Genomic DNA, 54,177 nt, shown 5'->3' with positions numbered 1-54,177 from the left:
ATCAGAGGGTCGCCGAAGACGAAGGCAGCAACTTCGAACGAAACGCCGTGCTTGCGCCGGTTCGTCGCGGCCTTGATCGGGTCCCACGTCCAGCCCATCTGTAGCTACAGATATGCAGTTACGAAACTGGATGCAAGCGGATGATTTATCCGCACGTGCCCGCTAGCGGCACCTCGTCCAGGCTCGTCTCGCCGTCACAGTCGTGACAGTGCGCGTAATCGAAAACCGCACCGAGCACCCATTCCTGACGCGCGCTGTCCCAATCGGCCCAGGCATCTCGGCTGACGTGCTGCGAACCGCAGGTACGGCAGACGATCGCGACGGGCTTGTCCGTTTGCGCCATGCCTCTAGTCTGTCGGGCCACAGAAGCGGGGGCAAGCGGTGGCGGGGAGAAGTTGGTCCGAAGCGGTGGCAAATGCCGTGCGGCGGCATGTTGCCAAGACCGGCTCTCCGGTTTTCACGCGCCAATCGCTGATCGAATCCGAATTGGACGCAATGGTGGCCGAGACCGGCTCGGCGGGTGCCACACCCTACCAGACCCTGAGCCGGGAGTTGCAGCAGCTTCGGGATGCTGGCGCGATCGAGTTCATTGACCAAGGCACCTATCGCTGGCTCGGCTTACCCTTCGAGACGCTGCGCCAAGGAACGAGCAAGGGCGTTTTCGTCATCGGATCGCACTCCATCTATGAGGACGAACCGGAGCGCTTCTATCGGTTTCCAACGCGCTGGATGGCTAACGCCGCGAAGGTGGTCGGCAACTGGATCATCTACCAGGAACCGCGCCGGGCGGGCCGACGCGGCTATTATGCCGTCGCCAAGGTGGAGCGGATCGTTCCCGATCCCGCGACCGAAGGCATGTATCTGGCCCTGATCGAGCCCGGATCATATCTGGAGTTCGGGCGCGACGTGCCTTTCCAACTGGACGGCCAGGCGGTCGAAAGTGGGCTGCTCAGCCCGGACGGTCGCCTCAACAATGGCCGGGCGATCCAGTCGATCCGGCCGATCTCCGACGCGGATTTCAATCGGATCGTCGGCCTCGGCCTGATCGAAGAGGACGAGTTGCTGCCCCGCGTGGACGAGGACAACCCCGTTCCCGCGCTGGTCCAGGAAGAGCCGGCACCGTGGCTGGGGCCGGTTGATCGGGCGACGATGCTGGTCAATCGCACCGTTCGGAACCGGCAATTCCGCAAGCGCGTGTTGGACGTCTATGACTGCCGCTGCGCGCTGACCGGCATGAAACTGATCAACGGCGGCGGCAGAGCCGAGACGCAGGCGGCGCACATCATGAGTGTGGAAGCCGGTGGGCCGGATGTCGTCACCAACGGCATCGCGCTATCCGGAACCGTGCATTGGATGTTCGATCGCGGGCTGATTTCGTTGAGTGACGACGGCGAAATCCTGTTGTCGCGCAAGATCAATGACATCGAGGGTGCGGAAAAAATCATCTACGCGGATCGAAGGGCGCGGCTGCCTAGCTCATCAGCGCACCGGCCACATTCCCGCTATCTGGCCTGGCATCGAACCGAGTGCTTCCATACTTGAGAAAGCCGGACTTACTTGACTTTAGGCCAGCGGGCCGGGTCGTGGAGGCCTAGTAAGTGAGAGCAGGAAGCGCTCCATCCCGTTTGCGGCAGTTTCAGCGATGTGCTCAATCTCGACCTTATAGCGCGTGATCCGACCGTCCTTGTCAGTACTCACCCAGTTTCCCAAAACGTCATGACCCAAGCGCGGAGTTCCTGGATCCAATATCACCAGCTTAGCCTTTCGCCGACTTGAAACCCAGGCTCGGATGATCGCGTTGAGGTGCCGGTCCTGAAATGAGTATCCGATAATGCCGAAGACGTTGGTCGAATTGAGCAGCTTTTGAAACTCATGCCTGAGCTGGAGGTAAGGGCCATGAGAGACCAGTTTATCCCCTTGCCCACCAAATATCAGCCCCCGTCTCTGATGCACTTTCGGACTCTCAACAACCGAAATGTCGTCTCCATCTTCGACCCAGTTAATCGAACCGTGAAGCTTTATTAGGGGCAACCCCTTCTTCCCAAAACGAACGTACTTTCTGTCGTTCCAGCCGCTCAGTCCGTAGTCGAAGGCCGTGCTGTCCTGGCCGCACGTCCGTTCAAGCAACGTGTCGTAGTTGAGTGTCGCTATTGCGCTTACCCGTTCTCGCGAGAATCTAATCAAACTCGTCAGGTATCCGAAGCTGTCTTCTTTCGGCTGCAAACACGCAACCAGCACTTGAAGGTAGGGTCGCAGGGACGATTCCAGATCATATTGATGATGACTCGGGCGAACTGCGTCAGAGATTTGCTGCGCTGCGTCACGCAGCGCTCTATTGTTCGCTGTCACGCTAATGCGATCCAAAGACCGACGTACGTCAAAGGCACTGCCCATCGAGGCAGCAAAGCGATGAACATCAAACGTTTGTGCAGAAGGAAAGGAAACAGGGTCCCAGCTATAAACAAACTCCGCCAGAATGTCGCTATCTCGGCTTAGAAAGCGTTTGAGCGCATCATAAACTTCTTCAACGTTTACCTCTCTGAACGGCGAGACTCCTAGCTTGGCCTGCCGTGTGATCAGCTTGCCTATAACATAGGCAAATAGCTTGGCCTCTTCTCGTTGAGCGATAGCCAATTCATTATAAATTCGTCGTGTTAAATCGAAAGCGTTCGGGAGGCCGGCGTCGATGGAGACACCGGCCCCGAGGAGCAAAACCGGATTAGCCAATCAGGCCCCGCTCTATTCAGCCGCCACGCCCGCCCGTGCGAACATGTCCTCGCCGCCTTCGTCCTCGTTCGCGACGACGCCGAGTTTCGCCGCTTTCCGCCGGTCGAAATTGTCCCAGACTTCGTTCCAGTTTCCGCGGGTGGCGGCTTTCGAATATTCCGTCGCGCGCGTCTCGAAGAAATTGGCGTGCTCCACGCCGTTCAGCAGCGGGGCGAGCCAGGGGAGCGGGTGTTCGTCGATCATGTAGATCGGCGCGAAGCCGAGCTGGCCCAGGCGCCAATCGGCGATGTAGCGGATATACTTCTTGATCTCCTTGGGCGTCATGCCGGGCACCGGGCCCATTTCGAACGCCAGGTCGATGAACGCATCCTCCAGCCGCACCGTCTTCTGGCAGCAATCGAGAATGTCCTCGCGAACCGACTTGGTCAGGCAGTCGCGCTCCTTCACGAAAGCGTGGAACAGGCGGGTGATGCCTTCGCAGTGCAGGCTCTCGTCGCGCACGGACCAGCTGATGATCTGGCCCATGCCCTTCATCTTGTTGAAGCGCGGGAAGTTCATCAGCATCGCGAAGCTGGCGAACAGCTGCAGCCCCTCGGTGAAGCCGCCGAACATGGCGAGCGTGCGGGCAATGTCCTCGTCCGTGTCGACCGAGAATTGCTGCATGTAATCATGCTTGTCCTTCATCTCCTTGAACTGGAGGAAGGCGCTGTATTCGCTTTCGGGCATGCCGATCGTGTCGAGCAGGTGCGAATAGGCGGCGATGTGGACCGTTTCCATGTTGCTGAACGCGGTCAGCATCATCTTGATCTCGGTCGGCTTGAACACGCGGCCATATTTGTCGTGGTAGCAATCCTGCACCTCGACGTCCGCCTGGGTGAAGAAGCGGAAGATCTGGGTCAAAAGGTTGCGCTCATGATTGGTGAGCTTTTGCGCCCAGTCGCGGCAATCCTCGCCCAGCGGCACTTCCTCCGGCATCCAGTGGATCTGCTGCTGGCGCTTCCAGAACTCGAACGCCCAGGGATATTCGAACGGCTTGTACTGCTTGCGGGCTTCGAGAAGAGGCATGGGCGTTACTCCGACTTGAACCGAATATGGGGATTGGAGGGGCGGCGCGCCATCAGTCGCGCGTCCGGACGATGCGGGTGCGGTATACCGTGCGGGTGCTCCGCGCGCCGACGCCCAGGAACACGATGCCGACGAAATAGCCGAAATCGTACCAGCCGCCATTGTTCGGCACCGCGTAGATCGCGACGTCCGGCATGAACAGGCTGAGCACCCAGGCGACCGGGAAGATGAAGCCGTGCCACACGCCGAGCAGGAAGCCGGGCGTGTCGGGTCCGTGCTCGACCGCGCTGCCGGCCTGGCGGGCGCAGGCGGCGAGGGCGAGCAGCAGCGGCAGCGCCGCGGCGGAGCGGTTCAGGCGCATGCGACCATCTCCCTTTCCGTGCGTTGGGATCGCGAAACGAAGGAGGAGTGTAAATGACCGACCTCAGCCAGATCCGCGAGCATATGAACGTGATCGGCGCCGACGGCGTCCATGTCGGCACCGTCGACCATGTCGAGGGCGACCGCATCAAGCTGACCAAGAAAGACAGCGGCACCGGCAGCCATGAAGGGCACCACCATTATATCTCCGTCGGGCTGGTCGCCGGCGTCGAGGGCGACAAGGTCCGCCTCAGCGCGACCGGCGCCAACGCGGCGGAGCTGTTCGAGGAAGAGGAAGCCGGCTGAACGGGCACCGCGCGGCCTACCGGCTGCGGCGCGAATCGGGTCCATGGTCTGCATCATTCGAGGCCCCTCCCCGGCGCGGCGGCGCGATGGCGGAATCCCCGTCCGCGTCGCACCGGGACGATAGGCCTTCCGCCCGAATCCGCCAAGCAAAACCACGGCTAATCCACAACATATCGTGGAGGCGGGGCCAGCGCCTCCCCCATATGCGGCAATCCGGCCTTAGCGGCGGGAGAGCGCCGCGCGCGCCTTTTCGGCCAGGCGGACGAGCGGCGGCGCGACCAGGCCGGTCGCCAGCTCCCACTGCGCGGCATGCGCGACCTCGCGCCCGCCCATCCTGGCCTTGAAATGATAAACGTCGGGGTTGGCGCGCGGATCGATTCCACCTAGGTCGTAGAAGGTTATACCGCGCGACTTGGCGTATTCGATCACCTGCCATTGAAGGAAATAGGAGGCGCGCACGTCGCGGCCAGCCGGTGTGTTCGCGCCGAGCACATAGACCGCGGTGTCGCCGGTATAGGTACCGACATGACCGGCGACGAGTTCGTCGCCCTGCCAGGCCAGGTGAAGGACAATGTCGTCCGCACCGCCATGCTGCGCCGCCGCGCCGAAGAAGCAGGCATCCTGCACGGTACGAAACCGCTTTCTCTCAGCAAGGTTGGCAAGCAGCGGCTGAAACCTGTCGAATTCCGCCAGACCGGTCGAACGCGTGACGGTCAGATCGGCCCGAAGCGATTTGTTGAGGTGCGAGCGCCACTTGGCATGAAGCTGGCCACGAAGCTCCTCCAGTGACGGAGCGAGGTCCATCACGATCGTCCTGCCGCCTGCCGGCGTGCGCACGAAACCGAGGCCGCGATAATAGGGAGTCAGAGCGTCCTCTTCGTCGCACCAGAGCGGCGACGAAATCCGCAACAGATGCCCCGCGGGGCGATAGTGACGGACCAGCGCCTCGACGCATCGGCCCCACCGGTCGGCGTCGAATTGCCCTTCGGCGAAAATGGTCGTGGGACCGCGATGAACATAGGCGAGGCCGAACCCAAACACCGGCAGCGTCTTCAGTCGCGCGGCGGCGAAGCCGATCGCCTCGCCATTGTCTTCGATCGCCAGAAATTCCACACGCGCGCCCACGGCCCGGGCGGCCTCGATCGCGTAGCCGGGATGCTGCACGTAACGAAGATCGCGAAAGCGCGCGGCAAGCTCAAAAGCCTCGTCCAGCGCGACCGCTCGCGCAGAGGCGATGGGCGATTCGAGCATCGGTATCCCTGTTTTTTTAACCCAAGGGTCTGTAGGGCAGTCCCCTCTGCTCGGGAAGTGTCATTGGGAGGCGACGCGCCGCAATGGGTTCGATCGGGAGTCTGGCCGCGCGGCTGCGCGCGATCGGCGGCGCCAACTGGCGCGAGTCGATCGGCGCCCAGCTGCGCGCGCGGGTCTGGTCGAAGGTCGAACGGCGGCTGGTGCTCTATCGCTGGCAGCCGCGCGCCTTCCCGCCCGAGACGGCCGCGTTCGACATTCGCCGGATCGACCGGCTGGCGGAGGTTCCCGCGACCGTGTTCAGGGAAACCGATCCGCTGGGCATGCCGCGCGCCTGGTATGCGGCCCGGTTCGCCGAAGGCGCGGCGCTGTGGATCGCGCTGGACGGCGGCCGCCCGGCGAGCTGCGTCTGGCTGGTCCGCGGCGCGGCGCTGCCGGGCTGGTACCGGCCGCTCCGCGACGACGACAAGGTGATCTACGCGGTCGTGACGCCGCACGCCTATCGCGGCAAGGGCATCGCGCCGGCCGTAGTGCGCACGCTGCTGGCGCACGAGCATCGCGCCGACGCCGAGATCTATGTCGACTGCAAGATCTGGAACAAGGCCGCACGCCGCGCCTTCGAAAAGGTCGGGTTCGAGCCGATCGCGACGGTGTCGCCCAAGGTCTGGCGGGCATTCCCGCGCGGGGCCGCCGCATGAGCGAGCCCGCGCCCGAAGTCTCGGTCCTGCTGGTCAACTGGAACACGCGCGAGATGACGCTCGACTGCCTGCGCTCCGTCTATGCGCAGACGACCCGCACGCGTTTCGAAGTGATCGTCGTCGACAATGGCTCAAGCGACGGGTCGGCGGAAGCGATCGCGCGGGAATTTCCGCAGGTTCGGCTGATGGCGGAGGCGGAGAATCACGGCTTCGCGCGGGCGACCAACCTGCAGGCAGAGGTGGCGCGCGGCGAGAAATTGCTGCTGCTGAACACCGACACGGTGGTGCTCGACCGTGCGATCGACAATCTGGTCGCGTTCAGCCGGGAGCACCCGGAGGCGCGCATCTGGGGCGGGCGCACGCTCTATGCCGACGGTTCGCTGAACCCGACCTCGTGCTGGGGCAGGATGACGCCCTGGACCAGCTTTGCCTTCGCGACCGGCCTGTCGGCGGCCTTTCCGAAATCGAAACTGTTCAACCCGCGCGCCTATCCCGGCTGGCTGCGCGACAGCGCGCGGCACGTCGACATCGTCACCGGCTGCCTGTTCCTGATCGACCGCGATTTCTGGCGCGAGCTGGGCGGGTTCGACCGCCGCTTCTTCATGTTCGGCGAGGAAGCGGATTTGTGCATGCGCGCGGCGAAGCGGGGCGCGCGGCCGATGATCACGCCCGACGCGACCGTGATCCACTATGACGGCGGCAGCACCCGCAACCGCGCCGGCAAGCTGATCCACACCTTCAGCTCGACGATCGGCATGATCGACGATCATTTCCCGCCGCGCAGCCGCGCCTCCTCGCGGCGGATGGTCGTCGCCGCCGCCGGCATCCGCGCGCTCGGCTACGGTCTGGCAGCGAAGCTGAACAAGGAACGGTTCGGCGGGAGCGCGGCGACCTGGGGAGAAGTCTGGCGGCGCCGAAGCGAATGGCGCCGCGGGCCGATCGAGGGGGAATTGAATCCCGCGTCACCCCGGCGTTGAGCCGGGGTCCCGCTGCCTTGCAGCAAGACGAAGAGAAGAAGAAGCGGGATCCCGGCTCAAGGCCGGGATGACGAACGGGACGGCAGGGCCCGGCCTAGCGCATACTCTTGTAGAGCATCTTCAGCCCGCCGCGCAGGCGGCGGGGGGCGCGGCTTTCCGTCTCCGCCAGCCGCGCGACCGAGCCGCGCCGCCAATCGGTCGTGTAGGATGTGCGCGACTGGACGCGCGCGCCCTGCCGCGCCAGGCCGCCATCGCTGGTATAGACCGTGGCGAATGGCGCGGCGTGGCGCAACACGCGCCGGTCGTAGGAGCCGAACGGGATCGCGGCCGATGTAACCGGGGCGCCGATCGCCTGCTCGATCCGGTCCTTCGCTTCGCCGATTTCCCGCGCCATCGCCGCGTCGTCGGCGCGGCGCCAGTCGGTATGCGCCCAGCCATGGCTGCCGATGCCCATGCCGCCGGCGTGCAGGTCGCGCAGCGCCGCCGCGTCGAGATAGCCGGGCGTCCCGATCCGCCCGGCGCACGGGAAGAAGATGCCGGTGAGCCCGCGCCTCGCCAGCACCGGCGCGCCGATCGTCGCGTCGCTGAGATTGCCGTCGTCGAAGGTGATCGTGAGCGGAATCCCGTGCGCGGCCGCGGTGGCCTGCGCCTCGTCGACCAGATCGGCGTACAGCGCCGCGTCCGCGCACCAGACCCGCGCCTCGCCGGCATCGACCGTGGCCGGCATGGCCCCGAGGCCGTGGAAAGTGATGTTCAACTGCCGCACGTCGTCCCCGCGCCCGTTTCGACTGCCTTAACCGAGACGGGCGCGGAAGAAAATCAGGTCAAGCGGCGACGTCGGCCAGCATCCAGAAATAGGCGAGCGCCGCAATTCCCCAGCCGACGAAGTGCAGCACCAGCATCGTCGCGGTCCGCGAACGCGACGGCGTTTTGCGGGGATTGCCGGGGCCGGCGACGATCTCGCTGTCGCCACCTCGGAACAGCAGCATCATCGCCCGGGCATGGACCAGCAGCCAGGCGAACGTGCCGAAAACGATCGCCAGTCCGGCGACCAGCGCGATGATGCCGGCCTGGTAGGGCACCGATCAGCTCGCCCGGAAAGGCGGAAACCGGTCGGTGCACCAGCGCGTCACTGGCAGGCCAGGCATTCGTCGTAATCCTTCGCCTCGACCTCGATCTGGCGCAGGTCGGGCGTGTTGTCGGCTTCCACGCCGCCCGCGAAGCCGGCGCGCTGCACCGACTTGGAGCGGAGATAGTAGAGCGATTTGATGCCGAGCTCCCAGGCGCGGAAGTGGAGCATCAGCAGGTCCCATTTCTCGACATCGGCCGGGATGAACAGGTTCAGCGAGGCGGACTGGTCGATGAAAGGCGTGCGATCGGCGGCGAGCTCGATCAGCCAGCGCTGGTCGATCTCGAAGCTGGTCTTGTACACGTCCTTTTCTTCCTGGGTCAGGAAGTCGAGATGCTGGACCGAGCCGCCCTTTTCCAGGATCGAGCTCCACACCGCGTCCGAGTTCTTCGACTTGTCGACCAGCAATTTCTCCAGGTACGGATTGCGGATCGAGAAGCTGCCCGACAGCGTCTTGTGGGTGTAGATGTTGGCCGGGATCGGCTCGATGCAGGCGGAGGTGCCGCCGCAGATGATCGAGATCGACGCGGTCGGCGCGATCGCCATCTTGCAGCTGAACCGCTCCATCACGCCGCGCTCCGCCGCGTCCGGGCACGGCCCGCGCTCGGTCGCCAGCAGCATCGAGGCTTCGTCGGCCTTGGCGCGGATGTGCTTGAACATCTTCAGGTTCCACGACTTCGCCATCGCCGATTCGAACGGGATGCCGCGCGCCTGCAGGAACGAGTGATAGCCCATCACGCCAAGACCGACCGAGCGCTCGCGCCCGGCGCTGTACTTGGCCCGCGCCATCTCGTCGGGCGCGCGGTCGATGTAATCGGTCAGGACGTTGTCGAGGAAGCGCATCACGTCCTCGATGAACTGCTTGTCGCCGTTCCACTCGTCCCAGGTCTCGAGGTTCAGGGACGACAGGCAGCAGACGGCGGTGCGGTCGTTGCCCAGATGGTCGCGCCCGGTCGGCAGCGTGATTTCGGAGCAGAGGTTCGAGGTCGAGACCTTGAGGCCAAGCTCCTGGTGGTGGCGCGGCATCGCCTTGTTCACATGGTCGGCAAAGACGATATACGGCTCGCCGGTCGCAAGCCGGGTCTCGACCAATTTCTGGAACAGCGAGCGCGCATCGACGCTGCCGCGCTCCGACCCGTCCTTCGGCGAGCGCAGCACCCACTCCGTCCCGTCGCGCACCGCTTCCATGAACGCATCGGTGATCAGCACGCCATGGTGCAGGTTCAGCGCCTTGCGGTTGAAGTCGCCCGAGGGCTTGCGGATTTCGAGGAACTCCTCGATCTCCGGGTGCGAGATATCGAGATAGCAGGCAGCCGACCCGCGGCGCAGGCTGCCCTGGCTGATCGCCAGCGTCAGCGAATCCATCACGCGCACGAACGGGATGATGCCGCTGGTCTTGCCGTTCAGGCCGACCGGCTCGCCGATGCCGCGCACGCTGCCCCAATAGGTGCCGATGCCGCCGCCGCGCGAGGCGAGCCACACATTCTCGTTCCAGGTGTTGACGATGCCTTCCAGGCTGTCGTCGACCGAGTTCAGATAGCAGGAAATCGGCAGGCCGCGTCCCGTGCCGCCGTTCGACAGCACCGGCGTCGCCGGCATGAACCACAGGCGCGAGATATAGTCGTAGAGCCGCTGCGCGTGCGCCGCATCGTCGGCATAGGCAGAGGCGACGCGCACGAACAGGTCCTGGTAGGATTCGCCGGGCAGCAGGTAGCGGTCCTTCAGCGTTTCCTTGCCAAATTCGGTCAGCAGCGAATCGCGGCTGTGATCGACCTCGACCGGGAAGGGGCGCGCGCGGACCTCGCTGCTGCCGCTGCCGGTGGCGGTGGTCGCGGCCTCGACGGTGGTGGCGCTCACGTCGGCCTCCTGCGTGTCCCTGAAATCCATATGCGCCCTCCAATGTTCCCGATCCGTTCGATTCGGGCAAGCTATCCCTTTGGTATCACCTCGAGGGCTCTTCCGGGCCGGCGAAAAGCGCCTGTTCCCCGTGTTCCACAGGGCGTGAATCTCCCACGCACGCGATATGTGTCGCGCGCGGTGAATACCACGTCTTGTGTGAGCCCCCGATGTGAACGCTAGGGATAGTGTGCCAAGCGGGGTCGGGAAGCAAGACGGTAAATGCTTTGGCTGCCCTGCATTTCGTCGCTGGAAAGATTCGTTTCATCGCCGAACCGAGGTCGGGGAGAGAGAGGATTACGAGCCGTTTCCCGACCGTTCCGGTGGCGTGTGCGTCCGTTTCAAATTCCTGTGGATTATCCGGCCCGCACAGAGGAAGGCTCGCCGGCGGCCCGAAGGAAACCAGATGCCGAAATCCGTCTGTTTCGTGCCGACAAAGAAAATGGCGGGGAATGCCGCGCGCGGGCTCGAACTGCGCGCTGAGTACGGCCGCGGCGGGACCCATGTTGGCGTCGCCCGCGCCAAGCAGCTGATCGCCCGCGAGCCGCTGGAGCCGAAGGACATCAAGTCCATGTACAGCTATTTCGCCCGCCACGCGGTCGACAAGCAGGGCCGCTTCTGGGCCGACCCGGGGCGGCCTTCCGCCGGCTATATCGCCTGGCTGCTCTGGGGCGGCGACGAGGGCAAGGCGTGGGTGGATGCGAAACGGAAGATGCTGGAGTGAGGGATGGCGGTTTTCGACCCAATAGCGAAACGCCTCCCATACCGCTAAGCGTCACGAGATGGCCAAGACGAACAATCCTGACTGGTATGCCAAATGGCGGCACGATGCTGTCCATATCCTTCAGGAACAAAACGCGAGGCTGAAGGAGCAATTTCGATTAAATAGCTGGCCGCGATATGACTACGATCTGGCGGCGCGCCAATTGACGTTTTCGGAAAATGGTCGTGCGAAAGTTGTCGCCGATATTCAGGTTGTCGGAACCACTAGTCAGAATGCCGGAAATTGGCTTTGGGCCTGGGCCAACTCGCATTGGCCAGCAGATTGTATCGAGGAAGCTCAACGGGCGCGCTCTTTCGGCGAAGATCACGGCATAGAAGAATTAACGAGCGGCTACGTTGAGGACGATGACCTAAACGGGCTCGGTTGGGAACTGACGGCTGTTACCGCTCGGATATGTGGTGCAGTAGGCGCTTATCGTCCCCCACGCGATGAGGGTGGCGGTCTATTCCTGCTTTACCGAGACGTGCGCTGGGTCCTCTAAGAAGGGAACCTACCTCCTGCGGACGTTCCGGTTTTCTCAGCACATCCCCTAGAAGGGGCGCGCAAGCTGTGCGAGGGGGCGCGCATGACGACCACCATCCGCGAAGCCGATCTGATCGAGAGCGTGGCCGACGCGCTCCAGTATATCTCCTACTACCATCCGATGGATTATATCCGGGCCCTGGGCGCGGCCTATGAGGCCGAGGTGTCGCCGGCCGCGAAGGATGCGATCGCGCAGATCCTGACCAACAGCCGCATGTGCGCGGAGGGGCATCGGCCGATCTGCCAGGATACGGGCATCGTCACCGTGTTCGTCAAATGGGGGCAGGACTGCCGGCTGCAGTCGGACAGGTCGCTGCAGGAGGTGATCGACGAGGGCGTGCGGCGGGCCTATCTGCACCCGGACAACCGGCTGCGCGCGTCGATCCTGCGCGATCCGGCCTTTTCGCGCGTCAATACGAAGGACAACACGCCGTCCGTGCTGCATGTCGAGATGGTGCCGGGGCATCATGTCGAGGTGATCGTCGCGGCCAAGGGCGGCGGGTCCGAGAACAAGTCCAAGTTCAAGATGCTGAACCCCAGCGATTCGATCGTCGACTGGGTGCTGGAGACGGTGCCGCAAATGGGCGCCGGCTGGTGCCCGCCGGGGATGCTGGGCATCGGCATCGGCGGCACGGCCGAAAAGGCGATGTTGCTCGCCAAGGAATCGCTGATGGGCGATATCGACATGGCGCAGCTGAAGGCGCGCGGACCCGCCAACAAGATCGAGGAGCTGCGGATCGAGATTTTCGACAAGGTCAACGCGCTCGGCATCGGCGCGCAGGGGCTGGGGGGCCTGTCCACGATCCTGGACGTGAAGATCATGGACTGGCCGACGCATGCGGCGTCGAAGCCGATCGCCATGATCCCCAATTGCGCGGCGACCCGGCACGCGCATTTCCACCTCGACGGATCGGGGCCGGCCTATCTGGAGCCGCCGAGCCTCGACGAATGGCCGAAGGTGCAGTGGACGCCGAGCAAGGAAGCGATCCGCGTCGACCTCGACACGCTGACGCCGGAGATCGTCGCGAGCTGGAAGCCGGGCGCCCGCTTGCTGCTGAACGGCAAGATGCTGACCGGCCGCGACGCCGCCCACAAGCGCATCCAGGACATGCTGAGCCGGGGCGAGGAGCTGCCGGTCGAGTTCAAGGGCCGCGTGATCTATTATGTCGGACCGGTCGATCCGGTGCAGGGCGAAGTCGTCGGCCCCGCGGGCCCGACCACGGCGACGCGGATGGACAAGTTCACGCGTATGATGCTGGAGCAGGGCCTGCTGGCGATGGTCGGCAAGGCGGAGCGTGGGCCCATCGCGATCGAGGCGATCAGGGACCACAAGGCGGCGTATCTGATGGCGGTCGGCGGCGCGGCCTATCTGGTGGCGCGGGCGATCAAGGCGTCGAAGGTGGTCGGCTTCGAAGACTTGGGCATGGAAGCCATCTACGAGTTCGACGTGAAGGACATGCCCGTGACGGTCGCCGTCGACGCGACCGGCGAGAGCGTCCACCACACCGCGCCGCTGGTGTGGCGCGAGAAGATCGCGCGGGAGCGGCTGCTGGAAAATGTTGTGTGACAGCGCAGCTACAACGTTCCCGATTCAATCGGCTTCGAACTGCTCCTAGTGGGTCGTTCCCCTCGCATGGAGAACCCTCTTGTCGCAGATCGATAAACTCATCCGCCGCTGCCTTGATGGACAGAAGCTGACCTTCGCGGAATTCCGCTCCGTGCTCGAAGCCTAGGGCTGGCGTCTGGAACGCGTGCGCGGCAGTCACCACATTTATCAACACAAGGGTGCGTCGCGGCCGCTGCCGATCGAACCGGACGGTAAGGACGCCCGCGGCTATCAGCTCAGGCAGGCTCGTGCTATGATCGTGCGGCACGGATTGGATCGTGAAGCGTGAACTCGACTTATCATATCAATCTTTTCTGGTCCGACGAGGAGCAGGCCTGGGTCGCGGACATTCCCGATCTTGAGCCGTGCACCACGTTCGGCTCAACCCGCGCCGAAGCGTTGAGCAAGGCCGAGGAATTGATCGACCTGTGGCTCGAAAGCGCACGCGCGAACGGTGATCCGATCCCCGAGCCGCGCTATCGGCCGGCCATTTACGCGTTCCGCGCCGCCTAAGCGAATTGCTCGATCCGGGGCAGCCGCATCCGGGCGATTTCGATTTTCGGGCAGCGGTCCATCACGACCTTCAGGCCGGCGGATTCGGCGCGGGCGGCGGCTTCCTCGTTGATGACGCCCAATTGCATCCAGACCGCCTTCGCGCCGGCGGCGATGGCTTCGTCGACCGCTTCGCCGGCCGCCTGGGGGCGGCGGAAGATGTCGACCATGTCAATGGGCTCGCCGATCTGCGCCAGCTCCCGCCAGACATATTCGCCATGGACATGCTCGCCGGTGATCTGCGGATTGACCGGGATCACGCGGTAGCCGTGGCGCTGCAGGAACGCCATCACTTCATAGCTGGGGCGATCGGGCCGGTCGGACGCGCCGACCAGCGCGATGGTGCGGGTGCTCCGGAGGAGCTCGGCAATGTCTTCATCACGCGTGAGGGGCATTGTTCGTCCTCCGGTTCAGACGTGTAACGGATCAGGCAGCGCCCCGATCCAGCCACGCCGCGACCTTGGCCGCGATCGCCCTGAACGGTTCGCCGGCAAAGCCGTCGTCGGCGGCCGGGGGTTCGCCGGCGTCGCTGGCCTGGCGGATCGCGATCTCCAGCGGCACGCGGCCCAGAAAGTCCAGGCTCATCGCGGCCGCGGCGGCCTGGGCGCCGCCGGCGCCGAACGGGTCGCTGACCTGGCCGCAATGGGGGCAGGCATAGCCGGCCATGTTCTCGACCAGGCCGACAATCGGCACGTTTGCCTGCGCGAACAGGTCGACCGCGCGGGCCGCATCGATCAGCGCCAGGTCCTGCGGGGTGGAGACGATCACCGCGCCGGCCGGCTTGTATTTCTGGATCATCGACAGCTGCACGTCGCCGGTGCCGGGCGGCAGGTCGACGATCAGCGTGTCGGCATCGCCCCATTGCGCGTCGATCAGCTGGCCGAGCGCATTGCCCGCCATCGGCCCGCGCCACGCGATCGCCTGGCCCGGCTTCACCAGCTGGCCCATCGACAGGATCGGCACGCCGAAGCGCGTCTCGACCGGCAGCAATTTCTGATCCTCGGCCATCGGGCGCGTCCCCTCCGCGCCCATCAGCCGCGGCACCGACGGGCCGTAGATATCGGCGTCGACCAGCCCGACCTTGCGGCCCAGGCGATGCAGCGCGATCGCGAGGTTCGCGGCCAGCGTCGACTTGCCGACCCCGCCCTTGCCGGAGCCGACCGCGATCAGCCGCCGCTCGCGCTTCTCGCTGGTCATCGCGATGCGGACCTCGGTCACTTCGGGCAGCGCGAGCAGCGCCTGGCGGGCCGCCTCCGCCATCGCATCGCGCGTCTTCGCGTCGAGCCCGGTCACGTCGAGGATCAGCGAGGCGCGGCCGTCGGTCAGGCGCGGCGCGGCGGCGCGGCTGCCGACGATCCTGGCGATCGCGGCATGGAGTCGGTCGGGATTGGACATGCCTGCCCCGATAGGCGAGTGGTTCCGCGCACGGAACACTGTTTTTCTGATTGGCCCTCCCTATAAAGGCGGACATGAACAAGCTGACGGCGTGGCTCAGGCCCCATGGCGCGATGTTGAACGAAGGCGGCGGCGGGCCCTGGGGCGGCCGCGGCGGTGGCGGAAGCGGTGGCGGGGACGGCGATGGCGGCGGTCCGCGCAACCCCTGGAACCCGCCATCGGGCGGGCGCCCGCGCGGCAACCGGCCCGGTCCCGCGGCGCTGGACGAGTTGCTGCGCCGCAGCCGCGAGCGCTTCGGCGGCGGCGGCCTGCCGGACTTCGGCGGCAAGCCGATCTGGCTGTATGCGATCCTGCTGTTCCTGGCGCTGTGGATCCTGCTGACCAGCATCCATTCGATCGACCCGCGCGAACGCGGCGTGATCCTGCGCCTGGGCCGCTATGCCGGCACCATGTCGCCGGGCGTCAATTTCAGCTTCCCCGCCCCGATCGACCGCGTGATCAAGCAGAATATCGAGGAAATCCGCACCATCGACATCGGCTCGACCGCGGGCGACAGCCAGAACCTGGTGCTGACCAGCGACCAGAACCTGGTCGACCTCGCCTATTCGGTGCGCTGGAATATCAGCGACCCCGCGCTTTTCCTGTTCCAGCTGAAGGAGCCGGAAGACACGATCCGCGAAGTCGCCGAATCGGCGATGCGCGCGGTGATGGCGAACGTCAGCCTGAACGACGCGATCGGCGCCGGCCGCACCGGGGTCGAGGCGCAGGTGGCGCAGCGGATGCAGGAGCTGCTGAACACCTACCGTTCCGGCGTGCGCATCCAGGGCGTCGCGATCAAGCAGGCCGACCCGCCCGCCGAGGTGACCGAAAGCTTTAAGAAGGTGCAGGCGGCGCAGCAGAACGCGATCGCCTATCTGAACGGGGCGCGCGCCTATGCGCAGCAGATCACTGCCCGCGCCCAGGGCGAGGCGGCAGCGTTCGACAAGGTCTATGAACAGTATAAGCTGGCCCCCGAAGTGACCCGGCGGCGCATGTATTACGAAGCGATGGAGGACGTGCTGTCGAAGGTCGACAAGACGATAATCGAGGCGCCGAACGTGAGTTCCTACCTGCCGCTGGACCGGCTGCCCCGGGCGCGCGCCGCCGAGGAGCCGCAGCAATGAATCCGGTGCTGAGCTGGCGCAACCCGATCGTGCTGCTGGTCGCGGCGATCGCGCTGCTGGTGCTGCTCGCCAGCACGATCGCGGTCGTGCCGGAGACGCGGCAGGGCGTGATCGTGCGCTTCGGCGACCCGGTCTGGGTGTTCAACCGCTATCATCCGGGCGAGCAATTCGGCCGCACCGGCGCCGGCATCATCCTGCGCATTCCCTTCGCCGACCAGATCGTCTGGCTGGACAAGCGGGTCCAGGACGTGTCGATGGAAAAGCAGCAGGTGCTGTCGACCGACCAGCTGCGGATGAACGTCGACGCCTATGCCCGCTTCCGCATCGTCGATCCGCTGCGCACCTATGTGACCGCGGGCACCGAGCAGCAGGTCGCCGACCAGCTGCGCCCGATCCTCGGCTCGGCGCTGCGCAACGAGCTCGGCAAGGTGCCGGCGGCGGCGCTCCTCAGCCCCGAGCGCACGCGCGTGATGCACGAGATCGTGCAGGGCCTGGATCATGTCGCGCGCCAGTACGGCGCGGAGATCATCGACGTGCGGATCAAGCGCACCGATCTGCCGGAAGGGTCGCCGCTGCAATCGGCGTTCGAGCGGATGCGGTCGGCGCGCGAGCAGGAAGCGCTGACCATCGATGCCCAGGGCCGCAAGCAGGCGCAGATCATCCGCGCGGAAGCCGATGCGGAAGCCGCCCGCACCTATGCGGCGAGCTTCGGGAAAGACCCGGACTTCTATGAGTTCTACAGGGCGATGCAGTCGTACCGGCTGACGTTCAATTCGCAGAGCGCCGACACGAATGTCATCCTGTCGCCGGACAACGCGTATCTGAAGGAGTTCACCGGACGCGGTCGATGACAGATGTCATTCAATCGACGTTCAGCAAGCATTCCGCACCGATGGGGCGCGCCGTGCGCGACCCTGGCGGCGCCAGACTCTGAGAGGATAAACGACACGTGCGTTACGCCTATGCCTTGACCACTGCCATTCTGCTGGGGGGCGTCGCCAGCTCCGTCGTCATGCAGCAGCCGCTCGGCGCCCAGACGCCGCAGAACGCGCCCCAGGCGATCGCCGCCGCGACTCCGCCGCGCGGCGCGCCGATGAGCTTTGCCGACCTTGCCGCGCGCCTGCAGCCGGCCGTCGTCAACATCTCGACCACCCAGCGCGTGCAGGTCAGCCAGGGCGGCGTCAATCCGTTCGCCGGCACCCCGTTCGCCGACCTGTTCGGCGGCGGCGACAACAGCAACGGCCGGCCGGTCACGCGCCAGGCGCAGTCGCTCGGCTCCGGCTTCATCATCTCGCCGGACGGCTATATCGTCACCAACAACCATGTCGTCGCTCCGGGCCGGCAGGGCGCCGTGGTCGAATCGATCACCGTCACGCTGCCCGACAAGCGCGAGTTCAAGGCGCGGCTGGTCGGCCGCGACCTGGTGTCCGACCTCGCCGTGCTGAAGATCGACGCCGGCGCCAACCTGCCGTTCGTGCGCTTCGGCGATTCCGCGCATGCCCGCGTCGGCGACTGGGTGCTGGCGATCGGCAACCCGTTCGGCCTGGGCGGCACGGTCACGTCCGGCATCATCTCGGCGATCCACCGCAACACCGGCCAGGGCGGCGCCTATGACCGCTACATCCAGACCGACGCGTCGATCAACATGGGCAATTCCGGCGGCCCGATGTTTGACCTGAACGGCAATGTGATCGGCATCAACACCGCGATCTTCTCGCCGTCCGGCGGCAATGTCGGCATCGGCTTCGCGATTCCCGCCGAGCAGGCCAAGCCGGTGGTCGACGCGCTGATGAAGGGTGGCCGCGTCAAGCGCGGCTATCTCGGCGTCCAGATCCAGCAGATTTCCGACGACATCGCCGAATCGCTGGGCATCCCGAAGAATCGCGGCGAGCTGATCGCGCATGTCGAGCCGGGCCAGGCGGCCGAGCGCGCCGGCATCCGCCAGGGCGACGTGGTGATGGCCGTGAACGGCCAGGAAGTCACGCCGGACACGACGCTCTCCTACCTGGTCGCAAATGCCGAGATCGGCTCGCGCGTGCCGATCGAGCTGATCCGCAACGGCAAGCGGATGACCGTCACCGCCACGCTCGGCGAGCGGCCGCCCGAGGAACAGCTGGCGGCGCAGCTGAACAACGACAGCGACTTCAGCAGCGACAGCGACGACGATACCCAGCAGCAGGCCGCCGCGCAGGCGTCGCTGGGCCTGGCCGTGCAGCCGCTGACCCCGGCGATCGCGCGCCAGGTCGGCGTGCCGGCGACGACCAAGGGGCTGGTGATCGGCGGCGTCGATCCGTCCAGCGACGCGGCCGCCAAGGGGCTGCGGCGCGGCGACGTGATCCTTGCCGTCAATGGCCGCCCGGCCGCGACCGCGGCCGACATCCGCGCCGCCGTGACGGAAGCGACCGGCGCCAAGCGCAGCAGCGTGCTGATGCTGGTCCAGCGCGGCAGTGCGCAGCCCCGCTATGTCGGCGTGAAGATCAAGAACGACTGAGCGATCGGCCCCTCTCCGACTGCGGAGGGGGGCTTTTCGCACCCGTGCCGCCGCTCTACACCCGGCGCATGGCGGACGAGGGCATCTTCATCGGGCAGGGCGGCGGCCAACCGCAGGTCCTGAACTTCAGGCGCGCGAACCGGCACGGGCTGATCGCGGGCGCGACCGGCACCGGCAAGACGGTGACGCTGCAGGGCATCGTCGAGGGCTTCTCCAGGGCCGGCGTGCCGACCTTCGTCGCCGATGTGAAGGGCGACCTGTCCGGGCTCGGCATGGCCGGGTCGCCGACCGCCAAGACGCACGAAGCGTTCGCCGCCCGCGCTGCCGAGATCGGCATGACCGGCTGGGCCTATGCCGACACCCCGGTCCAGCTCTGGGACCTGTTCGGCGAGCAGGGTCACCCGGTCCGCACCACCGTGTCCGAGATGGGGCCGCTGCTGCTCGCGCGGCTGATGGGCCTGAACGAGGTTCAGGAAGGCGTGCTGACGATCGCTTTCCACGTCGCCGACAAGGACGGGCTGCTGCTGCTCGACCTCGACGATCTGCAGGCGATGCTGAGCCACTGCGCCGAGCGCGCGGACGAGCTGACCGTCACCTACGGCAACGTCTCGAAGCAGAGCATCGGCGCCATCCAGCGCTCGCTGCTGCAGCTGAGGTCCCAGGGCGGCGAGCATTTCTTCGGCGAGCCGGCGCTCGAGATCGCGGACCTGATCGCGACCGACGATCAGGGGCGCGGCGTGGTCAACATCCTGGCCGCCGACAAATTGATGGCATCGCCGAAGCTCTACGCCACCTTCCTGCTGTGGCTTCTGTCCGAGCTGTTCGAGCAGCTTCCCGAGATCGGCGATCCTGACAAGCCGAAGCTGTGCTTCTTCTTCGACGAGGCGCATCTTCTGTTCGACGAGGCGCCGCCGGCGTTGCTCGAAAAGGTCGAGCAGGTGGTGCGGCTGATCCGGTCCAAGGGCGTCGGCGTCTATTTCATCACCCAGAATCCGATCGACGTGCCGGACACGGTCGCGGCGCAGCTCGGCAACCGCGTCCAGCACGCGCTCCGCGCTTTCACGCCCAAGGACGAGAAGGCGATCCGCGCCGCCGCCGAGACGTTCCGCGCCAATCCGGGCGTCGATGTCGCCCGGGCGATCACCGAGCTGAAGGTCGGCGAGGCGCTGGTGTCATTGCTGCAGGCAGACGGCGCGCCGAGCCCGGTCGAGCGCACGCTGATCAAGCCGCCCTCCTCGCGCGTCGGCCCGCTGACGCCGGTGGAGCGCGGCGTGCTGCGCGAGACCGACGCGATCGGCAAGAAATACGACGCCGTGGTGGACCGCGAGTCGGCGGAAGAATTGCTCGCCGCAAAGTCGCAGCAAGCCGCCGCGGCAGCGGCCGCCGCGAAGGCTGAGACCGAGGCCGAGAAGGCCGCGGCGCTGCAGGCGAAGGAAGCGGCACGCCAGGCGAAGGAAGCCGAACGCGCCCGCATCGCCGCCGAGCGCGAGGCGGCCAAGCCGACGATGATGGATTCGATCATCGTCTCGGCGACGCGCTCAGCCTCCTCCTCGATCGGCCGGCAGGTCGCGAACGAGCTCGGCCGCGCCGTGTTCGGCGGGACGAGCCGGCGGCGCTCGGGCGGCGGACTGGTCGGCAACCTGATGCGCGGCGTGCTGGGGAACCTGCTGCGGTGAGAGCTTCGCGCCGGCTAATGCCCCACGCTCCGTTCGGCCTGAGCCTGTCGAAGGCCTTCCTTTTCTTCCCCACCTTTCGGAAGGAAGAAGGGAGGGCTTCGACAACCCCGGATCGGGTCCGGGGCCGAACGGTATGGGGAATGGGACTGAGTCTGTTCCTCTGCGTTCCCGCCCCCGCCGCGGTCGCGCCCGGCGTCTATGACGGCTCCCAAACCGAAATGGCGGCCCGGCTCGTTCTCCGCCCCGACGGCAAATTCGCCTACGCGCTCAGCTATGGCGCACTCGACGAGCAGGCGCAGGGACGCTGGATCGAGGCGGACGGCAAATTGCTGCTGACCACCGAGCCCCGGCCGAAACCGCCGCGCTTCGCCGTGGTCAGCGACAAGCCGGCGGCGGACGGCGGCATCCATGTCGCGCTTTCCGATCCTGACATGCTCCAAGGCTCATCGCTGACCATGGTCGTAACCTATGCCGGGGCGAGCGCGCCCGCATTCGTCGAGGTCGACGAGGACGGGCGGCTGCCGGTGCCGCCGGGCAAGACCGTCGCCGCGCTGGTGCCCGACCTGCCGGTGTTCGAGCAGCCGCTCCCCGCCTACGCGCTGACCCCCGGCGGCCACATGATCGTGTTCCGCTTCGAGCCCAACGACCTCGGCATTGCCGCGTTCGACCGGGAGCCGCTCGCGATCGACGGCGACACGCTGGTGCTGCGCCGCTACGACCGCACGATTCGCTTCGAAAAGGACGCCAATTGACTCGTGAGCTGACCGTTCGCGCGGTGTTGCTGGGCGGGGTGATCACTCTGCTGTTCACCGCCGCCAATGTGTATCTGGGCCTGCGCGTCGGCCTGACCTTCGCGACATCGATCCCCGCCGCCGTCATCTCGATGGCGCTGCTGCGCGCGATGGCGAACGGCACGATCCTGGAGAACAATATCGTCCAGACCGTCGCCTCGGCAGCGGGCACGCTGGCGGCGATCTGCTTCGTGCTGCCGGGGCTGGTGATGATCGGTGCCTGGACCGACTTCCCGTTCTGGACGACGGCGCTGATCACCTTCCTGGGCGGATTCCTGGGGGTGATGTTCTCGATTCCCCTGCGCCGCGCGCTGGTGGTCGATTCGGACCTTCCCTTTCCCGAAGGCGTCGCCGCCGCCGAGGTGCTGAAGGTCGGCGAGAGCGGCAACCGCGCCGGGCTCAGGATCATCACCACCGGCGCGCTCGCATCGGCCGGCTATGCGCTGCTGGCGGCGATGAAGGTGGCGCTGGCGGAAGCGGCGACCTTCTTCCGCGTCGGCAGCGGCGCGACCGGCATCTCCGCCGGCCTGTCCTTCGCGCTGCTCGGCGCCGGCCATCTGGTGGGACTGTCGGTCGGCATCGCGATCGGCGTCGGCATCCTAATCGGCTGGGCAGTCGCGACGCCGATCCTGACCGCGGGAATCCCCGGCCCGGCGGAAGCGGTCGCGCTGCAGGTCTGGGGCGACCAGGTCCGCTTCTTCGGCGCCGGCGTGATCGGCGTCGCCGCGATCTGGACCCTGCTCAGCATCCTCGGCCCGATTATCGGCGGCATCCGCTCGGCGATTGCCGCTTCCGCCCACCGCAAGGGCAGCGGCGCCGAGCTGCCGCTCCTCGAACGCGACATGCCGATCGGCATCGTCGCGGCGGCGGCTCTCGGCGCGCTGGTGCTGGTCGGCGTGCTGCTCGGCACGCAGATCGGCGCGATCGGCAACGAAGCGGTGCTGATCGGCGGCAGCCTGGTGTTCGTGGTGCTCGCGGGCGCCTTCATCGCCGCGGTGTGCGGCTATATGGCCGGCCTGATCGGCGCGTCGAACAGCCCGATCTCGGGCGTCGGCATCCTGTCGATCATCGCCGCCGCGCTGCTGATCGGCGCGGTCGCCGGCGGCCAGGGCGAAAGCGGGCCGCTGGTCGTCTATGCGCTGACGGTGACGGCGGTCGTGTTCGGCGTCGCGACCATCTCCAACGACAACCTCCAGGACCTGAAGACCGGGCAATTGGTCGGCGCGACGCCGTGGCGGCAGCAGGTCGCGCTGATCTTCGGCGTGTTCTTCGGCTCGCTGGTGATCCCGCCGGTGCTGTCGCTGCTGAACCAGGCCTATGGCTTTGCCGGAGCCCCCGGCGCCGGGCCAAACGCGCTGCCCGCTCCGCAGGCCGCGCTGATCTCGGCGCTGGCCAAGGGCGTGCTGGGCGGCACGCTCGACTGGCGGATGATCGGCTATGGCGCGGTCGCCGGCGCGGTGATCGTCGCGATCGACTTCGCGCTCGCCGGGCGCCCGCGCCTCGGCTGGCGCCTGCCGCCGCTCGCGGTCGGCCTCGGCATTTACCTCCCGATGCAGACCAGCCTGCTGGTCGTGGTCGGCGCGGTCGCGGGCTGGTTCTACGACCGCTGGGCGCGCCGCCGCCGCGACCCGGAGGGCGCGGAGCGGATGGGCGTGCTGCTCGCAACCGGGCTGATCGTCGGCGAAAGCCTGTTCGGCGTCGCGCTTGCGGGCCTCGTCGTCGCGACCGGCAGCGCCGCACCCTTACGCGTCACGCCGGAAAGCTTCGAGCCGACCGCGCTGATCCTCGCCCCGGTGCTGTTCGCGGCGATCGCCGTCTGGCTCTACCGCCGCACCGCGCGCGCCGCTTCAGCCTAGGAAGCGGGCGATCACGTCCTTGGCGAGCCGGACCGGCCGGCGCGTGCCCGCATCGAGGCAGCACCAGCTCGACTTCACTTCGGCCAGCACTTCTTCGCCGCGCGTGATCAAGGTCGCGTAGAAGGCGCGCGCGCCGTCGACCTTCTCCAGCACAACGCGGGCAATCACCTGGTCGTCCAGGAAAGCCGGCTTGCGGTAGGTGATCTCGTGCTTCAGCGCGACCCACAATTTGGCCGCGACTTCCTCGGCCGGAGCAAAGCGGCGCCAATGGCCGATCACCGCGTCCTGCACCCAGTTCAGATAGCGCGCATTGTTCACATGCCCCATGAAATCGATGTCAGCGGGCAGGATGCGAATCCGGTGGTCGTAAGCGGCGCTACTCATGGGGCGCGAGCTTACACCCATGTCAGCGACAAGTCACCCACGGCCGCGATAGCCGGGCACGTCCTGCGGCGGCAGCCACAGGCCCGCCGGCGGCTCGCCCGACTGCCAGAACACGTCGATCGGGATGCCGCCGCGTGGGTACCAATAGCCGCCGATGCGCAGCCAGAGCGGCTTCATTTCCGCGACCAGCCGCTCGGCGATGCCGACCGTGCAGTCCTCGTGGAACGCCGCATGGTTGCGGAACGCGCCCAGGAACAGCTTCAGCGACTTGGATTCGACGATCGTCGCGGCGGGCGCATAGTCGATCACCAGGTGCGCGAAATCGGGCTGGCCCGTGACCGGGCACAGCGAGGTGAATTCGGGCGCGGTGAAGCGCACCAGATAGGGCCGGCCAGGCCGGGGATTCGGGACGTAATCGAGGACCGCGTCTTCCGGGCGCGCCGGCAGCTTCGACGGCTGGCCGAGATGAGTGATGTTCATGGCCGCCATCTAGTCGTTCGTCGACGAACTCCCAAGCGGGTTCGGCAAATGCTTGTCGAAGCGGGCGCTTCTTCCTACCACCGCCCCCAAACCGGGAGGGATCATGACCAAGGCATTTCTGCTCGCAGCCGCCGCGCTGCTCGCCGCCCCTGCGCTCGCGCAGGACAAGCCGAAGGACGACGCGAAGGCGGAGAAGTCCGTCGGCGAAATCCCGCCGCCGCAGGTGGTCGTGTCGCACCACAGCGGCGTGTTCGGCGGGCAGAAGATCAACTACACGGCGACCGCCGGCGAGATCTACCTGAAGGCCGATGACGGCACCCCGCGCGCCGCGATCAATTACTACAGCTACGTCAAGGAACCGCGCGATCCGTCGCGGCCGGTGACCTTCCTGTTCAACGGCGGCCCCGGCTCCGGCTCGGTCTGGCTGCACATGGGCGCGTTCGGGCCGAAGCGGGTCGCGATCCCGTCCGACGCGCGCGACGACGGCGCCCCGCCCTTCCCGCTGGTCGACAATCCCGACTGCCTGCTCGATGTGACCGACATCGTCTTCATCGATCCGGTCGGCACCGGCTTCAGCCATGCGCTCGGCAAGACCGATCCGAAGGAGTTCTGGGGCGTCACCAAGGACGCCAAGTCGATCAACCAGGTGATCCGGCTGTGGCTGAACGACAATGGCCGCTGGAACAGCCCGAAGTTCCTGGGCGGCGAAAGCTATGGCACGACGCGCTCCGCCGCCGTCGCGCACGAGCTGGAGGGCAGCTACAACGACGTCTCGCTGAACGGCATTATCCTGATTTCGACGATCCTCGACTTCGGCGCCCAGGCCGAGGTCGAGGGCAACGACATGCCCTATATCATCGCGCTGCCGTCGATGGCGGCGGTCGCCTGGTATCACGACAAGGTGCCGAACAAGCCGGCGACGGTCGCCGAGTTCGTCGCCGAGGCGAAGGCGTTCGCGACCGGCGAATATGCGACCGCGCTGATGAAGGGCCAGGCGCTGGCCGGCCCCGAGCGCGACGCGATCCGCGCCAAGCTGGCCCGCTACACCGGGCTTTCGGAGCAATATGTCGAGCGCACCGACCTGCGCGTGCTGCCCGGCCGCTTCTGGAAGGAGCTGCTGCGCGATCGCGGGCTCGTCGTCGGCCGGCTCGACAGCCGTTATGTCGGCAAGGACCGCGACAATGCCGGCGAAGGCTTCGACAATGATCCGAGCTTCTACGGCATCGACGGCGGCTATACGGCGGCGATCAACGCCTATGTGCGGAACGATCTCGGCTTCAAGTCCGACCGCTCATACGTCACGATCGGATCGGTCCAGTCCTGGGACTGGGACCTGGGCGATCGCGGCGACGGCACCTATTACAAGTCGGTCGCGCCCTATATCGGCCAGGCGCTGCGGGAGAATAGCGGCCTGCGCGTGTTCGTCGGCCAGGGCTATTACGATTTCGCGACGCCGTTCTTTGGCGCCGAATATGCGCTGACCCGCACCGGCTTCCCGCAGGACCGCATCCAGTTCCATTATTATGACGCGGGCCACATGATGTACGTCCGCGACGAGGACCGCCACAAGCTGGCGAACGACATCAAGGCCTTCATCCGCAGCCGGTAAGCTCCTGCTCGACTTCGCTCGAAGCGAACGGCATGAACCGTTCGTCTCGAGCGAAGTCGAGAGACGATCAGGCGAAGGCAATCCGCCGCCGGCGACGCACGGCCGCGCCCATCGCGCCGAAGCCCAGGATCATCATCGCCCAGCTTGCCGGCTCGGGGACGGCGGCGATCCTGAGCACCTGGCCCGCTCCTTGGCCGAGCGCGCTGAAGTTGGTGACGTACAGCGCTCCGTCCGGCCCGATCGCCAGGCCGGTGGGCGTGACCAGCCCCTGGCTGAAGATCGTCTCGCGCGCTCCGCCGGCGCCGATACGCGTGATCACGCCGCCGCCGCCCGGCGTGGCGAGGCCATTCGAATCGAGCTCCAGCGTGTAGAGGCTGCCGTCCGATCCGAACGCGATGTCGGTCAGGTTCGTGAACCCGGTATAGGCCACATCGACCTGTCCGCCGGGCGTCACCCGGTAGATCTGGGCCGCGCCCTGGGTGAACGGGAAGCCGGTGAGCTCTGCGACATAGTAATTGCCGTCCGGCCCGACGGCGATGCCGGTCGGCACCGAATCGCTGCCGCCCGGCGGGATCGGCGCGATCGGCCGGGCCGGGAAGGTCGCGACCAGCGACACGCTGCCGTCGCCGGCGACCTTCAGCAGCGTGTTGCTGCCGGCATCGGTAACGAGCAGGCCGTCGGCCAGCGCTGCGGCGTGGAACGGATTGCTGTCCAGCGGGCCCCCCGCCGGGTTGTGCGCCGCCTCATAGGCCGACACGTCGGCAAGGCTGGTGATCGTGCCGCCGTCGGTGAAGCTGTACACGCGCCCCAGCTTGCCGCCGTTCGGCCCCAGGTCGGTGAAGCGGACGTTCGGGTTGTTGCCGAAGCCGACGACCACGAAGCCCTGCCCGCCGGCACCGAACACGATGTCCTGCGGCCCCACCGTATCGGCGGTCGGCGATCCGATCGAGGCAATGCCGGTGACGATCCGCTGCTGGATGCCGCCCGACACCCGCGTGATCGAGCCCGTCTCCGAATAATAATAGGTTGCCCCGCGCAGCACCGTGCTGGGGCCGCCGGGCACGGCATAGCCCGATTCGGCGATGTACAGGCTGCCGTCGGGACCGAAGGCGAGCCCGCGCGGCCCGTTGAGCCCGGACGCCACCACCGACGCCTGGTAGGTCGCGGCTGCGGCCGGGACGGGCGCAACCAGAGGTGCCGCGGCAAGCAACGCCGCGTGAACGAAGACTTTCATGATTCACTCCTTTTCTGGACGGCGACCCGTCAGGCGAAGGCGGCGCGCCGGCGGCGGCGCGCGGCCGCCCCGGCGCAGGCGAAGCCGGCGATCATCATCGCCCAGCTCGCCGGCTCGGGGACGGCGGCGAACACGCGCGGCCCGAAATCGGCGATCTCGTCATTGGGGCCGTCCATCGCCGGATTCGTCCGCAGCCGCGACCAGAGCTGGAAGGTGTAGCTGATCGGCGCATAGCCGCGGCTACCCCAAAGGCTCAGCGGCACCGAAGCGGTGATGCTGTTGCCGTCGATAACGGCGCCGCCGGGGATGAAAGTGAACGCCGGCGGACCCGCCGGCTGCAGGGCGACGACGCTCAGCGCTCCGTTGGGCGCGAGCACCGCGAGCGCGTCCCATTTGACCGGCTCGATGTCCGGGTCGAACAGCTCGTTCAGGCGCGGCGTGCCCGCCCCGCGGTTGACGCCCCAGACCCAGAGCTGCCCGGCCGGTGCGCCGGCGGCGCTGCCGGCCAGGGTCAGCTTCAGGTCGAATTTGGTCCCGTCGAACCGCGCCTCGGCGGACGTGAAGTCCAGACTGGCGGCTTGGGCGCCGGTAAAGGTCGCAAGGAAGTCGCCGACCGGATCGGTCGCGGCTTGGGCGCCGCCTCCGATCGCGGCGGCGGCCAGCAAAGCGGCGATGGCTTTAGTCTTGCACAGCATCTCACTCACCCCTTGTTGAGTTGGTACGCGCCCGGTCTGCTCCGCTGCCCGGACCTGGTTGGGCGGCGGCCATAGTGAGGATCGGGGAAAGGCGTTGCGTCCACCGTTCGGTGGAGTTCGCGAAGAATTTGAGCTAAACGGCTGCAGGACAAGGATGAGGGGGCATCCATTGTGCGGTCGGCATCGTCATTCTCGGACCTGATCGGCACGATCTACGACTGCGCGCTGGACCCGGCGCGCTGGGATGATGTGCTGGCGCGCGTGCGGCACGAACTGCGCTTTCATCATTCCGCACTGACCTTGATCGAATTGCGAACGGGCGCGGTGCGGTTGAGCATCAGCAGCGGGGTCAGCGAGCCCTGGCGATCCCGGATGGACGATTATGGCAGCGCGATCGTCGAACAATGGGGCGGTCCGCACGTCATCCTGACGCATCCGCTTCACGAGCCGGCGGTGCTGTCGCGGATCAATCCCGACGCGCTTGTGAACGGCCGCTACCGCAAGGAATGGGCGGAGCCACAGGGGCTGATCGACGTGATGGCCCTGGTCGTCGCCCGCGACGACGAAGCGGTCGGCTCCCTCGGCCTGGGCCGCCATCGGCGAGACGGTCCGATCGGAGACGAAGAGGTTCAGGCGGCGGCGCTGCTGCTCCCGCATCTGCAGCGCGCGATCACGATCAGCCGGCTGCTCGACCTGAAGACCGCGACCGCGGCCACGTTCGAGGCGGTCATTCACGAACTTGCCGCCGCCGTCTTGCTGGTGGACGCTGAATGTCGCGTGATTCACGCCAACCCCGCGGCGCACGCGCTGATCGAGCGCGGCGACGCCATCCGCCTGGGCGAGGAACGGCTGCGGCTCAACCGCCCGGGTGCGGACAAGGCGCTGGAGACCGCCGTCCGGCAGGCGGCGAGCGGGGCGAGCACGATCGGGCGCAAGGGCTTCAACGTTCCGCTACGCGGTGATCAGGGGAAGGAACGCATTCTCCACGTGCTGCCGCTTCGTCCGTGCATCGAAAGGGCCGGGACCAAAGCCGCCGCCGTCGCCGCCGTCTTCGTGTCGCCGGCCAACCGGCGAAGTGGCGCCGGCGCGGACATCATCGCCGAATTGTTCGACCTCACACCCGCCGAGGCGCGCGTGCTGAACGAAGTGGTCGGGGGGAAGGGCAATGCCGCGATCGCCGGGACGCTCAGTATCGGCGAAGCGACCGTCCGCACGCACCTGCTGCGGCTGTTCGACAAGACCGGCGTCCACCGCCGGGCGGAGCTGGTCGCGCTGGTTTCGTCCTTCGATCTGCCGGTCCGATCCAATACGGACTCGGAGATGACGAAAGCGCAGCCTGAGCTGCGGGCGCAGTTGCGTTAGCGCTCGGGCACGCGCGGCTGCGGGCGGACGAAGATGCGGAACAGCTCGGGATGGCGACTGCGGATCTGATGCTCCAGCCGCGCGATCAGATGCTCGATGTCGTGGACGCTGAGCGAATCGTCGAATTGCAGCCCCAGCGCCGCGAACACCTTGTCCGGCGCCAGCTGTGACGTGGTGATGCTTTCCACCGATTCGACGCACGGATCGGCCGCGACCATGCGCTTGATGGAATCGGTCAGCACCGGCGATGCACGCTCGCCGATCAGCAGCGCCTTGCTTTCGCGCGCGAGCACGACCGCCACCGCCGCCAGCACGCAGCCGATCAGGATCGAGGCGGCCCCGTCGATCCACGGCTTGCCGAGCGTCACCGAGACGTAGGTGCCCACCGCGGCGATCGCGATCCCGGCCAGCGCCGCCGAATCCTCGAAGAACACCATGAAGCTGGTCGGGTCCTTGCTGGACTTGACCGCGATCCACCATCTCAGCGTCCCCTTGGCCTGGCGGAAGGCGCGCCAGCCGAACCACCAGGACGCGCTTTCGAACACGAAGGCGAGGGCGAAGACGATGTAGCTCAGCCCCGGCCGCGTGTTCGGCTCCGGGTGGCGGATATGGATCACGCCTTCGTAGATCGACACGCCGGCGCCGACCGCGAAGATCAGCAGCGCGACGACGAAGCACCAGAAATAGAGCTCGCGGCCATAGCCGAACGGGTGCTGCTCGTCGGGCGGCTTGGCGGCGCGGTGCTGGCCGTACAGCAGCAGCACTTCGTTCCCGGAATCGACCAGCGAATGCACCGCTTCGCTCAGCATCGCGGAGCTGCCCGACAGCGCCGCCGCCACGCCCTTGGTCAGCGCGATCAGCAGGTTGCCGATCAGCGCGGCGATGATCGACGTGCGCGACCCGTGTTCCGTCATCCGCGATCCTCGATGAACGAATGTTACGACGGGCGGTGCCGGATGTTCCCTGCGGCGGAATCGGTTCCCAAGCGTTACGGCTTTGATTAAGCGAAACCCACAACGGAGGAACGCGCATGGACGCTCTGGTTTCGACCGACTGGCTGGAAAAGGAATTGGGCGCGGTCGATCTGCGCGTCGTCGACGCGACCTGGCTGATGCCGGGCGAAGGCGATGCGGCGGCGGCCTTTGAGCAGGCGCACATCCCGGGCGCGGTGTTCATGGACCTGGCGGAGCTTGCAGACAGCAGCACCTCACTTCCCAACATGCTGCCGCCGGCCGAAAAATTCGCGAGCCGCATGCAGTCGCTGGGGTTGGGCGACGGCAGCCGGATCGTCGTCTATGACCAGTCGCCCTACAAGACCGCCGCCCGCGCCTGGTGGATGCTCCGCACCTTCGGCGCCCATGATGTCGCGATCCTGGACGGCGGCCTCGCCAAATGGCGCGCCGAATCGCGGCCGGTCGAAAGCGGCAAGCCGCAGGTCCGCCACCGGCACTTCACTGCCTGGACCGATTCCAAGAGCGTGCGCTCGCTGGACCAGATGAAGGCCAATGTCGGGAGCAGGGCCGAACAGGTGCTGGACGCGCGCGGCGCCGACCGCTTCGCGGGCCAGGTCGCCGAGCGGCCAGGCGTGCAGCCGGGTCATATCCCCGGCTCCAGGAACCTGCCCTACACCCAGCTGTTCAACGCCGACGGCAGCTGGAAGCAGGGCGACGATCTGCGGCAGGCGTTCGAGCGATCGGGCGTGGATCTCGACAAGCCGATCGTGACGACCTGCGGGTCCGGCATCACCGCCTCGGTGCTGCTGTTTGGCCTGCATCTGCTGGGCAAGGATGCGGCGCTGTACGACGGCTCGTGGAGCGAATGGGGCGCGGACCCGTCCACGCCCAAGGAAACCGGCGCGGCGGCGTGACCGCGGGCGGCGGGCAAGAAACCGCTGTCCTACACGGTCCCTCTTTCGCTACCTCCCGCCCTATGCCGAGTCGCGCCAATCCCTTCCTGATCGCCCTGGTCGATTATTCCGGCGCGATTGATCGAGGGGATTTTTTCCGCGCGCCCAACCTTCCTAACCTTCCGCGGCCCGGGGCACGCCATGGCCGATAACGCCCGCAAGCCCGCCACCCGGCTGGTCGAGGCCGGCCGGCGGAGCGAATGGACGCAGGGGATCGTCAGCCCGCCCGTCTGGCGCGCGTCGACCATCCTCTACGACAGCGTCGCCGAGCTGAAGGAGCGGCCGAACGACACGCACCACCGGCTGTTCTACGGCCGGCGCGGCACGCCGACCCAATGGTCGCTGGCCGAGGCGCTGACCGAGCTCGAACCGGGCGCGGAGGCGACTCTGCTCTTCCCGTCCGGCGTGGCGGCGGTGGCGACGGCGCTGCTGGCCGTGCTCGAGCCCGGCGACGAGCTGCTGATGGTCGACAGCGCCTATGAACCGACCCGCGCCCTGTGCGACGGCATGCTGAAGCGCTTCGACATCGCGACGCGCTATTACGACCCGCTGATCGGCGCCGGAATCGCCGGGCTGATCGGGGACAACACGCGCGCGGTGTTCATGGAGAGCCCCGGCAGCCTAACCTTCGAGGTGCAGGACGTGCCGGCGATCTGCGCGGCCGCGAAGGCGCGCGGGGCTACGACTCTGCTCGACAATACCTGGGCCACCCCGCTCTACTTCCCCGCGATCGAAAAGGGCGTCGACCTGTCGATCCTCGCCTGCACCAAATATGTGGTCGGCCATTCCGACGCGATGCTGGGGTCGGTCACGGCGGCGCCCTTCGCGTGGGCGAGGCTCAGGCAGGCGACCTACCAGCTCGGCCAGCACGCGGCGCCCGACGACGCCTGGCTCGGATCGCGGGGGCTGCGGACGATGGGCGTCCGCCTCGCCCAACACCAGGCGAACGCGCTCAAGGTCGCGCGCTGGCTGGCCGAACAGCCGCAGGTCGCCCGCGTGCTGCACCCGGCCCTGCCCGGCTGTCCTGGGCACGAGCTGTGGGCCCGCGACTTCTCCGGCGCGTCCGGCCTGTTCTCGATCGTGCTGAACGGCGGCGGCGACGCCGCGCGCGCGGCCATGATCGATTCGCTGGAGCTGTTCGGCATCGGCTACAGCTGGGGCGGCTTCGAAAGCCTCGTCGTCCCCGCCGATCCGCAGCGGATGCGCACCGTCGTGCCTTGGGCGGCCGAAGGGCCGCTGGTGCGGCTGCATGTCGGGCTGGAGGACCCCGACGACCTGATCGCCGACCTCGCCAACGGCCTTCGCCGCTTCGCGGAGGCCCTTTCCTGAACGCGCCGTTCCGCCTTGGTTCATATGGACTTAGGCACAAGGCGGACGGTGGAACCGGAGCGTCCTGCTCCGCGTCGGTTCCATGTGTTTTCGAAGGAGACAGAGGGTGAAGCTTTCGACGAAAATCACCGCCGGGCTGATCGCCGGCGCGACCCTGGTCGCGACCGCCAGCCCCGCCGAGGCGCAATATCGCGGCCGCTATTACGGCCATCACCGCGGCGACCGCACCGCTCTGGCGATCGGCGCCGGCGCGCTGGGCCTGGCCGTGGGCGCGGCGCTCGCGTCCAATTCGCGCCGCGGCTATTATGACGGCTATGGCGGCGGCTATTATGGCCGGCCCTACTCCTATAATTATGGCTATTACGGGCGCCCCTATAGCGGCTACGGCTATGGCTCCTATTATGCGCCGCGGCGCTGCTGGACCGAGCGCCAGTGGGACGATTGGCGCGGCCGCTGGCGCCGGGTCCGCGTCTGCGGCCGCTACTGACCCGATGACCGGCTCCCGGCCGGAGCCGCTTGTCGAACCCGCCCCCGCTTCCTAACGCTGCCCGGCAGGAAGCGGGGGCCTCGGCGGGCCCGGATGGGAGCGGGACATGGGGGAGTGGTGCATCGGGGTTCTCGGCGGGTCGGGGCTCTACGCGATCGACGCGCTTGAGGACGCGCGGTGGCGCACGGTCGATACGCCCTGGGGCGCGCCGTCCGACCAGCCTCTGACCGGCACCATCGCCGGCATCCGCTTCGCCTTCCTGCCGCGCCACGGCCGCGGCCATCGCGCCGCCCCGTCACAGCTCAACTACCGCGCCAATATCGACGCGCTGAAGCGGGTCGGCTGCACCGACCTGATCGCGCTGTCCGCGGTCGGCTCGCTCAGGGAAGAGCTGCCGCCCGGCCGCTTCGTTGTCGTCGACCAGTTCATCGACAACACCCGCGCGCGGCCGAACAGCTTCTTCGGCCCCGGGCTGGTGGCCCATGCGTCGATGGCCGACCCGGTCTGTCCGCGCCTCGCCGCCTTCGCCGCCGCCGCCGCGGGCAGGGCCGGCGCGCCGGTGACGGAGGGCGGCACCTATGTCGCGATCGAGGGCCCGCAATTCGGCACCCGCGCCGAAAGCCATATGTATCGCGGCTGGGGCGCCGACGTGATCGGCATGACTGCGATGCCCGAGGCAAAGCTCGCGCGCGAGGCGGAGCTGCCCTATGCGCTGGTTGCCATGGTGACCGACTATGATTGCTGGCGCTCCGACGAAGCGCATGTCGACGTCGCAGAGGTGATGCGGGTCATGCACGGCAATGCCGGCCTGGCACGGCAGACGGTCGTCGAGCTGGCGCGGCTGCTTCCGCCGAACCGCGACCCGAGCCCGATCGACACCTGCCTGGACGTGGCGCTGGTCACCGCGCCCGAGGCGCGCGATCCCGCGCTGGTCGCGAAGCTGGATGCTGTTGCAGGAAGGGTGCTCGGATGATCCGCCTGTTCGACTATTTCCGGTCCTCGGCCAGCTATCGCGTGCGGATCGGGCTGAACCTGAAGCGCGTCGAATATGAGCGCGTCGACATTCCCCTGCTCGAAGGAACCCAGCGCGGCGCCGACAACCTTGCCCGCAACCCGCAGGGGTTCGTGCCGACGCTGGAGATCGACGGCCATCAGCTGACCCAGTCGCTGGCGATCCTCGACTATCTCGACGCGCGCTTCCCCGAGCCCGCATTCCTGCCCGCCGATCCCGCGCGGCGCGCCCGGGCGCTGGCGCAGGCGCTGCTGATCGCCTGCGACATTCATCCGCTCAACAACCTGCGCGTGCTCGGCTATCTGAAGGACAAGCTCGGTGCCGACCAGGACACGCGCGACGATTGGTACCGGCACTGGATCCGCGAAGGCTTTGCCGCGCTGGAACGGATGGCGGAGGGCAGCGGCCGCTATCTGGGCGGCGACGATCCCGGCCTCGCCGATATCTGCCTGGTGCCGCAGATGTTCAACGCGCGCCGCTTCAGGCTGGACCTGGGCGCCTTCCCCACGCTGGTGCGGATCGATTCCGCATTGCAGGATCTGGAGCCGTTTGCCGCCGCGCACCCGGACCGGGTGCAGGCCTGATCCCTGATGCTGTTGCTGTCCCTCCTTGCAGCCGCGTCTGCGTCCGACATCGTCGTCACCGGCCGCGGGCTGAGCGAAGCGCCGGGCGAAGCCGCCTATGACGTGGTCGCGATCGACCGCGCCCGGATCGAGGCGAGCGCGAGCGGGCGGCTGGAGGACGTGCTGGCGGACGTCGCCGGGCTGCAGCAATTCCGCCGCTCGGATTCGCGTTCGGCCAATCCGACCAGCCAGGGTGTGACGCTGCGCGGGCTGGGCGGCAATGCCGCGAGCCGGGCGCTGCTGGTCCTGGACGGCGTGCCGCAGGCCGATCCGTTCGGCGGCTGGGTCGCTTTCCCCGCCTATGCGCCCGAGCGGCTCGGCGGGGTGCGGGTCACGCGCGGCGGCGGCAGCGGCGTGTTCGGGCCCGGCGCGCTCGCCGGCACGATCGAGCTGTCGAGCGCGGGGCCGGACCAGCTGCCGCCGCTGTCGGCCCGGCTGGCCTATGGCAGCCGCGACGCGGTCGAGGCAGACGCGGCGGCCAGCGCGCGGCTGGGCGGGGGCTTTGCGACGCTTTCGGCCGATTATGCGCGCGGCGACGGGTTCGTGCCGATCGTCGCCGGCCAGCGCGGCGCTGCCGACCGCTCGGCGCCCTACGAGCAGGCAAGTGTCGCCGCGCGCGGCGTGATCCCGGTCGACGCCACGACCGAGCTGCAAGCCAATGTCCTCGCCTTCACCGACCGCCGCGAGCGGGGCACCGCCTTCACCCGCAACGGCAGCGACGGGGCCGATGCGAGCCTGAGGCTGGTCGGGCGCGGCGATTGGGGCTTCTCCGCGCTCGCCTATCTCCAGACCCGCGCGTTCCAGAGCCAGTTCGCTTCGGTCAGCGACGACCGGGGCGGCGCCAGCCAGGTGCTCGACCAGTATAACACGCCGGCGACCGGGCTTGGCGCACGCGTCGAGATCGCGCCGCCGCTCGGGCCGGACCTGGACCTGCGCGCGGGCGCCGACTGGCGGCGCACCAGCGGGCGCACCGAAGAGCTGTTCACCTTCGTCAACGGCGCTCCCACGCGCGGCCGCCTGGCGGGCGGCGTCAGCAGCACCGTCGGCGCATTCGCCGACCTGTCCTGGACGCCGGGCACGGTGACGCTGAGCGCCGGCGGCCGCATCGACCGCTGGTCGATCCGCGACGGCTTTCTCAATGAGCGGACGCTCGCGACCGCGGCGCCGCTGACCGACAGCCATTTCCCCGATCGCAGCGGCTGGGAACCGACCGGCCGCGCCGGCCTCGCCTGGCGCGCCGCCGACACGCTGACGCTGCGCGCCGCCGCCTATGCCGGCTGGCGGCTGCCGACACTGAACGAGCTCTATCGTCCGTTCCGCGTCGGCGCCGACGCCACTGCCGCGAATGCCGGCCTCTCGCCCGAGCGGCTGCAGGGCGCGGAGATCGGGATCGAGTATCGGCCCACCACCGCCGTCCGCCTCGGGGCGACGCTGTTCGACAACCGGCTCGAGGATGCGATCGCCAACGTCACGATTGCCCGCGGGCCGGGCAACTTCCCCGGCGTCGGCTTCGTGTCCGCGGCCGGCTCTTTCCGCATGCGCCGGAACCTGGACGCGATCCGGTCCCGCGGGCTTGAGCTGGACGCGACCGCGACGCTTGGGCCCTGGCGGCTGGACGCGTCCTATGCGCTGACCGACGCGCGGGTGCGGGCCTCCGGCATCGCCGCGCCCCTTGATAGCCTGCGGCCTGCGCAGACGCCGCGCCATGCCGCTTCCGGCTCGCTGGGCTGGACCGGCCGCTTGCTGCAGGCGTCGGCAACGGTCCGCTACATCTCCAGCCAATTCGAGGACGACCAGAACAGCCGCCGCCTGGCGGACGCGCTGACGCTCGACGCGCGGCTGCTGGTGCCGGTGCGAAAGGGGCTGGCGATCGAGGCGAGGGCCGAGAACCTGACCGACACGCGTGTCGAGGCGGCCGTCTCGGCCGATGGCGTGATCGAGCGGGCGACGCCGCGCACGCTCTGGCTCGGAATCCGCCTGGGCGGCGGCTAGCGCGCCTTGCGGGCGAGGCGCGGAAAGCGGGCCTGCAGCAGCGTCCGTGCTTTCTCGATCAGCTCCGGCGGTGCGATGCGCCAGCATTGCAGCGCCACCACGACCGCCAGCACCAGGCCGCTGAGCCACCACAAGGGCTCACGGTAGCTCAGCCAATTGGACAGGATGACGCCCGCCAGCAGCGGCGCACCGACCGTCGCGATCAGCGGAACGGGCCGGAAATTGCGGCGCGCGGCCCACCACATCATCATGAAGTCCACCGAGCAGCGGAACGCGAACACCGCCGCGCAGCCGATCAGGCCGAATTCCTTCATGCCGAAATAGAGCAGCGCCAGATAAGGCGGGATCTGGGCCAGCAGCACCTTGGTCACCAGGTCCGGCCGGCCGGCGCCCTGCATCCAGCTGTAGGGCACGATCGCGAAGGCGTTCGCCCAGTAGCCGAGCACGATCAGCGTGCCGACGTCCGACGATTGCGGCCCGATCTCTGTCCCCACCCAGAAGTCGAGGAACGGATGGAGGGCGTAGATCATCCCCAGGATCGGCAGGCTGATCGCCGCGAGCAGCACGCGGACCGCCTTGTCGCCGAGCGCGCTGCGCTCCTCCACGCTGGCGGTCGGCAGCTTCGGAAAAAGCGCCGACACCATCGCCTGCGGGAACATCGTGATCCGCTGGGCCAGCTGGAACGGCAGCGTGTAGATGGTGACCGCGGTCGCGCCGAGCACGGCACCGATCGCGAAGCGGTCGAGGATGACGAGGATCGGGCCGAACAGGCCGGTGATCGTCACCCAGCCGCCATAGCCGAGCAGTTCGCGCGCCTGCGCACGGACGAAGCGGTGCCGCTGCCCGTGCGTGATCGACACGTGGCAGCGCCACCAGAGCGCCGCGATGCCGATCGCCCGCGCCGCCACCGCCGCCGCCAGCAGCTGGCTGAGATTGGGTCCCCAGACAAAGGCCACGATGATCGGGAAGATCTGGAACAGGCTGGTCGACAGCACGGAGACGGTGTTGATCTCCAGGAAGCGTTCCCGCCCCATCAGCGCGCCGGTCAGGACGCCGTTCAACGTCGCGATCGGCACCGCCAGCGCCAGCAGCGGCACGCTGGCGAGGATCTCCGGCCGCAGCCGCGGATCGACCTTGAACACCTGGTCGAAGAAGAAGTCAGCGGCCGCCCACAACACCAGCCCGCCGACCACGCCCATCGCGATGTTCGTGAAAATCGCGGTCCAGAACACGTCCGCCCGCTCCTGCGGGTCGGCATCCTTCAGCGCGGCGATGCTGTAGGTCGTCGCCCGTCCCAGGCCCAGGTCGAACAGGCCGAAATAACCGAGCAACAGCCAGGCGATCGCCAGCACGCCGTACCGGTCAGACCCGACCAGGTGCAGATAGACGGGCACGGTGACCAGCGCCAGCAGCACCGGCAGGACCGATCCGATGAGATTGTAGGTGACGTTCCGGCTGACGCTCATGAGCGGCCCCCGCCGCTGCCGTGGATCAAGCGACCTTCTGCTCGAGCGGGCTTTCCGCTCCGGCGACGCCGCGGCCGACGCCATGATAGGTCAGGCCGGCCTTTTCCGCTTCGGCGGGATTGTACACATTGCGCAGATCGACCAGCACCGGCGTCCGCATCGACTCCGCCAGCCGTTTCAGGTCGAGGGCGCGGAACGCATCCCATTCCGTCACCAGCACGAGCGCATCGGCCCCGGCCGCGACGTCGTAGGGATTGTGCCGATAGTCGAGCTCGCCAAGGGCCGCCCGCGCCTGCTCCATGCCTTCGGGGTCATAGGCTGCGATCTCCGCGCCCGCTTCGCGCAGCACGCGGACGATGTCGAGCGCGGGGGCATCGCGCATGTCGTCGGTGTTGGGCTTGAACGTCAAGCCCAGCAAGCCGACGCGCTTGCCCCGGGCGGTGCCGCCCAGCGCCGCCACCACCTTGTGGCCCATCGCTTCCTTGCGCAGATCGTTCGCCTCCACCGTGGCGTGGACGATGCGCAGCGGCGTGCCATATTCCTCGGCCGTGCGGAGCAGCGCGAGCGTGTCCTTGGGAAAGCACGATCCCCCATAGCCCGGGCCGGCATGCAGGAACTTCGACCCGATCCGGTTGTCCAGGCCGATGCCGCGCGACACGTCCTTGACGTCGGCGCCGACCTGCTCGGCCAGGTCCGCCAGCTCGTTGATGAAGCTGATCTTGGTCGCAAGGAAGGCATTCGCGGCATACTTGATCAGCTCGGCGGTCCTCCGCCCGGTGAACAGGATCGGCGCCGCGTTCAGATAGAGCGGGCGATAGATTTCGCGCATCACGTCCTGCGCCTTCGCGTCTTCGGTGCCGACGACGATCCGGTCCGGCCGCTTGAAATCGCCGATCGCGGCGCCTTCGCGCAGGAATTCCGGGTTCGACACCACCGCCCAGGCGAAATTGGGGCGGGTTTCCTTCAGGATCGCCTCGACCTTGTCGCCGGTCCCGACCGGTACTGTCGACTTGGTGACGACCACGCACGGCTTGTCCGCCGCCTGCGCGATCTCCTTCGCCGCGGCGAAGACGTAGGACAGGTCGGCATGGCCGTCGCCGCGCCGGGACGGCGTGCCGACCGCGATGAACACGGCGTCGGCGCCGGCGACTCCGGCCTGCAGGTCGGTCGTGAACGACAGCCGCCCGGCCTTGACGTTGCTGGAGACGAGCTGGTCAAGTCCTGGCTCGAAGATCGGCATGCGCCCGGCTTCCAGCGCCGCGATCTTCGATGCGTCCTTGTCGACGCAGACCACGTCATGCCCGAAGTCGGAAAAACAGGCCCCGGATACGAGCCCGACATAGCCCGACCCGATCATCGCAATCTTCATGTAACCACCCTAGCTGGCGCGCCCCCGATAGCGGCGGCCGAACGCCGTTACCAACAGATTCACGGTTACCGCGCCTGCGCGAGGAATTGCGCGGTCGACGCCGCAACCGTTTCCCCCGCCGGCTCGCACCGGCCGCCGAGATTGGCCGCGAGGAACTCTTCCGCGATCGCGTTGAAGGCGATGTTGTTCTCCGGCCGGGCAAAGCCATGCCCTTCGTCGGGGAAGAGCACATAGGTGACCGGAATGTTCCGCTCGCTCATCGCGGCGGCGATCTGGTCCGATTCGGCCCGCTTGACGCGTGGATCGTTGGCGCCCTGGCCGATCAGCAGCGGCCGCACGATCCGGTCCGCCTTGTGCAGCGGCGATCGGTCGCGCAGCAGCTTGAGCCCCTCGGGCGTCTCCGGATTGCCCATCCGCCGGTGGAACTGCTCGACCACCGGCTTCCAATAAGGCGGGATCGTCTGCAGCAGCGTCTCCAGGTTGGACGGGCCGACGATGTCGACGCCGCATGCAAACGCATCGGGCGTGAAGGTCAGGCCGGCAAGCGTCGCATAGCCGCCATAGGAGCCGCCCATGATCGCGACCCGGTCGGCTTGCGCAATGCCGCGGCCGACCGCCCATTGAACCGCGTCGATCAGGTCGTCGTGCATCTTTGCGCCCCATTCGAGGTCGCCGGCCGAGATGAACGCCTTGCCGAACCCTGTCGAGCCGCGAAAGTTGACCGACAGCACCGCATAGGCGCGATTGGCGAGCCATTGGTGATAGGGATTGTAGCCGTGGCGGTCCCGCGCCCATGGCCCGCCATGCACCAGCAGCACCATCGGCAGCGGCGCATCGGGAATGCCGCCCCGCTTCACATCGGCCATGTAGGGCAGCGACAGGTATGAGACGAGCGTCAGCCCGTCGCGGGCGGGAATCTCGACCGCGTGCATCGGCACCAAAGGCGCGTGCTCCAGCTCCGGCCGCGAGACGTAGAACAGGTCGAGTTCGTCCTGGTCGCGATCGTAAAGATAGACGGCGGGCGGGCCAGTGACGGGATCGACCGCGACCGTCCATTTGCGATCGTCGCGCGTGCGCGAGCTGATCTCGATATCGCCTTTCAGCAGCGCCTTCAGCCGGTCGAGCGTCGCGCCGATCCCGGCGTCCAGCGCGATCCATTCCTGGATCAGGTAGTTGACCGCATAGGCCTCCACGACGCCGGTCGCCGGATGGGCGAGGACATGGCCGATATCGGCACGCGGGTCCTCCGCCAGCACCGTGCGCGCGCCCGTCGTCATGTCCTCGCCGATCAGCGCGGCGGTGTTCCGGCCGCGGCTGTCGATCCAGTAGAGCGTCGCACCGTCGGTGGTGAAGCCGGCCGGCTGGGTGGTCATCGCGTCTTCGAGCGTCGTCGCCGCGAACGGCTCGGCAGCGACCTCGTTCGCTTCGATGCGGAAGAAATCCATGCCACCCTCGGCATTGGGGCGGACGGCGATGCGAAGAGTCAGCGAGTCGTCGGCGAGGAACCCCGCGAAGCCGTCGCCGCGCATGATCTCGGCCAGCTCACCGGTCGCCAAGTTCAGCTCGTACACGTCATGCCACTGCGGGTCGCGGTTGTTGAGGCCGACGAGCAAGCGGTCCTGCTTGGTCACCGACGTGCCGACGATCACGACGCGCGTATTCTCGAACGGCGTCAGGCAGGCATCGGCGCCGCTTTCGACATCGACGCGGTAGAGCAGGAAATTCTCGTCGCCTTCCTTGTCCTGCACGTAAAGCAGCGCGTGGCTGTCGGCAGCCCACAGATATTGCGAGATCGGCCGCGCCTTCTCCGCCGTCATCGGCCGCGCGTCGGCGGGATCGGACGCGGGCGCCAACCACAGGTTCATCACGCCGTCGTGCGGGGCAAGCCAGGAGAGCCGGCGCCCGTCGGGGCTGATCTTCCCCTGCGACTTAACGGGATTGCCGAACAATTTCGCCCGCTCGATCAGCGGCACTTCGGGGGCCTGAGTCATCGCCTCAAGCTTTAGGCGCTTCGCCCGCCCGCTCAACCCCACGCACGATCAGCATCGGCCCTCGCTTCGGATCAACTCGTGCCAGGTCGAATTTTCGACCCCCCTTGCGGCCCTCTCCCATGGGGAGAGGGCGACTCGCGGCACCGCCGCGAGCGAGGTGAGGGGACCAGGACTTCGTGGAGAGGTCCAACCCCTCACCCGGTCAGCGCAAGCGCTGACTCGACCTCTCCCTATGGGAGAGGTGATCGGTCCGCGAACCACCTATCCCAGACCTTCGGCACGCCTCAGATCGCCACCATCTTGTAGTGGTGCCAGGCGAAGATCGCGGCGGCGCCGCGGTGGGGGCGCCATTTTTCGGCGAGTTCGCGGGTCTGCTTTTCGTCCGGGCGTTCTGGGAGGCCGAGTAGCGTGCCGACTTCGCGCATCACCGCCAGGTCGCCGGCGGGCCAGATGTCGGGGCGGCCTTCGGCGAACAGCAGGTAGATTTCCGCCGACCAGCGGCCGATGCCCTTGATCCGGGTGAGCGCGGCGATCGCTTCCTCGTCGTCCTCCGGCAGATGCTCCAGGTTCAGCTCGCCCGACACGACCAGCCCGGCAAGGCTGCGCGCATAGCCGCTCTTCTGCCGCGACAAGCCGGCCGCGCGGAGCTGTTCGTCCGACGCATCGAGCAGGTTTTGCGGGTTGGACGTGTCGCCGAGCGCGGCTTCGAGCTTGCTCCACATCGATGCAGCAGCCGCGACGCTGACCTGCTGGCCGACGATCGTGCGCAGCAGCGTCTCGTAGCCGGGCTCGCGAATGCGCGGCTCCGGATAGCCGGCGCGGGCGAGGGCTTCGGCGAAGACCGGCTCGATCGTGGCCAGCGCGTCCAGCGACGCCTTCAATTGTTCGGCCGAAAGACCCATCCTTGACCCTTCCCGCTCCCGCCCGTTAGGCGGCAGTCCAAAGCCTCTCGCTAGGCTGAACGGAAAGGGAACGCAAATGCCGAAGCTCGTCGTGGTCACCAGGGGCGGGAGCGAACGGGCGGTCGACGGGGATGTCGGCCTGTCGGTGATGGAAGTGATCCGCGAGAACGGCTTCGACGAGCTGCTGGCGCTCTGCGGCGGCTGCTGCAGCTGCGCGACCTGCCACGTCCATGTCGACGAGGAATGGCTGCCGCGCCTGCCAAAGATGAGCGAGGACGAGAACGACCTGCTCGAATCGAGCGACCATCGCGACGGAAGCTCGCGGCTGGGGTGCCAGATTCCGTTCACGGAAGCGCTGGACGGGCTGCGGGTGACAATCGCGCAGGAGGATTGACGCTATTTGAGCCGCAGCACCGCCGTCGGCGCGTCGCGGGTCAGCGGGGTCACCTTCCAGCTCAGCAGCTTGCGCCCGCCCGCCGCCTGCGGACCTTCCTCGTTATTGGTGCTGACGACCTCCGCGTCGGTGTCGAGGACGAAGCTGCCGTCCAGCTTCGCGCCCGAATCGTCGCCCATGCCGCTCATCGGGCCGGCCTGGTCCTTGCTGTCGTTGGCGAAGCCGGGCGCTTTCACGCGCACGGTGCCGTTCGCGCGCAGCTCGACGGCGATGAAGGGCACGATCGCCTGCGCGTCGAGATTGAAAGGATAGACGAAATTGTGGTCGAGGCGGCCTGAAATCTCATAGTCGATCAGGAACTTGCCGTCCCCGAGATAGCGCACGGAGCGATAGCCCGCCTCCTTCGACAGCGCCTCTGCGATCGCGCGGTTCCTGGTTTCCTGCTCCGCCTTCTGCTTCGGGTCGGGCGGCGCGTCCTTGCCGGAGGAATCGGCGACCCTGGGCTGCGGATCGAGCGCATAGACCTCGCCCGCATAGGCATAGCTGAAGCTGCGGTCGGCATTGATCGTCAGCTTCGACGCGAACTTGCCCGGCATCAGCAGGCATCCGGCCAGCAACAGCGGCGGGGCGAGCAATGCCGCCAGCCTGAACCAAGCCCCCATGTCACCCCCCCTCAGCTTCGGGTGGCGACCGCATAAAGGGCGATCGCCGCCGCGTTCGAGACGTTCAGGCTTTCTATCGCGGACGAGATCGGAAGTCGCGCGAGTTCGTCGCAATGCGTCGCGGTATTGGGCCTGAGGCCTTCCCCCTCCGCCCCCAGCACCAGCGCGATCCTGGCCGAGCCGAGCGCGTCCCGCAGCAGCCGGTCGGCCTCGCCGGCCAGGCCGATCCGCCAGAAGCCGGCTTCGGCGATCTCCTCCAGTGCACGCGCGAGGTTCACGACGCGCACCCACGGCACCGTCTCCAGCGCGCCCGAGGCGGCGCGCGCGAGCGCTCCAGACTCGGGCGGGCTGTGCCGGTCCTGGGTGACGATGCCGAGTGCGTCGAACGCCGCGGCCGAGCGCAGGATCGCGCCGACATTGTGCGGGTCGGTCACCTGGTCCAGCACCAGCAGCGGGCGATTGCCTTCCTCCCCGAGCAACTCATCGAGAAACACGTCCGCCAGCGGCTCGACTTCCAGCACCAGCCCCTGGTGCGGCGCGTCCTGCGGCACCAGCCGGCCGAGGTCCGCGGCATCGGCGAAGGTGACCGGCAGCCCCGTCGACAGGTTCATCCGCCCCGCCGCGTCGCGCGTCGCCCAGAGCTTTACCGCGCGCCGCTTGGGATTGGCGAGCGCGGCGCCGACCGCGTGCCGCCCCCACAGGCGCGGGCGCCCCGAAGCGCCCTTCGACGGCCGGTGCCCGCGCCCGTCAGTTCTGCGCATCGTCCAGGTCTTCGTACTTGAACGGATCGGTGACGGCAGGCTTGGTCGGGATCGGCATCGCCGGCAGAATCTTGTCGCTGGTCGCCGCTTCGTAGAGCAGGCCGGCGAGCACGACCGAGGCCTGGCGCATGTCCTCGCCTTTCAGATGGTCGTAGGTGTCGATGCTCGAATGATGGATGCGGCTGCCATAGTCGAGCGGGTCCTGAATGAACTGGTATCCGGGAATGCCGGCCTGCTGCATGAACACATGGTCGGTGCCGCCGGTGCGCCGGATCGCGACGGTGCCCGCGCCCATCAACGCGAACGGCGCCAGCCAGTCCTTCAGCATCGGCACCGCGGCGACATTGTTCTCGGCATAGAGGCCGCGAAGCTTGCCGGAGCCGTTGTCGATGTTGAAATAGGCGACCAGGTCGCGATAGCCGGCGCTCGGGGTGAACGGCCGGGCATTGATCCGGGCATAATAGAGCTGGTTGCCGTTCAGCCCCGGCGCGTCGGCCGGCCAGCTGCCCAGATATTTGTTCATATAGGCCCAGCTGCCGAGCAGGGCCTGCTCCTCGCCTGCCCAGAGCGCGAAGCGGATCGTCCGCTTCGGCCGGACGCCGAGCCGGGAAAGAATGCGCGCGGCCTCCATGATGACGACCGATCCCGCGCCATTATCGGCGGCGCCGTCGGCGGCGGCCCAGCTGTCGAGATGCGCGCCCGCCATCACATAGCCGGCCCTTGGGTCGGTGCCCGGAATCTCGGCGATGATGTTGTAGGCGTTCGTATCCGAATCGTCGAAACGGACGTCGCTCGCGATCTCCAGAACCGGCGCGTCGCCAGTCTTCGCCAGACGCGCGAGGCGGCGATAATCCTCTGCCGCGATCTCGACACCCGGCAGCGCCGGCGTCTCATTGGTGCCGAACGCATAACCTTCGCCCGAAACCAATTTGCCATCGCGGTAGGATTTGCGCGCCCAGGCGACCGCGCCTTCGGCTTTCAGGAACGCGTCGAGCTTGGCGTCGAACGCGGCGCGGCGGATCTGCCTGGCGACCTTCTCCGGATCGTAAGTCTCCTCCTGGAACTTGTTGAGCTTGGCCAGGTCTTCGTCGCCCAGGCGGCGGAAGGCCGGCTTGTCCGGCTCATCGCCGTCGCCAGGCATGGAGATCAGCACGATCTTCCCGGCGAGCTTGCCGCGCCACTGGTCGAAATCGCGCTCTCGCTTCATTGGCGCGACGACGATCGGAGCGCTGATCGCGCCGTTGGTACCCGGCGTCCAGGCGACCGGGATCGCGGTCAGCATCAGCGGCCGCGGGCTCGTCATCCTGACGCTCGACGAGATGATCGACCAGCCGCGGCCGAAGGGAAACGGATCGGCGCGGACATTGGCGAGGCCCCAGCTGCGAAACTTGCCCTGGGTCCATTTCTCTGCCGCGCGCATGCCGGGCGAGTTGGTCATGCGGCTGCCGATATGGTCGGTCAGATATTCGGCATTCACCATCACTTCGCTGTGGTTCATGCCTTCGTCGATGATCCGGTTGACCATTTCCGGCGGCGCAGCGGCGGCGGACGCGGCGGCGAGCAGCATGGCGGCGATAACAGGCATTGGACCTCCCCGATTGGCTTTGGACGCGGCTTAGCAGGCCGCGCCTCGCAAACAACCGGGCTTTGCTGCGTTGACAGGCCGCGCGCGGTTCGTCATGGCGTCGCGCTCCGCTCGCCCCGGCTTTGCCCGGGGCCGACCTGGACAGGTGGCCGAGTGGTTAAAGGCAGCAGACTGTAAATCTGCCGGGCTTCGCCCTACGCTGGTTCGAATCCAGCCCTGTCCACCACCCTTTAGCCGATATACTCCGCCAGCAGCGTGTTGGCGCGCGGGCCGTTCCAGTCCATCGCGCCGATCACGCGCCACACTTCCTTGCCGTCCTTGTCGTAGAGCACGGTGGTCGGCAGCATGCCGGTGTTGAAGGCAAAGCCGAGCTTGTTGTCGGGATCGCGATAGCGCTCCAGATGCTTGAACCCGCCTTTGGTGAAGGTCGGGCCGATATCGACGTCCTTGGTATCCTGGCTGACCGTCAGCACCTTCAGCCGGTCGCCGGCGCGATCGGCGACATGGTCGAGCGTGGGCATTTCGCGCACGCACGGCCCGCACCAGGTCGCCCAGAGATTGACCAGTACGGGCCTCCCCTTGAAGGCGGCCAGCGTGACCGGCTTGCCGTCAGGATCGAGGAAGCTGTCGGCAGGCGCCGCGGCGCCGCGCTGCGCGATGTCCAGCTTCCCGGTCGGCTCCGGCCCCTTGGGCTCGGCCAGCGTGGTCGCGTTTGCTTGCGGCTGCGGCTCGCTTTGCCTATCGCAGCCCGCGATCAACACAGTCCCGAGGAGAAGCGCAACGGTGAGCGGGCGCACAGACAGCTCCAATGCCATGTGGGGCGGGCGCTTCGCAGAAGGGCCCGCATCGGTGATGCGCGAGATAAATGCCTCGATCGGCTTCGACAAGCGAATGTGGCGGCAGGATATCCAGGGCAGCCGCGCGCACGCCGCAATGTTGGCTGCACAAGGCATCATTTCCGCCGAAGACGCCGAGGCGATCGACCGCGGCCTGGAACAGATCGCCGCCGAATATGCCGATGCAGGGGTGCCCGAGGATCCCGCGCTCGAAGACATCCATATGCATGTCGAGGCCCGGCTGGCCCAGATCATCGGGCCGGCGGCCGGGCGGCTGCACACCGCCCGCTCGCGCAACGATCAGGTCGCGACCGATTTCAGGCTGTGGGTGCGCGACGCGATCGACGAGATCGATACCGCGCTCGCGGCGTTCCAGTCGGTGCTGATCGGCCGCGCCGAGGAACATGCCGACACGGTCATGCCCGGCTTCACCCATCTCCAGTCCGCGCAGCCGGTGACGCTCGGCCATCATCTGATGGCCTATTTCGAGATGATCCACCGCGACCGCGGCCGCTTCGAGGATGCGCGCGACCGGCTGAACGAATGCCCGCTGGGGTCGGCGGCGCTGGCCGGAACCGGCTTCCGGATCGACCGCTTCGCGGTGGCCGAGGAGCTGGGTTTCGAGCGACCGACCGACAACAGCCTGGACGCGGTATCGGACCGCGACTTCGCGCTCGAATATCTGTTCGCGGCGACGACATGCGCGATGCACCTGTCGCGGCTGGCGGAGGAGATCATCCTGTGGGCGAGCCAGCCGTTCGGCTTCGTCAAGCTTTCGGACGCCTGGTCGACGGGCTCGTCGATCATGCCGCAGAAGCGCAACCCGGACGCGGCCGAGCTGGTGCGCGGCCATGCCGGGCGTATCCAGGGATGCCTGGTCGCGCTGATGACGGTGATGAAAGGCCTGCCGCTCGCCTATTCGAAGGACATGCAGGACGACAAGATGCCGGTGTTCGAGGCGCACGACCTGCTGACGCTCTCGATCGCGGCGATGACCGGCATGATTGCCAGCATCACTTTCCGCCGCGACCGGATGCTGCACGCTGCCGAAGCGGGCTTCTCGACCGCCACCGACCTGGCCGACTGGCTGGTCCGCGAAGCCGGCGTGCCGTTCCGCGAGGCGCACCACATCGTCGGCAGTGCGGTGAAATTGGCCGAGCAGGACGGCAAGGCGCTCGATGCGCTCAGCCTCGACCAGCTGCAGGCGATTGATGCCCGGATCGACGCCCGTGTCTTCGGCGTTCTGAGTGTCGGTGCGTCGGTCGCGTCGCGGACCAGCCATGGCGGCACCGCCCCCGATCAGGTCCGCGCCCGGATCGCCGACGCGAAGGCGGCGATCGGGATGGGAGACGAGCAATGAAGCGAGTCATGGCCGGAGCTGCCTTCCTCCTCGTTCTTGCTGCATGCGGGGGCAAGAAGGAGCTGACGCCCGCCGCCGGCGAGAGCCTGCCGCCCAAGCCGGCCGCGGAGGCGACGCCGCTGACGCCGACCCAGCTGATGGCGCCATCGGTCCAGGCGCGCCCGCAGCGTTCCGACGAGCTGCTGAAGCAATCCGAGGAGCGGCGCGACGATCGTTTCGACCTGCCGCCGCACTGATGGATCATTTCGAGCTCAGGAACGGGGAGCTCTACGCCGAAGACGTGCCGCTCGCGCGGATCGCGGCGGAGGTCGGCACGCCTGTCTATGTCTATTCGCGCGCGACGCTGGAGCGACACGCGCGTGTGTTCCGCGAGGCGCTTGAGGGACTGGGCCGCGTGCACCTGGCGTTCGCGGTCAAGGCCAATCCGAACCTCGCCGTGCTGCGCGTGCTCGCGCGGGCCGAATACGGCGCGGACATCGTCTCGGGCGGGGAAATGGCGCGGGCGCTCGCAGCGGGCATGGCGGCGGACGACATCGTCTTCTCTGGCGTGGGCAAGACGCCCGCCGAGCTGGCGCAGGGACTCGATGCCGGGGTCGGGCAGTTCAACCTCGAGCATGAGGAAGAAGGACACGTCCTGTCCGCGCTCGCGCATGCGCGGGGGCAGCGCGCGTCCGCGACGCTGCGCGTCAATCCGGACGTGGACGCCGGCACCCACGAGAAAATCTCGACCGGCAAGGCCGACAACAAATTCGGCGTGCCGATCGACCAGGCGCCGGCGATGTACGCGCGCCTTGCCGCCCTGCCCGGCCTCAGGATGCGCGGCGTCGCTTGTCATATCGGCAGCCAGCTGAGCAGTGTCGCGCCGCTGGAGGCCGCCTATGCGCGCATCGGCAAGCTGATTGCCGACCTGCGCGCGGCCGGTCACGCCGTCGACCGGGCTGATCTCGGCGGCGGGCTTGGCGTTCGCTACCGGCCGGGCGAGGTCGTTCCCTGGCCGGCCGATCTCGGCGAGATGGTCGCGCGCGTGACGAGCGGATGGAACGTCGAGCTGATGTTCGAACCCGGCCGCGTGATCGCCGGCAATGCCGGCGTGCTGTTGACCAGGGTGATCTGGGTGAAGCCCGGCGTCACCCATCCCTATGTGATCGTCGATGCCGCGATGAACGACCTCGCCCGCCCCGCCCTCTACGGCGCCTATCATCACTTCGAAGCGGTGCATCCATCCGGCGAGCGCATGACCGCGCACATCGCCGGTCCGGTCTGCGAAACCGGCGACACGTTCGCGATGAACCGCGAGATCGATCGCGTGGGTAGCGGCGACCTCGCCATCTTCCGCACGGCCGGCGCCTACGGGGCGACGATGGCCTCCACCTACAACAGCCGATCGCTGGTGCCCGAGGTGATGGTGGACGGCGACCGGTTCGCGGTCGTCGCCGATCGCATCGGTGCGGACACGATCATGAACGCCGAGCGCGTGCCGGAGTGGCTGGCCGACTAGCTTCCTAAGCGCAGGCCAAACCGGGTAAGAGGCTGCGGTGCATAGCCTTCCCATCTTTCTCCGCCTCCAGGGCCGGCCGGTGATCATGCTGGGCGACGACGAGGCTGCGGAAGCCAAGCGCCGGCTGCTCGAACGCGCCGGGGCCGAGATCGTCGGCGAAGAAGCCGAAGCGGCCCTTGCCATAGTTGCGCTCGCCGATCCTGACCTCGCTGTCGCCAGGCTGAAGGCGCGCGGCATTCTGGTGAACGCCGTCGATCGGCCGGATCTGTGCGACTTCACCCTGCCCGCCATCGTCGAGCGCGACCCGGTGCTGGTCGCGATCGGCACCGGCGGTGCGTCGGCCGGGCTCGCCGCCGCCCTTCGCCAGCGACTTGAAACGTTGCTCTCGCCAAAGCTCGGCGATCTCGCGATCCTGCTACGCGACGCGCGCGAACAGCTCAGGCAAGCTTTTCCGGATCCGATGGAACGCCGGCTGGCGATCGCATCGGCTCTGGGTTTTGGTGGAGCGCTCGATCTCGACGAACCCCGACTGGATGATCCCTTCTGGCTTGATAGCCTGCACGTGAAGCCGGAGCGGGAGATACATTTGGTTCGGCTGCGATCCGCCGATCCGGACGATCTCACCATCCGCGAAGCACGTCTGCTCGGCCAGGCCGATCGGGTCTATTTTCGTCCCGACGTGCCAGCAGCTGTTCTCGAGCGTGCACGCGCCGACGCGCCGCGCATCGCATGCGACGCGCCGCCATGGCCCTCGGCGCGCGGCCTTTCGGTGGACCTGTCCATGGGGGAAGAATGAAGCAATTCGCCTATGTCGACGGAGCGGGGACGGTACATCCGGTTCCGCTCGCCGAAGCCGCGCGCGCGAACGGCGATGCGCGGCTGATCTGGATCCATCTCGATCAGAAGGACCCGGCGACGGAGCCGTTCCTGTCGGAGCAGTTGAAGCTCAATGACGTAGTCGTCGGTGCTTTGACCGCGCTGGAGACGCGGCCGCGCTGCGACCCGATGGGCGAGGGCGCGCTGGTCAACCTGCGCGGCCTGTCACTGCAGGACGAGCCCGAGGCGGACGAGCTCGTGTCGATCCGCATCTGGACAGGGCGCGGCTGCGTCGTCTCGGTCGCGCGCTACACGATGAGAGCGCTGCCGGAGCTGTGCGACGCGTTCAAGGCCGGCAAGGTCAAGGACCCGGGCGATTTCGTCTCGATGCTCGCACACCTGATCACCGGCCATCTCGACCCCGACGTGGCCGAGCTGGGCGACCAGCTCGACGAATGCGAGCTGATGCTCGACGCGAGCAAGACCTTCACCTTGCGCCGCGCGATCGCGGCGACGCGCGCGAGGGCGATCCAGTACCGCCGCTTCGTCGCGCCGCAGCGCCAGGCGCTGGAGCGGCTGTCGATGCTCGAGTGCGACTGGCTGGAACCCGACGACCGGCTGCATCTGACGGAATCCGCCGACCGGTTCGCGCGCATGGCCGAGGAGCTGGAGAGCATCCGCGAGCGCGCCGCGCTGATGCACGAGCAGATCACCGACCTGCGCGCGGAGATGATCGACACGCGCGCGCTACTGATCTCGATCGTCGCGCTGGTATTCCTGCCGTTGACCTTTCTGACGGGGCTGCTCGGCATGAACGTGAACGGCATCCCGTTTGCGCACGCGCCATGGGCGTTCTGGGGCGTGGTCGGCGTATGCGCGGCAATGGCGGTCGGGATCGTCGGCTGGTTCCTGAGGCAGCACTGGTTCCGATGAAGGTCAGTGCTTCACCAGCTCGCCGCGAATAAATTCCTCGACCGCGACATAGGCTTCGTCGTCGGTCATCTGCACCGGCGGGTGCTTGCAGAACCAGGCGGCGGCCGGAAGGATCGCGCCGCCGATGCCGCGGTCCTTCGCGAGCTTTGCGCAACGGATCATATCGATCGCGACGCCGGCCGAGTTCGGGCTGTCCTCGACCGACAGACGCAGCTCCAGGTTCATCGGCACGCCGCCGAACAGCTGGCCCTCCATGCGCAGGAAGCAGACCTTGTTGTCGTTCTGCCAGGCGACATAGTCGCTGGGGCCGACATGGATATTCTCATCGTCCAGCCGGCGCTGGGCGACCGATTGCACCGCTTCGGTCTTTGATACCTTCTTCGACGCGAGCCGAGCATGGTTGGCCATGTTCAGGAAGTCGGTGTTGCCGCCGGTGTTCAGCTGATAGGTCCGCTCCAGCTTCACGCCGCGCTTCTTGAACAGGTCGGTCAGCACGCGGTGGACGATGGTCGCGCCCAGCTGCGCCTTGATGTCGTCGCCGATGATCGGCACGCCGGCTTCCTCGAACCGCCGCGCCCATTCGGGGTCGCTGGCAATGAAGACCGGCATGTTATTGACCAAGGCGACACCGGCTTCGAGCGCGCATTCTGCATAGAATTCCGTGGCCTTCTGGCTGCCGACGGGCAGGTAATTGAGCAGCACATCGGCTTCGCTGTCGACGAGCGCCTGGATCACCTCGTCCTTTTCCGGCTCGGCCGCATCGGCGAGAAGGAAAGTGCGATCGTCGGGATAGCCCTCCATATGCTCGCCATAGCCGTCGAGAATCTTGCCCATCCGGACCTTGGCGCCGGTCTCTGGCACATGATCGCAAAAGGTCGCCGTGCAATTGGGCTTGGCGAAGATCGCCTCGTTGACGTCGCGACCGACCTTGCGGCGGTCGACATCCCAGGCGGCGACGACCTGGATATCGCTTGGGCGGTAGCCGCCAAGATCCCAGTGCATCAGTCCGATCTGCTCGTTGGCGCCGCCATTCTGGTAGTGGGCGATGCCCTGCACCAGCGAGCTCGCGCAATTGCCGACGCCGACGATCGCGGCGTTGATGCGGTGACGGGGGCTCGGCGCCATCAGCATGTCTTTCTCCTCAGCCGTTCGCCGCCGCCCGCATCGGCAGCGCCGGCGCGTAGCGTTCGATCATCTCCGCGCAGAAATCGGCGAAACCGGTCGGGTCGCGCGGCGCGCTGGTGTGGTGCTCGGCAATGCCCAGATGCTCGGGCGTGAAGCAGAAGGTGACAGTCGTCTCGAATTCGGCGAGCTGTTCCATCTGCCGGTCGAACCAGTCGAGCGCGTTCGGTCGGAAATAGTCGGCCCAACTCAAGCCCGTGCGCAGATGCCTGACCCCAAGCCGCTTCATCCACGCGACGGCATCGTCAAGTCGCGGGTCCTCGAAATGGAACCACTGCATCAGGCCCATCTTGTCGGCATGCCGGGCATAATGGTCGAGCGCGAGTTTCGGCGTACCGTCGGCCTTGATCAGGCCCATGTAGAAATGGCGATAGTAGCTGGAGCCCTCGGCCTCCTTGTGCCGCGTGGTCGCGCCCCATTCCATCGGCAGGTCGAACAGCGAGTACCAGAAGATGCGCGGCACCCGCCCGACCAGCAGCTCGGCGGTCCGGTCGACGCCGAACACCTGCACTTCTTCGGCGCCGAAGCTGCCGACCCCGACCTCCGTCACCCAAATCTCGTGATCGGGCACGACCGCCTCGATCTCGGCGACCTTGTTGGGCCAGTCGTGGATCGGCCACAGATTCCAGTCGAGCGGGAAACCGTGCAGCGCGACCACGTCGACATGGTCGAGCACGCCATAGCCCTGCAGCCGCTGGATGAAGAACGGATCGATCGGGGATATGCCGCCCAGCACGCGCTTCAAGCCCGGGTTGACCGCCTCGATCGCCTTGGCGGCGCCGATCGTCATCTCGGCGAAGCGCGTCCATTCGGGATCGATCTCCGGGTCCCAATGCGACTTGTTGTTGGGCTCGTTCCAGAGCATTGCCGCTTCGATCATTCGCGCCCCCTTTGAGGATAGACTGCGGTCGCGCCCCATTCCGCGTAGGGAATGTCGCTCACGCGGCAGAGATAGACTTCGTCTTCGGCATGGGTCTCGATGGCGAAGCCGGACGCGCGCAGCATCGCTTCGGTGCAGGCGCGGTTCGGCGCCCACCAGTTGGTCCAGTCATTCGCGTAGCGGTGCTCGATGAAGTGCAGCTTGGGATAGCCGCTTTCGAGGAACATCTCCGTCTCGGTGAACGGATAATCGTCCTCCAGCGGCAGCACCTGGCGCGAGCCGCGTTGCATCGACTGGAACAGCATCATGTCGCCGGCGACATGCTCGCGGATCAGGTCCAGCGCGAGCAACGGGTGGCGCAGATGGTAGAGCACGCCCATGAAAATCACGAGGTCGAAGCGCTCGCCCAGCCGGCCGACGTCATAGACGGACAGCTGCTCGAACGCGCATCCGGAAAAGCCGAGCTCCTCGGCGGCGAAGCGGGCCTGCGCCAGATAACGCTCGTCCTCGTCGATGCCGAGCACGCGGGCGGCACCCCGGCGCTTCATTTCAAACGAGTAAAAGCCGGCGTTGCAGCCGATGTCGAGCACGGTCTTGCCAGTCAGGTCGGTCGGCAGGGCATGCTGGAAGCGGCGGAATTTGAAGGCGGGATAGTCACCAAGAAAGTGATCGGGCGCGGTCCAGACGCCGCCCAACTCCAGATTGTGGAACCAGGGGCCGAGCTCCTCGATCCGCCGGCGCAACGCTTCCTCGCGGGGCTCGAGCAGGCTCATGCCGCCGCTCCCTCGTTCAGGCTCAGCAGCTTGCCGCCCCAGGCGCCGAACGACATGCGGCTGACCGACGCCGGGCCGATCTCGAACCGCCAGAAATTCGCGAAAGGCAAGCCCAGGACGCGACAGACCAGGGCGCGAATGACGTCAGCATGGCTGACCAGCAGGATCGTCTCGCCCTCGTGCCCGGCCGCCGCCTCCGAAACGAAGGCCTCGGCCCGGTCCGCGACTGCCGGCATGGCTTCGCCGCCCGGCGGCGTGGCGGTGTCGCGCCGTTCGTTCCAGCGGACGAAATCCGGCGTTCCTTCAAGATCGGCGATGCGCTTGCCGGTCCAGTCGCCCAAGTCGACCTCGTCGAGCGCGCCGACGGTGCGGACGGAGAAGCCATGCGGCCGCGCGATCGCGTCGGCGGTGCGC

55 protein-coding genes, 1 tRNA gene and 2 pseudogenes (2 of these 58 running past the window's edge) are annotated in these 54,177 nt (G+C 67.3%); 30 read left to right on the top strand and 28 right to left on the bottom strand.

What is annotated here, in order from left to right:
- Positions 1-98 carry the beginning of a BrnT family toxin gene (locus GON01_RS14160; RefSeq protein WP_157028007.1) on the bottom strand. It extends 175 nt beyond the left edge of the window, so 98 of the gene's 273 nt are visible here — the first part of the coding sequence; its start codon is at positions 96-98; its stop codon lies off the left edge, out of view.
- A 310-nt stretch (positions 99-408) separates the two neighbouring features.
- Here GON01_RS14160 and GON01_RS14150 point away from each other — a divergent pair, with 310 nt between their 5' ends.
- Positions 409-1,542, top strand: coding sequence for an HNH endonuclease (locus GON01_RS14150; RefSeq protein ID WP_309503301.1), 1,134 nt, complete (start codon positions 409-411; stop codon positions 1,540-1,542).
- 21 nt (positions 1,543-1,563) lie between these two features.
- On the opposite strand, the gene GON01_RS14145 is transcribed toward GON01_RS14150, so the two are convergent.
- Genes GON01_RS14145 through GON01_RS14135 form a run of 3 tightly spaced genes read right to left on the bottom strand, consistent with a single transcriptional unit; the run spans position 1,564 to position 4,153 of the window.
- The gene (locus tag GON01_RS14145) at positions 1,564-2,727 is read right to left on the bottom strand and encodes an SIR2 family protein (RefSeq protein ID WP_157028005.1); all 1,164 of its coding nucleotides are present in this window, start codon (positions 2,725-2,727) and stop codon (positions 1,564-1,566) included.
- A 12-nt stretch (positions 2,728-2,739) separates the two neighbouring features.
- A complete protein-coding gene (locus GON01_RS14140) occupies positions 2,740-3,792 on the bottom strand; it encodes a ribonucleotide-diphosphate reductase subunit beta (RefSeq protein ID WP_157028004.1) in 1,053 nt (350 codons plus the stop codon).
- Between the two features lie 52 nt (positions 3,793-3,844).
- The gene (locus GON01_RS14135; RefSeq protein WP_157028003.1) at positions 3,845-4,153 is read right to left on the bottom strand and encodes a hypothetical protein; all 309 of its coding nucleotides are present in this window, start codon (positions 4,151-4,153) and stop codon (positions 3,845-3,847) included.
- Between the two features lie 53 nt (positions 4,154-4,206).
- Between GON01_RS14135 and GON01_RS14130 the strand changes: the two genes are divergently transcribed.
- Positions 4,207-4,458: a DUF2171 domain-containing protein gene (locus GON01_RS14130; protein ID WP_157028002.1), complete on the top strand. Its 252-nt coding sequence runs from the start codon at positions 4,207-4,209 to the stop codon at positions 4,456-4,458.
- 219 nt (positions 4,459-4,677) lie between these two features.
- On the opposite strand, the gene GON01_RS14125 is transcribed toward GON01_RS14130, so the two are convergent.
- The gene (locus GON01_RS14125) at positions 4,678-5,709 is read right to left on the bottom strand and encodes a lipid II:glycine glycyltransferase FemX (RefSeq protein ID WP_157028001.1); all 1,032 of its coding nucleotides are present in this window, start codon (positions 5,707-5,709) and stop codon (positions 4,678-4,680) included.
- Between the two features lie 83 nt (positions 5,710-5,792).
- Here GON01_RS14125 and GON01_RS14120 point away from each other — a divergent pair, with 83 nt between their 5' ends.
- Positions 5,793-6,404 carry a GNAT family N-acetyltransferase gene (locus GON01_RS14120; protein ID WP_157028000.1) on the top strand — a complete coding sequence of 204 codons (612 nt, stop codon included), beginning with the start codon at positions 5,793-5,795 and terminating at the stop codon, positions 6,402-6,404.
- A complete protein-coding gene (locus tag GON01_RS14115; protein ID WP_157027999.1) occupies positions 6,401-7,381 on the top strand; it encodes a glycosyltransferase family 2 protein in 981 nt (326 codons plus the stop codon). The genes GON01_RS14120 and GON01_RS14115 overlap by 4 nt, the downstream gene beginning before the upstream one ends.
- Before the next feature lie 94 nt (positions 7,382-7,475).
- On the opposite strand, the gene GON01_RS14110 is transcribed toward GON01_RS14115, so the two are convergent.
- From GON01_RS14110 to GON01_RS14100, 3 genes are read right to left on the bottom strand one after another with little or no spacing between them, the layout of a single operon-like run.
- Entirely contained in the window at positions 7,476-8,147 is a 672-nt protein-coding gene (locus GON01_RS14110) for a polysaccharide deacetylase family protein (protein ID WP_157027998.1), read from the bottom strand.
- A 58-nt stretch (positions 8,148-8,205) separates the two neighbouring features.
- The gene (locus GON01_RS14105) at positions 8,206-8,463 is read right to left on the bottom strand and encodes a hypothetical protein (protein WP_157027997.1); all 258 of its coding nucleotides are present in this window, start codon (positions 8,461-8,463) and stop codon (positions 8,206-8,208) included.
- A 47-nt stretch (positions 8,464-8,510) separates the two neighbouring features.
- Positions 8,511-10,397, bottom strand: a complete 1,887-nt coding sequence (locus GON01_RS14100) for a ribonucleoside-diphosphate reductase subunit alpha (protein WP_157027996.1) — start codon at positions 10,395-10,397, stop codon at positions 8,511-8,513.
- Between the two features lie 415 nt (positions 10,398-10,812).
- Between GON01_RS14100 and GON01_RS14095 the strand changes: the two genes are divergently transcribed.
- From GON01_RS14095 to GON01_RS14080, 5 genes are all read left to right on the top strand, one after another.
- Entirely contained in the window at positions 10,813-11,130 is a 318-nt protein-coding gene (locus GON01_RS14095) for a hypothetical protein (protein WP_157027995.1), read from the top strand.
- Between the two features lie 58 nt (positions 11,131-11,188).
- Entirely contained in the window at positions 11,189-11,671 is a 483-nt protein-coding gene (locus GON01_RS14090) for a DUF6882 domain-containing protein (RefSeq protein ID WP_157027994.1), read from the top strand.
- An 84-nt stretch (positions 11,672-11,755) separates the two neighbouring features.
- Positions 11,756-13,279: a fumarate hydratase gene (locus tag GON01_RS14085; protein ID WP_157027993.1), complete on the top strand. Its 1,524-nt coding sequence runs from the start codon at positions 11,756-11,758 to the stop codon at positions 13,277-13,279.
- A 175-nt stretch (positions 13,280-13,454) separates the two neighbouring features.
- Positions 13,455-13,607, top strand: coding sequence for a type II toxin-antitoxin system HicA family toxin (locus GON01_RS17460; RefSeq protein ID WP_408640934.1), 153 nt, complete (start codon positions 13,455-13,457; stop codon positions 13,605-13,607).
- Positions 13,604-13,831, top strand: a complete 228-nt coding sequence (locus tag GON01_RS14080; protein ID WP_181599990.1) for a type II toxin-antitoxin system HicB family antitoxin — start codon at positions 13,604-13,606, stop codon at positions 13,829-13,831. The genes GON01_RS17460 and GON01_RS14080 overlap by 4 nt, the downstream gene beginning before the upstream one ends.
- On the opposite strand, the gene GON01_RS14075 is transcribed toward GON01_RS14080, so the two are convergent.
- Together GON01_RS14075 and GON01_RS14070 are read right to left on the bottom strand one after the other, a co-directional pair.
- A complete protein-coding gene (locus GON01_RS14075) occupies positions 13,828-14,265 on the bottom strand; it encodes a CoA-binding protein (RefSeq protein ID WP_157027992.1) in 438 nt (145 codons plus the stop codon). The genes GON01_RS14080 and GON01_RS14075 overlap by 4 nt on opposite strands.
- 31 nt (positions 14,266-14,296) lie before the next feature.
- Entirely contained in the window at positions 14,297-15,265 is a 969-nt protein-coding gene (locus tag GON01_RS14070; RefSeq protein ID WP_157027991.1) for an Mrp/NBP35 family ATP-binding protein, read from the bottom strand.
- A 74-nt stretch (positions 15,266-15,339) separates the two neighbouring features.
- On the opposite strand from GON01_RS14070, the gene GON01_RS14065 reads away from it, so the two are divergent.
- The 6 genes from GON01_RS14065 (at position 15,340) to GON01_RS14040 (ending at position 23,242) form a co-directional block, all read left to right on the top strand.
- Positions 15,340-16,428, top strand: coding sequence for a protease modulator HflK (locus tag GON01_RS14065; protein WP_232328855.1), 1,089 nt, complete (start codon positions 15,340-15,342; stop codon positions 16,426-16,428).
- Entirely contained in the window at positions 16,425-17,279 is an 855-nt protein-coding gene (gene hflC / locus GON01_RS14060) for a protease modulator HflC (protein WP_157027990.1), read from the top strand. Before GON01_RS14065 ends, hflC begins: the two co-directional genes overlap by 4 nt.
- A 98-nt stretch (positions 17,280-17,377) precedes the next feature.
- Complete coding sequence (locus GON01_RS14055; protein ID WP_181599989.1) at positions 17,378-18,919, top strand: Do family serine endopeptidase; 1,542 nt, start codon at positions 17,378-17,380, stop codon at positions 18,917-18,919.
- Positions 18,920-18,987: 68 nt separating this feature from the next.
- A complete protein-coding gene (locus tag GON01_RS14050; protein ID WP_157027989.1) occupies positions 18,988-20,595 on the top strand; it encodes a helicase HerA-like domain-containing protein in 1,608 nt (535 codons plus the stop codon).
- Positions 20,596-20,735: 140 nt separating this feature from the next.
- Positions 20,736-21,347 carry a hypothetical protein gene (locus GON01_RS14045; RefSeq protein WP_157027988.1) on the top strand — a complete coding sequence of 204 codons (612 nt, stop codon included), beginning with the start codon at positions 20,736-20,738 and terminating at the stop codon, positions 21,345-21,347.
- On the top strand, positions 21,344-23,242 hold the full coding sequence (locus tag GON01_RS14040; RefSeq protein WP_232328853.1) for an OPT family oligopeptide transporter: 1,899 nt from the start codon (positions 21,344-21,346) through the stop codon (positions 23,240-23,242). The genes GON01_RS14045 and GON01_RS14040 overlap by 4 nt, the downstream gene beginning before the upstream one ends.
- On the opposite strand, the gene GON01_RS14035 is transcribed toward GON01_RS14040, so the two are convergent.
- Positions 23,234-23,626 carry an acyl-CoA thioesterase gene (locus GON01_RS14035; protein ID WP_157027987.1) on the bottom strand — a complete coding sequence of 131 codons (393 nt, stop codon included), beginning with the start codon at positions 23,624-23,626 and terminating at the stop codon, positions 23,234-23,236. The genes GON01_RS14040 and GON01_RS14035 overlap by 9 nt on opposite strands.
- A gap of 33 nt (positions 23,627-23,659) precedes the next feature.
- A complete protein-coding gene (gene queF / locus GON01_RS14030; protein ID WP_157027986.1) occupies positions 23,660-24,106 on the bottom strand; it encodes a preQ(1) synthase in 447 nt (148 codons plus the stop codon).
- 103 nt (positions 24,107-24,209) lie between these two features.
- Between queF and GON01_RS14025 the strand changes: the two genes are divergently transcribed.
- A complete protein-coding gene (locus GON01_RS14025) occupies positions 24,210-25,715 on the top strand; it encodes a S10 family peptidase (RefSeq protein WP_157027985.1) in 1,506 nt (501 codons plus the stop codon).
- 67 nt (positions 25,716-25,782) lie between these two features.
- Here GON01_RS14025 and GON01_RS17455 read toward each other — a convergent pair.
- The 3 genes and pseudogenes from GON01_RS17455 to GON01_RS17085 all read right to left on the bottom strand — a co-directional run.
- Positions 25,783-25,893, bottom strand: a pseudogene (locus GON01_RS17455) (PEPxxWA-CTERM sorting domain-containing protein); the annotation flags it as partial.
- Positions 25,894-26,949, bottom strand: a pseudogene (locus GON01_RS17090) (ScyD/ScyE family protein); the annotation flags it as partial. It abuts the pseudogene before it with no gap.
- Positions 26,950-26,978: 29 nt separating this feature from the next.
- Positions 26,979-27,644: a PEPxxWA-CTERM sorting domain-containing protein gene (locus GON01_RS17085; RefSeq protein ID WP_232328852.1), complete on the bottom strand. Its 666-nt coding sequence runs from the start codon at positions 27,642-27,644 to the stop codon at positions 26,979-26,981.
- 171 nt (positions 27,645-27,815) lie between these two features.
- On the opposite strand from GON01_RS17085, the gene GON01_RS14010 reads away from it, so the two are divergent.
- Positions 27,816-29,006, top strand: a complete 1,191-nt coding sequence (locus tag GON01_RS14010) for a helix-turn-helix transcriptional regulator (RefSeq protein WP_157027983.1) — start codon at positions 27,816-27,818, stop codon at positions 29,004-29,006.
- Here the strand turns inward: GON01_RS14010 and GON01_RS14005 are convergent.
- Positions 29,003-29,920: a cation diffusion facilitator family transporter gene (locus GON01_RS14005; RefSeq protein WP_157027982.1), complete on the bottom strand. Its 918-nt coding sequence runs from the start codon at positions 29,918-29,920 to the stop codon at positions 29,003-29,005. The genes GON01_RS14010 and GON01_RS14005 overlap by 4 nt on opposite strands.
- Positions 29,921-30,036: 116 nt before the next feature.
- On the opposite strand from GON01_RS14005, the gene sseA reads away from it, so the two are divergent.
- The 6 genes from sseA to GON01_RS13975 all read left to right on the top strand — a co-directional run bounded on the left by sseA (position 30,037) and on the right by GON01_RS13975 (position 36,355).
- Positions 30,037-30,873, top strand: coding sequence for a 3-mercaptopyruvate sulfurtransferase (gene sseA, locus GON01_RS14000; RefSeq protein WP_157027981.1), 837 nt, complete (start codon positions 30,037-30,039; stop codon positions 30,871-30,873).
- A gap of 180 nt (positions 30,874-31,053) precedes the next feature.
- The gene (metC, locus tag GON01_RS13995; protein WP_157027980.1) at positions 31,054-32,241 is read left to right on the top strand and encodes a cystathionine beta-lyase; all 1,188 of its coding nucleotides are present in this window, start codon (positions 31,054-31,056) and stop codon (positions 32,239-32,241) included.
- Between the two features lie 106 nt (positions 32,242-32,347).
- Positions 32,348-32,728 (top strand): hypothetical protein, encoded by a 381-nt coding sequence (locus GON01_RS13990; protein ID WP_309503293.1) that lies wholly within the window; start codon positions 32,348-32,350, stop codon positions 32,726-32,728.
- Between the two features lie 106 nt (positions 32,729-32,834).
- Positions 32,835-33,701 (top strand): S-methyl-5'-thioadenosine phosphorylase, encoded by an 867-nt coding sequence (locus GON01_RS13985; protein ID WP_157027978.1) that lies wholly within the window; start codon positions 32,835-32,837, stop codon positions 33,699-33,701.
- Positions 33,698-34,324 (top strand): maleylacetoacetate isomerase, encoded by a 627-nt coding sequence (gene maiA, locus GON01_RS13980; protein WP_157027977.1) that lies wholly within the window; start codon positions 33,698-33,700, stop codon positions 34,322-34,324. Before GON01_RS13985 ends, maiA begins: the two co-directional genes overlap by 4 nt.
- Positions 34,325-34,330: 6 nt before the next feature.
- A complete protein-coding gene (locus GON01_RS13975; RefSeq protein ID WP_157027976.1) occupies positions 34,331-36,355 on the top strand; it encodes a TonB-dependent receptor in 2,025 nt (674 codons plus the stop codon).
- Here the strand turns inward: GON01_RS13975 and GON01_RS13970 are convergent.
- From GON01_RS13970 to GON01_RS13955, 4 genes are all read right to left on the bottom strand, one after another.
- Positions 36,352-37,821 (bottom strand): flippase, encoded by a 1,470-nt coding sequence (locus GON01_RS13970; RefSeq protein ID WP_181599988.1) that lies wholly within the window; start codon positions 37,819-37,821, stop codon positions 36,352-36,354. The two genes, GON01_RS13975 and GON01_RS13970, sit on opposite strands and share 4 nt — an antisense overlap.
- A gap of 25 nt (positions 37,822-37,846) precedes the next feature.
- Complete coding sequence (locus GON01_RS13965; protein WP_157027974.1) at positions 37,847-39,190, bottom strand: UDP-glucose dehydrogenase family protein; 1,344 nt, start codon at positions 39,188-39,190, stop codon at positions 37,847-37,849.
- 65 nt (positions 39,191-39,255) lie between these two features.
- Positions 39,256-41,181: a S9 family peptidase gene (locus GON01_RS13960; RefSeq protein WP_157027973.1), complete on the bottom strand. Its 1,926-nt coding sequence runs from the start codon at positions 41,179-41,181 to the stop codon at positions 39,256-39,258.
- A 284-nt stretch (positions 41,182-41,465) separates the two neighbouring features.
- Positions 41,466-42,083, bottom strand: a complete 618-nt coding sequence (locus GON01_RS13955) for a DNA-3-methyladenine glycosylase family protein (protein WP_157027972.1) — start codon at positions 42,081-42,083, stop codon at positions 41,466-41,468.
- Between the two features lie 76 nt (positions 42,084-42,159).
- On the opposite strand from GON01_RS13955, the gene GON01_RS13950 reads away from it, so the two are divergent.
- Positions 42,160-42,477: a 2Fe-2S iron-sulfur cluster-binding protein gene (locus GON01_RS13950; RefSeq protein WP_157027971.1), complete on the top strand. Its 318-nt coding sequence runs from the start codon at positions 42,160-42,162 to the stop codon at positions 42,475-42,477.
- 2 nt (positions 42,478-42,479) lie between these two features.
- Here GON01_RS13950 and GON01_RS13945 read toward each other — a convergent pair whose 3' ends face one another.
- From GON01_RS13945 to GON01_RS13935, 3 genes are read right to left on the bottom strand one after another with little or no spacing between them, the layout of a single operon-like run.
- Positions 42,480-43,139 carry a hypothetical protein gene (locus tag GON01_RS13945; RefSeq protein ID WP_157027970.1) on the bottom strand — a complete coding sequence of 220 codons (660 nt, stop codon included), beginning with the start codon at positions 43,137-43,139 and terminating at the stop codon, positions 42,480-42,482.
- 11 nt (positions 43,140-43,150) lie between these two features.
- Entirely contained in the window at positions 43,151-43,900 is a 750-nt protein-coding gene (rlmB, locus tag GON01_RS13940; RefSeq protein ID WP_157027969.1) for a 23S rRNA (guanosine(2251)-2'-O)-methyltransferase RlmB, read from the bottom strand.
- Entirely contained in the window at positions 43,887-45,485 is a 1,599-nt protein-coding gene (locus GON01_RS13935; RefSeq protein WP_157027968.1) for a M20/M25/M40 family metallo-hydrolase, read from the bottom strand. Before GON01_RS13935 ends, rlmB begins: the two co-directional genes overlap by 14 nt.
- 139 nt (positions 45,486-45,624) lie before the next feature.
- Between GON01_RS13935 and GON01_RS13930 the strand changes: the two genes are divergently transcribed.
- Positions 45,625-45,711, top strand: a tRNA-Tyr gene (locus tag GON01_RS13930).
- A gap of 4 nt (positions 45,712-45,715) precedes the next feature.
- Here GON01_RS13930 and GON01_RS13925 read toward each other — a convergent pair.
- Complete coding sequence (locus tag GON01_RS13925) at positions 45,716-46,246, bottom strand: TlpA family protein disulfide reductase (RefSeq protein ID WP_309503289.1); 531 nt, start codon at positions 46,244-46,246, stop codon at positions 45,716-45,718.
- Between the two features lie 52 nt (positions 46,247-46,298).
- On the opposite strand from GON01_RS13925, the gene argH reads away from it, so the two are divergent.
- The 5 genes from argH (at position 46,299) to GON01_RS13900 (ending at position 50,928) form a co-directional block, all read left to right on the top strand.
- Complete coding sequence (argH, locus tag GON01_RS13920) at positions 46,299-47,681, top strand: argininosuccinate lyase (protein WP_157028263.1); 1,383 nt, start codon at positions 46,299-46,301, stop codon at positions 47,679-47,681.
- A gap of 8 nt (positions 47,682-47,689) precedes the next feature.
- Complete coding sequence (locus tag GON01_RS13915) at positions 47,690-47,917, top strand: hypothetical protein (RefSeq protein WP_232328851.1); 228 nt, start codon at positions 47,690-47,692, stop codon at positions 47,915-47,917.
- On the top strand, positions 47,917-49,179 hold the full coding sequence (gene lysA, locus GON01_RS13910) for a diaminopimelate decarboxylase (RefSeq protein WP_157027965.1): 1,263 nt from the start codon (positions 47,917-47,919) through the stop codon (positions 49,177-49,179). The genes GON01_RS13915 and lysA overlap by 1 nt, the downstream gene beginning before the upstream one ends.
- 85 nt (positions 49,180-49,264) lie before the next feature.
- Positions 49,265-49,975: a precorrin-2 dehydrogenase/sirohydrochlorin ferrochelatase family protein gene (locus GON01_RS13905; RefSeq protein WP_157028262.1), complete on the top strand. Its 711-nt coding sequence runs from the start codon at positions 49,265-49,267 to the stop codon at positions 49,973-49,975.
- The gene (locus tag GON01_RS13900) at positions 49,972-50,928 is read left to right on the top strand and encodes a zinc transporter ZntB (protein ID WP_157027964.1); all 957 of its coding nucleotides are present in this window, start codon (positions 49,972-49,974) and stop codon (positions 50,926-50,928) included. The genes GON01_RS13905 and GON01_RS13900 overlap by 4 nt, the downstream gene beginning before the upstream one ends.
- 3 nt (positions 50,929-50,931) lie before the next feature.
- Here the strand turns inward: GON01_RS13900 and GON01_RS13895 are convergent, their stop codons facing one another.
- The 4 genes in view from GON01_RS13895 to GON01_RS13880 are tightly spaced (at most 10 nt apart) and all read right to left on the bottom strand, a layout consistent with a single transcriptional unit that may run on beyond the window.
- Entirely contained in the window at positions 50,932-52,059 is a 1,128-nt protein-coding gene (locus tag GON01_RS13895; protein WP_232328850.1) for an inositol-3-phosphate synthase, read from the bottom strand.
- Positions 52,060-52,069: 10 nt separating this feature from the next.
- Complete coding sequence (locus GON01_RS13890) at positions 52,070-52,990, bottom strand: beta-xylosidase (RefSeq protein WP_157027963.1); 921 nt, start codon at positions 52,988-52,990, stop codon at positions 52,070-52,072.
- Positions 52,987-53,763, bottom strand: coding sequence for a TIGR04290 family methyltransferase (locus GON01_RS13885; protein ID WP_157027962.1), 777 nt, complete (start codon positions 53,761-53,763; stop codon positions 52,987-52,989). The genes GON01_RS13890 and GON01_RS13885 overlap by 4 nt, the downstream gene beginning before the upstream one ends.
- On the bottom strand, positions 53,760-54,177 hold the 3' portion of the coding sequence (locus tag GON01_RS13880) for a histidine phosphatase family protein (RefSeq protein WP_181599986.1). Its footprint extends 182 nt past the window's final position; only the last 418 of its 600 coding nucleotides appear in the window; the start codon falls outside the window, past its right edge — the gene reads right to left on this strand; it ends in the stop codon at positions 53,760-53,762. The genes GON01_RS13885 and GON01_RS13880 overlap by 4 nt, the downstream gene beginning before the upstream one ends.

Source organism: Sphingomonas horti (assembly GCF_009753715.1).
Lineage (GTDB): Bacteria > Pseudomonadota > Alphaproteobacteria > Sphingomonadales > Sphingomonadaceae > Sphingomonas_B > Sphingomonas_B horti.
This window is presented reverse-complemented; position numbering and strand designations above follow the sequence as displayed.

Excerpts from the sequence above, each read along its gene's own strand:
- GON01_RS13960 (WP_157027973.1), bottom strand. The coding sequence starts at position 41,181 with ATGACTCAGGCCCCCGAAGTGCCGCTGATCGAGCGGGCGAAATTGTTC.
- GON01_RS14050 (WP_157027989.1), top strand. The coding sequence starts at position 18,988 with ATGGCGGACGAGGGCATCTTCATCGGGCAGGGCGGCGGCCAACCGCAG.
- GON01_RS13905 (WP_157028262.1), top strand. The coding sequence starts at position 49,265 with ATGCTGGGCGACGACGAGGCTGCGGAAGCCAAGCGCCGGCTGCTCGAA.
- GON01_RS14125 (WP_157028001.1), bottom strand. The coding sequence starts at position 5,709 with ATGCTCGAATCGCCCATCGCCTCTGCGCGAGCGGTCGCGCTGGACGAG.
- GON01_RS14135 (WP_157028003.1), bottom strand. The coding sequence starts at position 4,153 with ATGCGCCTGAACCGCTCCGCCGCGGCGCTGCCGCTGCTGCTCGCCCTC.
- GON01_RS13885 (WP_157027962.1), bottom strand. The coding sequence starts at position 53,763 with ATGAGCCTGCTCGAGCCCCGCGAGGAAGCGTTGCGCCGGCGGATCGAG.
- GON01_RS14005 (WP_157027982.1), bottom strand. The coding sequence starts at position 29,920 with ATGACGGAACACGGGTCGCGCACGTCGATCATCGCCGCGCTGATCGGC.
- GON01_RS14085 (WP_157027993.1), top strand. The coding sequence starts at position 11,756 with ATGACGACCACCATCCGCGAAGCCGATCTGATCGAGAGCGTGGCCGAC.
- hflC (WP_157027990.1), top strand. The coding sequence starts at position 16,425 with ATGAATCCGGTGCTGAGCTGGCGCAACCCGATCGTGCTGCTGGTCGCG.
- GON01_RS14120 (WP_157028000.1), top strand. The coding sequence starts at position 5,793 with ATGGGTTCGATCGGGAGTCTGGCCGCGCGGCTGCGCGCGATCGGCGGC.
- GON01_RS13900 (WP_157027964.1), top strand. The coding sequence starts at position 49,972 with ATGAAGCAATTCGCCTATGTCGACGGAGCGGGGACGGTACATCCGGTT.
- GON01_RS13935 (WP_157027968.1), bottom strand. The coding sequence starts at position 45,485 with ATGCCTGTTATCGCCGCCATGCTGCTCGCCGCCGCGTCCGCCGCCGCT.
- GON01_RS13915 (WP_232328851.1), top strand. The coding sequence starts at position 47,690 with ATGGCCGGAGCTGCCTTCCTCCTCGTTCTTGCTGCATGCGGGGGCAAG.
- GON01_RS14100 (WP_157027996.1), bottom strand. The coding sequence starts at position 10,397 with ATGGATTTCAGGGACACGCAGGAGGCCGACGTGAGCGCCACCACCGTC.
- GON01_RS13955 (WP_157027972.1), bottom strand. The coding sequence starts at position 42,083 with ATGGGTCTTTCGGCCGAACAATTGAAGGCGTCGCTGGACGCGCTGGCC.
- GON01_RS13895 (WP_232328850.1), bottom strand. The coding sequence starts at position 52,059 with ATGCTGATGGCGCCGAGCCCCCGTCACCGCATCAACGCCGCGATCGTC.
- rlmB (WP_157027969.1), bottom strand. The coding sequence starts at position 43,900 with ATGCGCAGAACTGACGGGCGCGGGCACCGGCCGTCGAAGGGCGCTTCG.
- GON01_RS14065 (WP_232328855.1), top strand. The coding sequence starts at position 15,340 with ATGAACAAGCTGACGGCGTGGCTCAGGCCCCATGGCGCGATGTTGAAC.
- metC (WP_157027980.1), top strand. The coding sequence starts at position 31,054 with ATGGCCGATAACGCCCGCAAGCCCGCCACCCGGCTGGTCGAGGCCGGC.
- GON01_RS14090 (WP_157027994.1), top strand. The coding sequence starts at position 11,189 with ATGGCCAAGACGAACAATCCTGACTGGTATGCCAAATGGCGGCACGAT.
- GON01_RS13970 (WP_181599988.1), bottom strand. The coding sequence starts at position 37,821 with ATGAGCGTCAGCCGGAACGTCACCTACAATCTCATCGGATCGGTCCTG.
- GON01_RS13985 (WP_157027978.1), top strand. The coding sequence starts at position 32,835 with ATGGGGGAGTGGTGCATCGGGGTTCTCGGCGGGTCGGGGCTCTACGCG.
- GON01_RS14130 (WP_157028002.1), top strand. The coding sequence starts at position 4,207 with ATGACCGACCTCAGCCAGATCCGCGAGCATATGAACGTGATCGGCGCC.
- argH (WP_157028263.1), top strand. The coding sequence starts at position 46,299 with ATGTGGGGCGGGCGCTTCGCAGAAGGGCCCGCATCGGTGATGCGCGAG.
- lysA (WP_157027965.1), top strand. The coding sequence starts at position 47,917 with ATGGATCATTTCGAGCTCAGGAACGGGGAGCTCTACGCCGAAGACGTG.
- GON01_RS13965 (WP_157027974.1), bottom strand. The coding sequence starts at position 39,190 with ATGAAGATTGCGATGATCGGGTCGGGCTATGTCGGGCTCGTATCCGGG.
- GON01_RS14025 (WP_157027985.1), top strand. The coding sequence starts at position 24,210 with ATGACCAAGGCATTTCTGCTCGCAGCCGCCGCGCTGCTCGCCGCCCCT.
- GON01_RS14075 (WP_157027992.1), bottom strand. The coding sequence starts at position 14,265 with ATGCCCCTCACGCGTGATGAAGACATTGCCGAGCTCCTCCGGAGCACC.
- GON01_RS17085 (WP_232328852.1), bottom strand. The coding sequence starts at position 27,644 with ATGCTGTGCAAGACTAAAGCCATCGCCGCTTTGCTGGCCGCCGCCGCG.
- GON01_RS13950 (WP_157027971.1), top strand. The coding sequence starts at position 42,160 with ATGCCGAAGCTCGTCGTGGTCACCAGGGGCGGGAGCGAACGGGCGGTC.
- GON01_RS13975 (WP_157027976.1), top strand. The coding sequence starts at position 34,331 with ATGCTGTTGCTGTCCCTCCTTGCAGCCGCGTCTGCGTCCGACATCGTC.
- GON01_RS14115 (WP_157027999.1), top strand. The coding sequence starts at position 6,401 with ATGAGCGAGCCCGCGCCCGAAGTCTCGGTCCTGCTGGTCAACTGGAAC.
- queF (WP_157027986.1), bottom strand. The coding sequence starts at position 24,106 with ATGAACATCACTCATCTCGGCCAGCCGTCGAAGCTGCCGGCGCGCCCG.
- GON01_RS13890 (WP_157027963.1), bottom strand. The coding sequence starts at position 52,990 with ATGATCGAAGCGGCAATGCTCTGGAACGAGCCCAACAACAAGTCGCAT.
- GON01_RS14095 (WP_157027995.1), top strand. The coding sequence starts at position 10,813 with ATGCCGAAATCCGTCTGTTTCGTGCCGACAAAGAAAATGGCGGGGAAT.
- GON01_RS14140 (WP_157028004.1), bottom strand. The coding sequence starts at position 3,792 with ATGCCTCTTCTCGAAGCCCGCAAGCAGTACAAGCCGTTCGAATATCCC.
- GON01_RS14070 (WP_157027991.1), bottom strand. The coding sequence starts at position 15,265 with ATGTCCAATCCCGACCGACTCCATGCCGCGATCGCCAGGATCGTCGGC.
- maiA (WP_157027977.1), top strand. The coding sequence starts at position 33,698 with ATGATCCGCCTGTTCGACTATTTCCGGTCCTCGGCCAGCTATCGCGTG.
- GON01_RS14035 (WP_157027987.1), bottom strand. The coding sequence starts at position 23,626 with ATGAGTAGCGCCGCTTACGACCACCGGATTCGCATCCTGCCCGCTGAC.
- GON01_RS14045 (WP_157027988.1), top strand. The coding sequence starts at position 20,736 with ATGGGACTGAGTCTGTTCCTCTGCGTTCCCGCCCCCGCCGCGGTCGCG.
- sseA (WP_157027981.1), top strand. The coding sequence starts at position 30,037 with ATGGACGCTCTGGTTTCGACCGACTGGCTGGAAAAGGAATTGGGCGCG.
- GON01_RS13945 (WP_157027970.1), bottom strand. The coding sequence starts at position 43,139 with ATGGGGGCTTGGTTCAGGCTGGCGGCATTGCTCGCCCCGCCGCTGTTG.